General features: G+C 55.5%; 54 protein-coding genes (1 of these 54 cut by a window edge). 24 read left to right on the top strand and 30 right to left on the bottom strand.

The features are described from left to right. From lon to bolA, 5 genes are all read right to left on the bottom strand, one after another. On the bottom strand, nt 1-411 hold the 5' portion of the coding sequence (gene lon, locus KTJ90_RS14660; RefSeq protein ID WP_003850493.1) for an endopeptidase La. Its footprint begins 1,944 nt before the window's first position; the window shows 411 of its 2,355 coding nt (coding positions 1-411); it begins with the start codon at nt 409-411; its stop codon lies beyond the left edge, outside the window. Between the two features lie 186 nt (nt 412-597). Next, entirely contained in the window at nt 598-1,869 is a 1,272-nt protein-coding gene (gene clpX, locus KTJ90_RS14665; protein ID WP_003850494.1) for an ATP-dependent protease ATP-binding subunit ClpX, read from the bottom strand. A gap of 134 nt (nt 1,870-2,003) precedes the next feature. Next, nucleotides 2,004-2,627 (bottom strand): ATP-dependent Clp endopeptidase proteolytic subunit ClpP, encoded by a 624-nt coding sequence (gene clpP, locus KTJ90_RS14670; RefSeq protein WP_003850496.1) that lies wholly within the window; start codon nt 2,625-2,627, stop codon nt 2,004-2,006. A 335-nt stretch (nt 2,628-2,962) separates the two neighbouring features. Further along, nucleotides 2,963-4,267 carry a trigger factor gene (gene tig, locus KTJ90_RS14675; protein ID WP_039659077.1) on the bottom strand — a complete coding sequence of 435 codons (1,305 nt, stop codon included), beginning with the start codon at nt 4,265-4,267 and terminating at the stop codon, nt 2,963-2,965. A gap of 293 nt (nt 4,268-4,560) precedes the next feature. After that, nucleotides 4,561-4,875, bottom strand: a complete 315-nt coding sequence (bolA, locus tag KTJ90_RS14680; protein ID WP_008924895.1) for a transcriptional regulator BolA — start codon at nt 4,873-4,875, stop codon at nt 4,561-4,563. Between the two features lie 286 nt (nt 4,876-5,161). Here bolA and KTJ90_RS14685 point away from each other — a divergent pair, with 286 nt between their 5' ends. The 8 genes from KTJ90_RS14685 (at nt 5,162) to KTJ90_RS14720 (ending at nt 13,987) form a co-directional block, all read left to right on the top strand. Continuing rightward, on the top strand, nt 5,162-5,740 hold the full coding sequence (locus KTJ90_RS14685; protein ID WP_008924894.1) for a lipoprotein: 579 nt from the start codon (nt 5,162-5,164) through the stop codon (nt 5,738-5,740). Nucleotides 5,741-5,797: 57 nt separating this feature from the next. Then, nucleotides 5,798-7,288 carry an MFS transporter gene (ampG, locus tag KTJ90_RS14690; protein ID WP_499025169.1) on the top strand — a complete coding sequence of 497 codons (1,491 nt, stop codon included), beginning with the start codon at nt 5,798-5,800 and terminating at the stop codon, nt 7,286-7,288. A 444-nt stretch (nt 7,289-7,732) separates the two neighbouring features. Beyond that, on the top strand, nt 7,733-8,659 hold the full coding sequence (cyoA, locus tag KTJ90_RS14695; protein ID WP_008924892.1) for a cytochrome o ubiquinol oxidase subunit II: 927 nt from the start codon (nt 7,733-7,735) through the stop codon (nt 8,657-8,659). Nucleotides 8,660-8,663: 4 nt separating this feature from the next. After that, nucleotides 8,664-10,646 carry a cytochrome o ubiquinol oxidase subunit I gene (cyoB, locus tag KTJ90_RS14700; RefSeq protein WP_008924891.1) on the top strand — a complete coding sequence of 661 codons (1,983 nt, stop codon included), beginning with the start codon at nt 8,664-8,666 and terminating at the stop codon, nt 10,644-10,646. Continuing rightward, nucleotides 10,646-11,260 (top strand): cytochrome o ubiquinol oxidase subunit III, encoded by a 615-nt coding sequence (locus KTJ90_RS14705; protein ID WP_008924890.1) that lies wholly within the window; start codon nt 10,646-10,648, stop codon nt 11,258-11,260. The genes cyoB and KTJ90_RS14705 overlap by 1 nt, the downstream gene beginning before the upstream one ends. Further along, a complete protein-coding gene (locus tag KTJ90_RS14710; protein ID WP_136196568.1) occupies nt 11,260-11,589 on the top strand; it encodes a cytochrome o ubiquinol oxidase subunit IV in 330 nt (109 codons plus the stop codon). Before KTJ90_RS14705 ends, KTJ90_RS14710 begins: the two co-directional genes overlap by 1 nt. A gap of 13 nt (nt 11,590-11,602) precedes the next feature. Then, entirely contained in the window at nt 11,603-12,490 is an 888-nt protein-coding gene (cyoE, locus tag KTJ90_RS14715) for a heme o synthase (RefSeq protein ID WP_008924888.1), read from the top strand. A 132-nt stretch (nt 12,491-12,622) separates the two neighbouring features. Beyond that, on the top strand, nt 12,623-13,987 hold the full coding sequence (locus KTJ90_RS14720) for an MFS transporter (RefSeq protein WP_008924887.1): 1,365 nt from the start codon (nt 12,623-12,625) through the stop codon (nt 13,985-13,987). A gap of 565 nt (nt 13,988-14,552) precedes the next feature. Here KTJ90_RS14720 and KTJ90_RS14725 read toward each other — a convergent pair. Continuing rightward, complete coding sequence (locus KTJ90_RS14725; RefSeq protein WP_003852530.1) at nt 14,553-15,044, bottom strand: YajQ family cyclic di-GMP-binding protein; 492 nt, start codon at nt 15,042-15,044, stop codon at nt 14,553-14,555. Between the two features lie 135 nt (nt 15,045-15,179). Here KTJ90_RS14725 and panE point away from each other — a divergent pair, with 135 nt between their 5' ends. Together panE and yajL are read left to right on the top strand one after the other, a co-directional pair. Beyond that, nucleotides 15,180-16,100: a 2-dehydropantoate 2-reductase gene (gene panE / locus KTJ90_RS14730; RefSeq protein ID WP_039659075.1), complete on the top strand. Its 921-nt coding sequence runs from the start codon at nt 15,180-15,182 to the stop codon at nt 16,098-16,100. After that, a complete protein-coding gene (gene yajL / locus KTJ90_RS14735) occupies nt 16,054-16,650 on the top strand; it encodes a protein deglycase YajL (protein WP_003852527.1) in 597 nt (198 codons plus the stop codon). Before panE ends, yajL begins: the two co-directional genes overlap by 47 nt. A 66-nt stretch (nt 16,651-16,716) precedes the next feature. Here the strand turns inward: yajL and thiI are convergent, their stop codons facing one another. Beyond that, nucleotides 16,717-18,165 (bottom strand): tRNA uracil 4-sulfurtransferase ThiI, encoded by a 1,449-nt coding sequence (gene thiI, locus KTJ90_RS14740; protein ID WP_003852525.1) that lies wholly within the window; start codon nt 18,163-18,165, stop codon nt 16,717-16,719. A gap of 232 nt (nt 18,166-18,397) precedes the next feature. On the opposite strand from thiI, the gene xseB reads away from it, so the two are divergent. The 4 genes from xseB to KTJ90_RS14760 all read left to right on the top strand — a co-directional run bounded on the left by xseB (nt 18,398) and on the right by KTJ90_RS14760 (nt 22,480). Next, a complete protein-coding gene (xseB, locus tag KTJ90_RS14745; RefSeq protein WP_003852524.1) occupies nt 18,398-18,640 on the top strand; it encodes an exodeoxyribonuclease VII small subunit in 243 nt (80 codons plus the stop codon). Then, nucleotides 18,640-19,539, top strand: coding sequence for a (2E,6E)-farnesyl diphosphate synthase (ispA, locus tag KTJ90_RS14750; RefSeq protein WP_003852522.1), 900 nt, complete (start codon nt 18,640-18,642; stop codon nt 19,537-19,539). The genes xseB and ispA overlap by 1 nt, the downstream gene beginning before the upstream one ends. A gap of 19 nt (nt 19,540-19,558) precedes the next feature. After that, nucleotides 19,559-21,424 carry a 1-deoxy-D-xylulose-5-phosphate synthase gene (dxs, locus tag KTJ90_RS14755; RefSeq protein ID WP_499025181.1) on the top strand — a complete coding sequence of 622 codons (1,866 nt, stop codon included), beginning with the start codon at nt 19,559-19,561 and terminating at the stop codon, nt 21,422-21,424. 81 nt (nt 21,425-21,505) lie between these two features. After that, nucleotides 21,506-22,480: an aldo/keto reductase gene (locus tag KTJ90_RS14760; RefSeq protein WP_078804155.1), complete on the top strand. Its 975-nt coding sequence runs from the start codon at nt 21,506-21,508 to the stop codon at nt 22,478-22,480. 56 nt (nt 22,481-22,536) lie between these two features. On the opposite strand, the gene pgpA is transcribed toward KTJ90_RS14760, so the two are convergent. The 6 genes from pgpA to nrdR form a co-directional block, all read right to left on the bottom strand. Continuing rightward, nucleotides 22,537-23,031, bottom strand: a complete 495-nt coding sequence (gene pgpA / locus KTJ90_RS14765; RefSeq protein ID WP_003852520.1) for a phosphatidylglycerophosphatase A — start codon at nt 23,029-23,031, stop codon at nt 22,537-22,539. Next, complete coding sequence (gene thiL / locus KTJ90_RS14770; protein ID WP_140916014.1) at nt 23,021-23,998, bottom strand: thiamine-phosphate kinase; 978 nt, start codon at nt 23,996-23,998, stop codon at nt 23,021-23,023. The genes pgpA and thiL overlap by 11 nt, the downstream gene beginning before the upstream one ends. A 55-nt stretch (nt 23,999-24,053) precedes the next feature. Beyond that, complete coding sequence (nusB, locus tag KTJ90_RS14775; RefSeq protein WP_003852517.1) at nt 24,054-24,473, bottom strand: transcription antitermination factor NusB; 420 nt, start codon at nt 24,471-24,473, stop codon at nt 24,054-24,056. A gap of 19 nt (nt 24,474-24,492) precedes the next feature. Further along, the gene (ribH, locus tag KTJ90_RS14780; RefSeq protein WP_003852516.1) at nt 24,493-24,963 is read right to left on the bottom strand and encodes a 6,7-dimethyl-8-ribityllumazine synthase; all 471 of its coding nucleotides are present in this window, start codon (nt 24,961-24,963) and stop codon (nt 24,493-24,495) included. A gap of 90 nt (nt 24,964-25,053) precedes the next feature. Beyond that, entirely contained in the window at nt 25,054-26,154 is a 1,101-nt protein-coding gene (gene ribD, locus KTJ90_RS14785) for a bifunctional diaminohydroxyphosphoribosylaminopyrimidine deaminase/5-amino-6-(5-phosphoribosylamino)uracil reductase RibD (RefSeq protein ID WP_078804154.1), read from the bottom strand. A gap of 3 nt (nt 26,155-26,157) precedes the next feature. Then, on the bottom strand, nt 26,158-26,607 hold the full coding sequence (gene nrdR, locus KTJ90_RS14790; protein WP_003852514.1) for a transcriptional regulator NrdR: 450 nt from the start codon (nt 26,605-26,607) through the stop codon (nt 26,158-26,160). Between the two features lie 186 nt (nt 26,608-26,793). On the opposite strand from nrdR, the gene lysM reads away from it, so the two are divergent. Continuing rightward, nucleotides 26,794-27,231 (top strand): peptidoglycan-binding protein LysM, encoded by a 438-nt coding sequence (gene lysM / locus KTJ90_RS14795; RefSeq protein ID WP_003852513.1) that lies wholly within the window; start codon nt 26,794-26,796, stop codon nt 27,229-27,231. A 16-nt stretch (nt 27,232-27,247) separates the two neighbouring features. Then, complete coding sequence (locus KTJ90_RS14800; protein WP_140033646.1) at nt 27,248-27,826, top strand: SadB/YajI family lipoprotein; 579 nt, start codon at nt 27,248-27,250, stop codon at nt 27,824-27,826. A gap of 59 nt (nt 27,827-27,885) precedes the next feature. Here KTJ90_RS14800 and secF read toward each other — a convergent pair whose 3' ends face one another. The 5 genes from secF to queA form a co-directional block, all read right to left on the bottom strand. Continuing rightward, the gene (gene secF / locus KTJ90_RS14805; RefSeq protein WP_003852511.1) at nt 27,886-28,854 is read right to left on the bottom strand and encodes a protein translocase subunit SecF; all 969 of its coding nucleotides are present in this window, start codon (nt 28,852-28,854) and stop codon (nt 27,886-27,888) included. Nucleotides 28,855-28,864: 10 nt separating this feature from the next. Continuing rightward, a complete protein-coding gene (secD, locus tag KTJ90_RS14810; protein WP_499025193.1) occupies nt 28,865-30,712 on the bottom strand; it encodes a preprotein translocase subunit SecD in 1,848 nt (615 codons plus the stop codon). Nucleotides 30,713-30,737: 25 nt separating this feature from the next. Continuing rightward, nucleotides 30,738-31,070 carry a preprotein translocase subunit YajC gene (gene yajC / locus KTJ90_RS14815; RefSeq protein ID WP_003852509.1) on the bottom strand — a complete coding sequence of 111 codons (333 nt, stop codon included), beginning with the start codon at nt 31,068-31,070 and terminating at the stop codon, nt 30,738-30,740. Beyond that, nucleotides 31,070-32,218, bottom strand: coding sequence for a tRNA guanosine(34) transglycosylase Tgt (gene tgt, locus KTJ90_RS14820; RefSeq protein WP_003852508.1), 1,149 nt, complete (start codon nt 32,216-32,218; stop codon nt 31,070-31,072). The genes yajC and tgt overlap by 1 nt, the downstream gene beginning before the upstream one ends. 77 nt (nt 32,219-32,295) lie before the next feature. Continuing rightward, nucleotides 32,296-33,366 (bottom strand): tRNA preQ1(34) S-adenosylmethionine ribosyltransferase-isomerase QueA, encoded by a 1,071-nt coding sequence (queA, locus tag KTJ90_RS14825; RefSeq protein WP_003852507.1) that lies wholly within the window; start codon nt 33,364-33,366, stop codon nt 32,296-32,298. Between the two features lie 103 nt (nt 33,367-33,469). On the opposite strand from queA, the gene KTJ90_RS14830 reads away from it, so the two are divergent. The 3 genes from KTJ90_RS14830 (at nt 33,470) to KTJ90_RS14840 (ending at nt 36,328) form a co-directional block, all read left to right on the top strand. Continuing rightward, nucleotides 33,470-34,051, top strand: coding sequence for an ACP phosphodiesterase (locus KTJ90_RS14830; RefSeq protein WP_105099440.1), 582 nt, complete (start codon nt 33,470-33,472; stop codon nt 34,049-34,051). A gap of 207 nt (nt 34,052-34,258) precedes the next feature. Then, a complete protein-coding gene (locus KTJ90_RS14835) occupies nt 34,259-35,071 on the top strand; it encodes an inositol monophosphatase family protein (RefSeq protein ID WP_497816732.1) in 813 nt (270 codons plus the stop codon). Then, entirely contained in the window at nt 35,072-36,328 is a 1,257-nt protein-coding gene (locus KTJ90_RS14840; protein ID WP_110411615.1) for a histidine-type phosphatase, read from the top strand. 513 nt (nt 36,329-36,841) lie between these two features. Here KTJ90_RS14840 and proY read toward each other — a convergent pair. The 6 genes from proY to phoB form a co-directional block, all read right to left on the bottom strand. Then, nucleotides 36,842-38,194, bottom strand: coding sequence for a proline-specific permease ProY (gene proY / locus KTJ90_RS14845; RefSeq protein ID WP_003852502.1), 1,353 nt, complete (start codon nt 38,192-38,194; stop codon nt 36,842-36,844). Nucleotides 38,195-38,264: 70 nt separating this feature from the next. Beyond that, on the bottom strand, nt 38,265-39,584 hold the full coding sequence (brnQ, locus tag KTJ90_RS14850) for a branched-chain amino acid transporter carrier protein BrnQ (protein ID WP_003852500.1): 1,320 nt from the start codon (nt 39,582-39,584) through the stop codon (nt 38,265-38,267). A gap of 391 nt (nt 39,585-39,975) precedes the next feature. Continuing rightward, nucleotides 39,976-41,082 (bottom strand): cobalamin-independent methionine synthase II family protein, encoded by a 1,107-nt coding sequence (locus KTJ90_RS14855; RefSeq protein WP_078804150.1) that lies wholly within the window; start codon nt 41,080-41,082, stop codon nt 39,976-39,978. 161 nt (nt 41,083-41,243) lie between these two features. Next, complete coding sequence (locus tag KTJ90_RS14860; protein ID WP_078804314.1) at nt 41,244-42,164, bottom strand: PstS family phosphate ABC transporter substrate-binding protein; 921 nt, start codon at nt 42,162-42,164, stop codon at nt 41,244-41,246. A 19-nt stretch (nt 42,165-42,183) separates the two neighbouring features. Then, on the bottom strand, nt 42,184-43,497 hold the full coding sequence (gene phoR / locus KTJ90_RS14865; RefSeq protein WP_008924873.1) for a phosphate regulon sensor histidine kinase PhoR: 1,314 nt from the start codon (nt 43,495-43,497) through the stop codon (nt 42,184-42,186). A gap of 14 nt (nt 43,498-43,511) precedes the next feature. Further along, nucleotides 43,512-44,201, bottom strand: a complete 690-nt coding sequence (phoB, locus tag KTJ90_RS14870; RefSeq protein WP_003852491.1) for a phosphate response regulator transcription factor PhoB — start codon at nt 44,199-44,201, stop codon at nt 43,512-43,514. Nucleotides 44,202-44,398: 197 nt separating this feature from the next. On the opposite strand from phoB, the gene sbcD reads away from it, so the two are divergent. After that, the gene (gene sbcD / locus KTJ90_RS14875; RefSeq protein WP_003852485.1) at nt 44,399-45,598 is read left to right on the top strand and encodes an exonuclease subunit SbcD; all 1,200 of its coding nucleotides are present in this window, start codon (nt 44,399-44,401) and stop codon (nt 45,596-45,598) included. Then, nucleotides 45,595-49,269, top strand: a complete 3,675-nt coding sequence (locus KTJ90_RS14880) for an AAA family ATPase (RefSeq protein WP_485523198.1) — start codon at nt 45,595-45,597, stop codon at nt 49,267-49,269. The genes sbcD and KTJ90_RS14880 overlap by 4 nt, the downstream gene beginning before the upstream one ends. 29 nt (nt 49,270-49,298) lie before the next feature. Here the strand turns inward: KTJ90_RS14880 and KTJ90_RS14885 are convergent, their stop codons facing one another. From KTJ90_RS14885 to KTJ90_RS14895, 3 genes are read right to left on the bottom strand one after another with little or no spacing between them, the layout of a single operon-like run. Continuing rightward, nucleotides 49,299-49,955, bottom strand: coding sequence for a DUF799 domain-containing protein (locus KTJ90_RS14885; protein ID WP_003852482.1), 657 nt, complete (start codon nt 49,953-49,955; stop codon nt 49,299-49,301). Beyond that, nucleotides 49,952-50,311, bottom strand: a complete 360-nt coding sequence (locus KTJ90_RS14890; RefSeq protein ID WP_008924868.1) for a DUF4810 domain-containing protein — start codon at nt 50,309-50,311, stop codon at nt 49,952-49,954. Before KTJ90_RS14890 ends, KTJ90_RS14885 begins: the two co-directional genes overlap by 4 nt. Before the next feature lie 11 nt (nt 50,312-50,322). Next, nucleotides 50,323-51,000 carry a CsgG/HfaB family protein gene (locus tag KTJ90_RS14895; protein ID WP_008924867.1) on the bottom strand — a complete coding sequence of 226 codons (678 nt, stop codon included), beginning with the start codon at nt 50,998-51,000 and terminating at the stop codon, nt 50,323-50,325. Between the two features lie 168 nt (nt 51,001-51,168). Between KTJ90_RS14895 and KTJ90_RS14900 the strand changes: the two genes are divergently transcribed. Then, on the top strand, nt 51,169-51,546 hold the full coding sequence (locus tag KTJ90_RS14900; RefSeq protein WP_225613881.1) for a cell envelope integrity TolA C-terminal domain-containing protein: 378 nt from the start codon (nt 51,169-51,171) through the stop codon (nt 51,544-51,546). Here the strand turns inward: KTJ90_RS14900 and qhpR are convergent. Together qhpR and KTJ90_RS14910 are read right to left on the bottom strand one after the other, a co-directional pair. Beyond that, nucleotides 51,543-52,610 (bottom strand): AraC-like transcriptional regulator QhpR, encoded by a 1,068-nt coding sequence (gene qhpR / locus KTJ90_RS14905; protein ID WP_003852478.1) that lies wholly within the window; start codon nt 52,608-52,610, stop codon nt 51,543-51,545. The genes KTJ90_RS14900 and qhpR overlap by 4 nt on opposite strands. A gap of 161 nt (nt 52,611-52,771) precedes the next feature. After that, entirely contained in the window at nt 52,772-53,776 is a 1,005-nt protein-coding gene (locus tag KTJ90_RS14910) for a phosphotransferase enzyme family protein (RefSeq protein ID WP_499025220.1), read from the bottom strand. Nucleotides 53,777-54,026: 250 nt separating this feature from the next. On the opposite strand from KTJ90_RS14910, the gene eat reads away from it, so the two are divergent. Then, entirely contained in the window at nt 54,027-55,391 is a 1,365-nt protein-coding gene (eat, locus tag KTJ90_RS14915) for an ethanolamine permease (RefSeq protein ID WP_008924864.1), read from the top strand. A gap of 84 nt (nt 55,392-55,475) precedes the next feature. Here the strand turns inward: eat and mak are convergent, their stop codons facing one another. Beyond that, nucleotides 55,476-56,387, bottom strand: coding sequence for a fructokinase (mak, locus tag KTJ90_RS14920; RefSeq protein WP_275768349.1), 912 nt, complete (start codon nt 56,385-56,387; stop codon nt 55,476-55,478). A 146-nt stretch (nt 56,388-56,533) separates the two neighbouring features. On the opposite strand from mak, the gene rdgC reads away from it, so the two are divergent. Next, entirely contained in the window at nt 56,534-57,445 is a 912-nt protein-coding gene (rdgC, locus tag KTJ90_RS14925) for a recombination-associated protein RdgC (protein ID WP_003850053.1), read from the top strand. The last annotated feature ends 19 nt before the right edge of the window (nt 57,446-57,464 follow it).

Below are 57,464 nucleotides of genomic sequence, written 5' to 3' on the forward strand. Positions count from 1 at the left end.
CTGATTGATCGCCGTGCGCACCAGCACTTCCTGCTCGCGCTCTTCGATCTCTGGCGAAACCAGATATTCAGCTTGTGCCACAAAATGGTCACCGTTATCGGCCAGCGTGGTAATGTGGGCGCGCTGTAAACCTTCGACCAGAACTTTGACGGTGCCGTCCGGCAGTTTCAGCATTTGCAATACTGAGGCAACGGTCCCTACTGAAAAGAGATCGTTAATGCCAGGTTCATCCGTTGAAGCCTCTTTCTGTGCGACCAGCATGATTTTTTTATCATGATCCATTGCGGCTTCAAGGCACCGAATTGATTTTTCCCGGCCAACAAACAACGGAATTACCATGTGCGGATAAACCACCACGTCGCGCAGCGGCAACACGGGGATTTCAATGCGTTCAGAACGCTCAGGATTCATAGAGCTCTCTCTTTGTTTAATGTCCGCCAGGTGATGGGAACCGCATCAGGCAGGTATGCAGTTAAACCCACAGGTATCTGAGTATATGGGGATGCTTATCCGACATTCAACGTCACAGAGGCGAGAAAAGCAAAAGGGGAAACATTTTCCCCTTTTTTATTATGACAACATGGACGATCTGTTTAATTATTCGCCAGACGCCTGCGCTTCATGCTTACCATAGATCAACATGGGCTCAGACTGACCTTCAATAACTGATTCATCAATCACTACTTTTTCCACGTCGTCCATGGAAGGCAGATCATACATCGTTTCCAGCAATGCGCCTTCTACGATGGAACGCAGACCACGTGCACCGGTTTTACGTGACATCGCTTTCTTCGCAATGGCAGTTAACGCCTCGTCACGGAACTCCAGCTCAACGCCTTCCAGGTTAAACAGCGCCTGGTACTGTTTCGTCAGGGCGTTTTTAGGTTCACGCAGAATCTGAATCAGTGCTTCTTCGCTCAGTTCGCTCAGGGTGGCAACCACTGGCAGACGACCGATGAACTCAGGAATCAGACCAAATTTGATCAAATCCTCGGGTTCACACTGTGAAAGCAATTCGCCTTCGCTGGCTTTCTGCGACTTCCCTTTCACGGTGGCGCCGAAACCGATACCGGATCCGGTTTCAACACGCTGGGAAATCACTTTGTCCAGGCCGGCAAATGCGCCGCCGCAGATAAACAGAATTTTCGAGGTATCAACCTGCAAAAACTCCTGCTGCGGATGCTTACGTCCACCCTGCGGTGGAACGGCAGCGACGGTGCCTTCAATCAGCTTAAGCAGAGCCTGCTGTACGCCTTCACCTGACACGTCACGGGTAATCGACGGGTTATCTGATTTGCGTGAGATTTTGTCGATTTCATCGATATAAACGATGCCGCGCTGTGCTTTCTGAACGTCGTAATCACACTTCTGCAGCAGTTTCTGGATGATGTTTTCAACGTCTTCACCCACATAACCGGCTTCAGTCAGCGTAGTGGCGTCAGCCATGGTGAACGGCACATCCAGCAGGCGTGCAAGGGTTTCTGCCAGCAGCGTTTTACCACTACCGGTGGGACCAATCAGCAGAATGTTACTTTTGCCCAGTTCGATGCCATTGCTGGTATCGCCGTTGCGCAAACGCTTGTAGTGGTTGTAAACGGCAACCGCCAGCACTTTCTTCGCTCTTTCCTGGCCGATGACATAATCATCAAGGTGATGGCGAATTTCATGTGGGGTTGGCAACGCACTACGTTCACGATGCGGCGCAACTTCTTTAATCTCTTCGCGAATGATGTCGTTGCACAGGTCAACACATTCATCGCAGATATACACTGACGGCCCGGCAATCAGCTTTCGCACTTCATGCTGGCTTTTGCCGCAAAAAGAGCAGTACAGCAACTTTCCTGAACCGTCTTTGCGCTTATCTGTCATCAGTTAACCTCTTCTAGTTCTCAGGCCATACACGCGTACGGCTCAGGCCGTGCAGAGACGGCCGAAATTCATTCAACCCATAATAGTACCGTTACCCTGTTAACTATAGACCAGGGACAACGGTAAGTCGGGTCTTATTGGCGATGCGTCAGAATTGAATCGACTAATCCATACTCTACCGCTTCACTTGCAGAGAGGAAACGATCACGCTCGGTATCGCGCTCAATTTCTTCCAGCGTTTTACCGGTATGCTCAGCCATCAGCTCATTCATACGCTGCTTAACTTTCAGGATCTCGCGCGCATGGATCTCAATATCTGACGCCTGGCCCTGATAGCCGCCCAGCGGCTGGTGGATCATTACACGTGAGTTTGGCAGACAGAAACGTTTACCTTTGGTACCCGCCGTCAGCAGGAACGCACCCATTGAACAGGCCTGTCCCATACAGATGGTGCTGACATCCGGTTTAATAAATTTCATGGTGTCGTAGATCGACATACCGGCCGTGATCACACCGCCAGGTGAGTTGATGTACAGATAGATATCTTTTTCCGGATTTTCAGCTTCCAGAAACAGCATCTGCGCCACGATCAGATTTGCCATGTGGTCTTCAACCTGGCCGGTCAGAAAAATGACACGCTCTTTCAGCAGACGGGAGTAGATGTCGTATGAACGCTCACCACGCGAAGTTTGTTCAACCACCATTGGCACCAGCGCATTGTGCGGTGCAGTATATTCACGATCGCCACTGTATGACATTACCGTCTCCTGGATAAATTTCATTGGCAACATTCTGTACCGATTCTACGTAAGACGCGCGGGAAACTCCACGTCGCACCTTTTCCGACACCTTCAGGACGGTTAATCAGCCAGCCTCACTCTCATTTCTGCATACTCCCACTATCTTGGGATGCTGCACGCATGTTTCAAGCATAACAATCTTTTCCCTGTTCGCTAACCCGGAAAAAGCGATGCGTGAATAATTTGCCGATTAATTAAACAAATAGCAGCGAAGAGTGCCGTTCTGTACGCAAAACACAAAAAAGCCCGTGACTTTTCAGTCACGGGCTTAGCACAGACGGTTAAATGTGAGATCAGGCCTGAGCGGTCTGATTCATCAGATCCTGGAAGTTGGTCTCTTTCTCAGTCACTTTAGCTTTCGCCAGGACTGCTTCAACCGCTTGCTCTTCCAGCGCGACGTTGCGCATATTGTTCATCAGCTCGTTATTCTTGCTGTAGAACTCGATCACTTCCTGCGGATCTTCATACGCAGAAGCCATCTCTTCGATCATGGTGCTTACGCGTGCTTCGTCAGCTTTCAGCTCATGGGTACGAATCACTTCGCCCAGCAGCAGACCGACAACAACACGGCGTTTAGCCTGCTCTTCGAACAGTTCGCGTGGCAGTTCCAGCGCCTGCTGTTCGTTGCCACCGAAACGCTGTGCAGCCTGACGACGCAGAACGTCGATTTCGCTGTCAACCAGCGCAGCTGGCACGTCGATTTCGTTAGCTTCAACCAGGCCGTCGATCGCCTGCGTTTTGATGCGGTTACGGATAGCGCCTTTCAGCTCGCGATCCATGTTCTTACGCACTTCGGTACGCAGACCGGCAACTGAACCATCTTCAACGCCGAAACGTTTGATGAACTCTTCAGTCAGCTCTGGCAGTTCGCGCGTTTCAACTTTCTTCAGCACGATCTCGAACTTCGCATCTTTCCCTTTCAGGGTTTCTGCGTGGTAGTCGTCCGGGAATTTCACATCGATAGTGAAAGTCTCGCCCGCTTTGTGACCCACAACGCCTTCTTCAAAGCCTGGGATCATGCGGCCCTGGCCCATGGCCAGAACGAAATCAGTGGCTTTGCCGCCTTCGAACTCTTCACCGTCAACAGAACCGTTGAAATCGATAGTGGCACGATCTTCCGGGCCTGCAGCAGCGTCGCTTTCGATCCAGTTGGCCTGCTGCTTACGCAGCGTGTCCAGCATGGTATCAACGTCAGCGTCAGTGACTTCAACGACTGGTTTTTCGACTTCGATGTTTTCCAGGCCTTTCAGCTCAACTTCCGGATAAACTTCGAATTCAACCGCGTAAGTGAAATCCTGACCTTCTTTGTACTCACCTGGCACGTAGTTTGGTGCGCCAGCCGGGTTAATTTTTTCTTTGATGATGGCGTCAACGAAGTTGCGCGTCATTAGCTCGCCCAGCACGTCCTGACGGACAGAAGCGCCATAACGCTGCGCAACGATGTTCATCGGCACTTTGCCTTTACGGAAACCATCGATACGGACTTTCCTGGCAACGTCAACCAGTTCTTTTTTTACTGCACTTTCGATGCTGTCAGCTGCAACAGTAATCGTAATGCGACGGCCCAGGCCCTGAGTGGTTTCTACAGAAACTTGCATCTTGTTACCTCAAAAAATCACGTGCTCGGTCAACTTCAGACACCACACATAGTGAAATGCGCCGTATCCAACAACCGGGACGGCTTCCGTGAAGAGAACCTGATCCCTGTTACCAGAAGCGTCCCGAAGACATTCCGGAAAAATAGACGCAGCATTATAGCGGCATCGCTGGAATGAGTCGAGGACGCTAACTCACCACTTTTCAGCAGGTTTGCTGCTTTTTTGAGCCAGGGATCGCGTTTTTCACTAAATAAAAGAAAAAACGGCCCGCAGGCCGTTTTGGAGAAGGGAGGTCAGGCGAGTGTACCGGCACCGCGGCAGTTAGGCGAAGCCAGTACGGTATCCTGCAATCCTTCCCACTCTTTCAGTGTGTAAGTATGCAGGGCTAAGGCATGAACGCTGCCCGCTAATTCAGCCGCCAGCTCGCCATAAATTAAGCGATGACGCGCCAGAAAGCGCTGGCCTGCAAAACAGTCGCTGACAATGACCACTTTGAAGTGACTTTCTGAGCCGGCAGGAACGTTGTGCCGGTAGCTTTCGTCATGCACTTCCAGATGAGCTGGCTGAAATGCCACACGCAGCTTTTCTTCTATTTGTTCGCGGATCATGGCTATTACTCCTCAATGGCGAGCGCTGTGCCCCATCTCATTCAATCTTAGTCGCTTTTAGTGCGCTTACCCGTCAGCAGAGGCTAAATATTGCATTTTATGTCAGCCCGCCTCCGACGCGCATAATAACCTAGCTGAAACGAACAGCAAACTAACCTGTCAGAGAAGGGGCTTAAAACGGTTTCAGACACAATTTCACCGGCAACAGGGCTTTTTTCACTGCCGGGCAATGCTATGATGCCTCCAGTTTTTGCAAACCAACCCCCTGACACCAACGAGAAAAAGTATGTTGAAAAAACTGTTATTCCCACTGTTGGCTGCGTTCATTTTAGCCGGCTGTGCAACCAGCAATAATACCCTGACAATCCAGCCTAAAATTCAGTTGCCACAGCAGGACCCGGGCCTGATGGGCGTAACCGTCAGCATCAACGGTGCCGACCAGCGTAAAGATCAGGCGCTGGCAAAAGTAAACCGTGATGGTCAGCTAGTGACCTTAACACCTTCGCGCGATCTGCGTTTCCTGCTGCAGGAAGTGCTGGAGAAGCAGATGACCGCTCGCGGTTATATGGTTGGTCCTAATGGCGCGGTAGACCTTCAGATTGTGGTTAACAACCTCTATGCTGACGTGACGCAGGGCAATGTGCGCTATAGCATCACCACCAAAGCGGACATCTCGATCATTGCGACCGCAAAAAACGGCAACAAACAGGTTAAAAACTACCGCCAGACTTACAGCGTAGAAGGCGCGTTCAACGCCAGTAACCAGAAGATCACCAACGCGGTTAACTCCACCATGAGCGATGTGATCGCGGATATGGCGCAGGACACCAGCGTCAACGACTTCATCAAGCAAAACGCCCGTTAACACCCTCTCTCTTCTGCCCTGCCTTGAGCAGGGCATTTTGTTATCTGCAGGATCCGCATGAACCACTACCTTCGCCTCTTCAGCCAGAAAAACGCCGCCGTATTGTTGCTCCTTGGGTTCGCTTCGGGATTGCCGCTGGCACTGACATCGGGCACGTTGCAGGCGTGGATGACGGTGGAAAATGTCGATTTAAAAACCATTGGCTTCTTTTCGCTGGTCGGCCAGGCCTACGTCTTTAAATTTCTCTGGTCACCCATGATGGACCGCTATACGCCGCCGTTTCTGGGCCGCCGCCGCGGCTGGTTGCTGCTCAGTCAGCTGGCGCTGGTGGGGGGGGTTTTCGCGATGGGATTTCTGCAACCAGGACGCGATCTGACCCTGATGGCCGCGCTGGCGGTGCTGATCGCTTTCTGCTCCGCCTCTCAGGATATTGTCTTTGATGCCTGGAAAACGGATATCCTGCCACCTGAAGAACGTGGCAGCGGTGCCGCGATTACCGTGCTGGGTTATCGTCTGGCGATGCTGATTTCAGGCGGACTGGCGTTGTGGCTGGCTGACCGCTATCTGGGCTGGCAGGCAACCTACTGGCTGATGGCGCTGATGATGGTGCCGGGTATTATCGCGACGCTTGCGGCCAGCGAGCCCGACACACGCATCTCTACCCCACATTCGCTGCGTCAGGCGGTTGTTGATCCCCTTAAGGATTTTTTCCAGCGTAACAACGCCTGGTTGCTGATTACCCTGATTATTCTTTACAAGCTGGGCGATGCATTCGCCGCCTCGCTGACCACCACCTTTTTGATTCGTGGCGTCGGCTTCAACGCCGGTGACGTCGGCCTGGTCAACAAGACGCTGGGCCTGCTGGCGACGATTATCGGGGCGCTCTATGGCGGTGTTCTGATGCAGCGTCTGAGTCTGTTCCGGGCACTGATGATTTTCGGCGTGCTGCAGGCAGTCTCAAACTTTGGTTACTGGCTGCTGGCGGTGACCGACAAACAATTGTGGAGTATGGCCAGCGCGGTTTTTGTTGAAAACCTGTGCGGCGGCATGGGCACGGCGGCCTTCGTGGCCCTGTTAATGACCCTTTGCAACAAATCCTTCTCTGCAACACAGTTTGCCCTGCTGTCGGCGCTCTCAGCCGTTGGTCGGGTCTATGTTGGCCCGGCTGCGGGCTGGCTGGTTGAACTCTGGGGCTGGCCAACATTTTATGCTTTTACGGTATTTGCGGGACTGCCTGGGCTGCTACTGCTGACTTTTTGTCGACACACACTGAATCAGGTCGAGCAAAGTGGCAATTTCCTCACACGAAGCTACTATCCTCATGGTTATCGCTGGACTAATCGTCTGTTTGCAGCCGGATGCGGCGTACTGGCTCTCTGGCTGGTAGCGCTGGCACTGAATGCACTGGGACTGACTGCGCTGGCACCGCTGCTGACCCGCCTGTTCGAGCTGGGCATGACCCTCTCCTTACTGGCGGTGCTTGCCGGGGTGTTGCTGGACTACCGGGCGCTGAAGAAAACGCCGGTGTTACCTGCATCAGATGCTTAAGTAAAATCGATAGGTTAACGAGCGGCGACTTATTTTATGCCATGCCGATAAGTCGCCATCATTTATCATCGCGTGTTATTTTTAAAAAATAAGAATATGACCTGAGGAGGCGTAGCGGAAATACTAAAAACCGGTGAGCAATTACTTTAGTTAAATTTCATCGCGCAAATGATGCAGACTTGTTAAATATTTGGGAGTTAAAAGTAAGGGTTATTCCTTTCCCTGATTTTTTTACGGTTACTTCCATTGGTTTTTGTTATATTGATGCCAACTGCTTGTCTGCGTTAATTATTTGTCACCTGGCGCAACATCTGTGACACCCTTAGCAAAAGGTGTCAACACGTATCTGACACATCCTTAAGCTGGTTTACACTGCATAAACCTTCCCGTAAAATGCGCGCACACTTAAACGACAATAGAGCCCTTTGTCATTGAGGTCGTTAAATGAGACTCAGTAAATACAATAAAAGTTTGGGGATTTTGTCATTAATTGCAGGCACTTTATTAATGAGTGGCTGCGATAGTGCATTGTTAAATCCCAAAGGACAGATTGCACTGGAGCAACGTTCGCTGATACTGACTGCCTTTGGCCTGATGTTGATCGTCGTGATTCCCGCAGTCCTGATGGCCGTGGTGTTTGCCTGGAAATATCGGGCATCCAACACGAATGCGAAGTACAGCCCTAACTGGTCACACTCTAACAAAGTGGAAGCCGTGGTCTGGACCATTCCGATCCTGATCATTATCTTCCTCAGTGTGCTGACCTGGAAATCGACCCACGCACTGGAGCCCAGCAAACCGCTGCAATCTGATGTGAAACCGGTTGAGATCGATGTGGTTGCACTGGACTGGAAATGGTTGTTCATTTACCCGGAGCAGGGTATTGCGACCGTGAACCAGATTGCCTTCCCGGCAAACACTCCGGTGAACTTCAAAATTACGTCTAACTCCGTCATGAATTCTTTCTTCATCCCAACGCTCGGCAGCCAGATTTATGCGATGGCTGGTATGCAGACCAAACTGCATCTGATTGCGAATGAGCCGGGAATTTTCGACGGTATCTCTGCGAACTTCAGTGGTCGTGGTTTCTCTGGCATGAAGTTTAAAGCCATTGCAACCAAAGACGATGCGGAATTCCAGCAGTGGGTGGCTAAAGTTAAAGCAGCCCCTAACACGCTGACTACTATGGATGATTTCGAGAAAGTGGCTGTGCCAAGCGAAAATCACCCGGTGGAATATTTCTCTTCAGCTGATCCTAAATTGTTCATGCAAGTCATCGACAAGTTCAAGATGAGCCACGGGAAAATGGACATGCCACAGCATGAAGGTATGGACATGAGTCACGCCGCTTCCGCGGGAGCCGAGGAATAATACGATGTTCGGAAAATTAACACTTGATGCAGTGCCGTACCATGAGCCGATTATCATGGTTACGGTTGCCGCTATCCTGATAGGTGGTGCGGCGCTGGTCGCTGCGATTACCTATTTTGGTAAGTGGAAATATCTGTGGTCTGAATGGCTGACGTCAATCGACCACAAACGCCTGGGTATCATGTACATCATCATGGCATTCGTCATGCTGATTCGTGGTTTCGCTGATGCCATTATGATGCGTACCCAGCAGGTTATGGCTTCGGCCGGTGAAGCGGGCATTCTGCCACCGCACCACTACGACCAGATCTTTACCGCGCACGGCGTGATTATGATCTTCTTCGTGGCGATGCCTTTCGTGGTTGGCCTGATGAACATCGCCGTTCCGTTGCAGATTGGTGCACGTGACGTCGCGTTCCCGTTCCTGAACAACCTGAGCTTCTGGTTTACTGCGGTCGGTGTGATCCTGGTTAACCTGTCGCTGGGCGTGGGCGAGTTCGCACAGACCGGCTGGCTGGCTTATCCGCCGCTTTCCGGCGCGGAGTACAGTCCCGGCGTCGGGGTCGATTACTGGATCTGGAGCCTTCAGCTTTCAGGTATTGGTACGACCTTAACCGGTATTAACTTCTTCGTGACTATCCTGAAGATGCGCGCACCGGGCATGAGCCTGTTCAAAATGCCGGTCTTTACCTGGACCGCGCTGTGCACCAACGTCCTGATCATCGCTGCGTTCCCGGTTCTGACCGTGACCCTGGCGCTGTTGACCCTTGATCGTTATCTCGGCTTCCATTTCTTCACCAATGAAATGGGCGGGAACATGATGATGTACGTCAACCTGATCTGGGTATGGGGCCATCCGGAAGTGTATATCCTGGTACTGCCGGTGTTTGGTGTGTTCGCAGAGATTACCGCGACCTTCTCCAAAAAACGTCTGTTTGGTTATACCTCTCTGGTGTGGGCGACCATCGCCATTACCGTGCTGTCGTTTATCGTCTGGTTGCACCACTTCTTCACCATGGGTGCAGGTGCCAACGTTAACGCCTTCTTCGGTATCATGACGATGATCATCGCGATTCCGACCGGGGTTAAAATCTTTAACTGGCTGTTCACCATGTATCAGGGCCGCATTCAGATGCACTCTGCCATGTTGTGGACCGTTGGCTTCCTGGTAACCTTCTCTGTAGGGGGTATGACCGGCGTACTGCTGGCCGTTCCGGGCGCTGACTTTATTCTGCACAACAGCCTGTTCCTGATTGCTCACTTCCACAACGTTATCATCGGTGGTGTGGTCTTCGGTTGTATGGCAGGCGTGACCTACTGGTTCCCGAAAGCATTCGGCTTCACCCTGAACGAAACCTGGGGTAAGCGCGCATTCTGGTTCTGGATCATTGGCTTCTTCGTTGCCTTTATGCCGCTGTACGCACTGGGCTTCATGGGCATGACCCGTCGTCTGAGCCAGGATATCGATCCACAGTTCCACCCTCTTCTGGTGGTTGCGGCGGTCGGTGCTGGTCTGATTGCAATGGGTATCCTGTGTCAGCTGACCATGTTCTACGTTTCAGTACGTGACCGTGATCAGAACCGTGATGTGACAGGTGACCCGTGGGGCGGTCGTACGCTGGAGTGGGCAACCTCTTCACCACCACCGTTCTATAACTTTGCTGTCATCCCACATGTGCATGAGCGTGATGCTTTCTGGGAAATGAAAGAGAAAGGCGAAGCGTACAAACAGCCGGCATCTTATGAAGAGATTCATATGCCGAAAAACAGTGGTGCTGCAATCGTCATCTGCGCATTTGCTACTGTAATGGGCTTCGCGCTGATCTGGCATATCTGGTGGATGGCTGGTCTTTCCTTCCTCGGCATGATCGTTACCTGGATCGTGAAGAGCTTCGACGAAGACGTGGATTACTACGTTCCGGTTGCTGAAGTTCAGAAGATTGAAAACCAGCACTTTGACGAAATCAGCAAAGCAGGTCTGAAATAATGTCAACTGAAACTCTTAAACATCACCACGACGCCCATGCGGAGCATGGGCATCACGATGCAGGAGCCAATAAAGTCTTTGGCTTCTGGATCTACCTGATGAGTGACTGCATTATCTTCGCAACCCTGTTTGCGACCTATGCTGTCATGGTCAACAACACTGCCGGTGGCCCGGCAGGTAAAGATATCTTTGAGCTGCCGTTTGTTCTGGTAGAAACCGCCCTGCTGCTGTTGAGTTCGATCACTTACGGCATGGCTGTTATCTCCATGAACAAGGAGCAAAAAGGTGCCGTTATCGGCTGGCTGGCGCTGACCTTCCTGTTCGGTCTGGGCTTCATCGGGATGGAAATCTATGAATTCCATCACCTGATTGCTGAAGGCTTTGGTCCGGATCGCAGTGGCTTCCTGTCTGGCTTCTTTACGCTGGTCGGTACTCACGGTCTGCACGTGACCTCCGGTCTGATCTGGATGCTGGTTCTGATGTTCCAGGTTTCTAAACGTGGCCTGAACGCGACTAACCGCACCCGTATCATGTGTCTGAGCCTGTTCTGGCACTTCCTGGACGTGGTCTGGATTTGCGTCTTCACCGTTGTTTACCTGATGGGAGCCATGTAATGAGTCATTCTGTTAACGAACATGGCGCTTCACACGGTAGCGTGAAGTCCTACATGATCGGCTTCATCCTCTCTATCATCCTGACGGCCATCCCGTTCTGGATGGTAATGGATGGCAGTGCATCTCACGGTACTATCCTCGGTGTTGTTCTGGTTTGTGCGATAATCCAGGTGCTGGTTCACCTGGTCTACTTCCTGCACTTAGACAGCAAATCTGAGGGTGGCTGGAACATGGTAGCCATTGTTTTCTCGGCCATCATCATCCTGATTGTCGTAGTGGGCTCACTGTGGATCATGTGGAACCTCAACTACAACATGATGCCTCACTAAAGAGTCACGCGTAATGTTTAAGCAATACCTGCAAGTTACAAAACCAGGAATTATTTTCGGGAATTTAATTTCTGTGATCGGCGGATTTCTGTTGGCTTCCAAAGGCAACACAGATTACGCCCTGTTTCTCATCACCCTGGTGGGCGTGTCACTGGTGGTTGCATCGGGTTGTGTTTTCAACAACGTGATTGACCGCGACATTGACATCAAGATGGAGAGAACCAGGAATCGGGTGCTGGTAAAAGGCCTCATCTCCGCGAAAGTAAGCCTGGTTTATGCCACTGTGCTGGGTATTGCCGGCTTTGCGTTGCTCTACTTCGGTGCTAATCCGCTGGCCATGTGGCTGGCGGTGATGGGCTTCGTGGTGTACGTGGGTATCTACAGTCTCTACATGAAGCGTAATTCCGTTTACGGAACGCTGATTGGCAGTCTGTCAGGTGCTGCGCCGCCGGTTATCGGCTACTGTGCAGTCTCTAACCAGTTTGATGCTGGTGCGTTAATCCTGCTGGCGATCTTTAGCCTGTGGCAGATGCCGCATTCGTACGCGATTGCTATCTTCCGCTTTAAAGATTATCAGGCAGCGAACATCCCGGTTCTGCCGGTGGTGAAAGGCATTTCCGTGGCTAAGAATCATATTACGCTCTATATTCTGGCGTTTATGATTGCCACGCTGATGCTGACGCTGGGTGGCTACGCGGGTTACAAATATCTGGTTGTGGCTGCTGCGGTCAGCGTCTGGTGGCTGGGCATGGCGTTATCGGGTTACAAAACCGCAGATGACCGTGTCTGGGCACGCAAGCTGTTTGTCTTTTCTATCGTGACCATCACCGCGCTGAGCGTGATGATGTCGGTAGATTCGCTGGCTCCGGCTTCAAAGGACCTGCTGACTTACGTCTGGTAACTGGCACCGATACAGCATGAAAAGGGCGCGATTATCGCGCCCTTTCTTTTTGTTACCACTGCTTAAAAACTATTGTTTTACCCGCCCTGCCCCGCCACCTAGAATAAAAGCAGCACATTAACAGAGGTTGGAATGAACGATAATAAAATGACTCCGGTGGAGCTGCGCGCCACATGGGGCCTCGGTACGGTCTTTTCCCTGCGCATGCTGGGAATGTTTATGGTCCTGCCGGTACTGACCACTTATGGCATGGCATTACAGGGCGCAAGTGAAACCTTAATCGGTCTGGCAATTGGCATCTATGGCCTTGCCCAGGCAATCTTTCAGATTCCTTTTGGTCTGCTCTCCGACCGCATCGGCCGTAAGCCGTTAATTGTCGGCGGACTGTTGTTGTTTGTTCTGGGCAGCGTTATCGCCGCCTGCACCGACTCCATCTGGGGCATTATTCTGGGTCGTGCGCTGCAGGGTTCAGGCGCGATTGCGGCTGCCGTAATGGCCCTGTTATCCGATTTAACCCGTGAGCAGAACCGCACCAAAGCAATGGCGTTTATCGGCATCAGTTTTGGCGTGACCTTCGCGATTGCTATGGTCGTCGGCCCGATTGTTACGCACGCGCTGGGTCTGCATGCGCTGTTCTGGATGATTGCGATTCTGGCGTCGCTGGGTATCGTGATTACCCTGCTTGTGGTGCCGTCCGCTTCACATCATGTCCTGAACCGTGAATCGGGTATGGTGAAAGGCAGCTTCCGCAAAGTATTGGCTAACCCGCGTCTGGTAAAGCTCAATATCGGTATTTTCTGCCTGCATGTTCTGCTGATGTCGAGCTTTGTGGCGTTACCCGGACAGTTTGAGCAGGCTGGATTCCCGGCCCCCGAGCACTGGAAAGTTTATCTTTCCACTATGCTTATCGCCTTTGCCGGCGTGGTGCCGTTTATTATTTATGCCGAAGTGAAGCGTCGTATGAAGCGCGTGTTTGTCGGCTGCGTCGGGATGATTGTCATTGCTGAGATTGTACTGTGGGGCGCGGAAGGTCATTTCTGGACGCTGGTCGTGGGTGTTCAGCTCTTCTTCTTCGCCTTCAATCTGATGGAAGCCATCCTGCCTTCACTGATCAGTAAAGAGTCCCCTGCAGGTTATAAAGGTACGGCGATGGGGATCTACTCCACCAGCCAGTTCCTGGGTGTGGCCGTTGGTGGCAGTATGGGTGGCTGGGTATTTGGTCATTTCGATGCTCAGACCGTGTTCCTGGTTGGCGCGATGGTGGCTGCGGCCTGGCTGTTTGTCAGCATGACGATGCAGGAGCCGCCTTATGTCAGTAGCCTGCGCATCGTGCTGAGTGATGCGGCTCTGGCTGTGCCAAATCTGGAGCAGCGCCTGAAAGCGCAGCCTGGCGTTAACTCCGTGTTTATCGTGCCGGAAGAGAAAAGCGCGTATATCAAAATTGATAGTAAGGTCACCAGCCGCCCTGAACTGGAAGCGCTGCTGGGGAGTTGCTAGCTTAAAAAAGTTTGGTGATAACGTCAGCTCGTTTCGCTTCAGGATCGAGCTGGCGCAGGGGGCAAGGTCAGATCGGAAAGTCGCAAATGTCGCCATCCATGGCGCGGGACGCTTTCCTCCTCTGGCCGTATTCCCTTCGTCTCCTAAGCTTTTGAGTTGCTGAATGGTTCACCCGCATTTAAGTTTCTAAGCAACCTCCAACCCGCATAACCATTCTTACAGACAACTCAGAAATTCATAGCGATGGGAGCCTGTGCCTGTAGCAAAGCATCGCGGGCCATGGATGGCCCGCGATGAGCCGCCATGGATGGCGCTTTTGCGTCTTTGCGAAAGGCACAGGCTCCCTGAGTAAGTGCGTGATCGCACAGACGCCCTACAGCTCACACCCACTTCTTCAAAGAGATGCAAGCCAGCACACGATGCCACTGACGTCACAAACCACGCCTTTATTCAGACGGCTCAAAAATTTGGTTCGATGCAGCGCTGCTCCTGCCAGAAAACAAAAAACCCGGCATTAGCCGGGTTTATATCACTGCATTCATGCTGAAAACTCAGCCAATCCCGCTTAATCGCGGAAGTTTTTAAACTGGAACGGCTGGCCCAGATTACTGCCGCGCACGATCGCCATCGCGCCCTGCAAATCATCACGTGCTTTGCCGGTCACACGCAATGCTTCACCCTGAATCTGGGTCTGCACTTTCAGCTTGCTGTCTTTAATCAGCTTCACCAGCTTCTTCGCGACGTCGCTTTCAATGCCTTTCTTCAGTTTGGCATCGACCGCCCAGCTTTTGCCGCTATGCTCAATCTCTTCGGGCACCTCTAAGGCGCCGCCTTCAATCCCGCGCTTCAGTAACTTCTCACGCAAAATATCGACCAGCTGCTTAACCTGAAAATCAGACTCGCTGGTGATCTTGATGGTTTCATTCTTTTCGTTGAGCTCAAACTCGGCGCTCACGTTGCGGAAATCGAAGCGGGTAGACACTTCACGGTTGGCATTCTCCACCGCATTGCGAATTTCCTGCAGATCGACCTCTGAAACGATATCGAAAGATGGCATCTCTTCTTCTCCTGACGCTAAAGTGACATGCATAATACGCGTCTTAAGGTGCTAAATAAAATCAGGCTGCACACAACGCTATAATGAAAGTGTGACAATGAATAATAGATGGATAGCCCGCCAGCGGGAGGCAGCATGAAAATTACCGTGTTAGGTTGCGGTGCGCTGGGACAGGTCTGGCTGACAGCACTGGCCCGCCAGGGACATGAGGTACAGGGATGGTTGCGGGTGCCACAGCCCTACTGTTCAGCCAATGTGGTTGACCCACAAGGCAACATATCGAACCGCACGTTTATTGCCAATGATCCGCTCTTTCTGGCGGAAAGCCAGCTGCTGCTCGTCACGCTCAAAGCCCCGCAGGTCTCGCCTGCGGTGAAAAACCTGGAGAGCGTGCTGCAGAAGAACTGCCCGGTGCTGCTGCTGCACAACGGCATGGGGACGCTTGAAGAGCTGAAAGGGCTGACTCAGCCACTGCTGCGCGGCGTCACTACCCATGCGGCGATGCGCGATGGCACCGTCATCAAACACATTGCCAGTGGTATCACCCATATCGGCCCCGGCAACCGTAAAAGCGCCGCTTATAGCGATCTCGCCGATATCCTGCACCCTGCCCTGCCCGACGTTGCCTGGCATGACAATATCCGGGCCGCCTGCTGGCGCAAACTGGCCGTCAATTGCGTCATCAACCCGCTCAGCGTGGAATATGCGTGTCAGAACGGTGCACTGCGTGCTTATCCGGAACAGATCGCGCAACTGTGTGAAGAGATCAGTTGGGTCATGGAGCGCGAAGGCCAGAGCATAGCAAGTGAAAGCCTTCAGGACATCATCTTCGACGTGATTGAAAGCACTGCGGCCAACACCTCTTCAATGCTGCAGGATGTTCGCGCGCAACGGCTCACCGAAATCGACTATATCAGCGGCTTTCTGCTGCGCCGCGCCCGGACGCACGGCCTGGTGCTGACGGAGAACACCCGTCTGTATGACATTGTAAAACGCAAGGAGTCCCATTATGACCGCGAACGCATCGGTGCTGGTTTGCCTGGCACATGGCAGTGAAGAAACCGAAGCTGTCACCACTATCGACCTGCTGGTTCGGGCCGGGCTAAACGTTGTTACCGCCAGCGTCGAAAGCGATGGCAGCCGGGAGATCGTCTGCTCTCGCGGTGTGCGTCTGCTGGCTGACGTCACACTGGTTGAAGTCGCCGACAATGACTTCGCCGCCATCGTCCTGCCTGGTGGCCTTAAAGGGGCTGAGACTTTCCGTGACAGTCCGCTGTTAGTCGAAACGGTGCGTCAGTTTCATCTCAATGAGAAAATTGTCGCCGCGATATGCGCAGCGGCAGGCACCGTATTGATCCCCCACGATCTCTTCCCGGTCGGTAACATGACCGGATTCCCCGGCTTAAAAGAGACCATTCCGGCAGATAAGTGGATGGAGCGCCGTGTCGTCTGGGATCCGCGCGTTAATCTGCTGACCAGCCAGGGACCCGGCACGGCAATGGATTTTGCGCTGAAGCTGATTGATCTGCTGGTGGGAAAAGAGATGGCGCGCGAGGTTGCCGCACAACTGGTGCTGGCTCCCGGCATTTATGACTATCAGGCTTAAATACTAAGGCTTAAAACGAGAAAGCCAGTCAGTCCTGAACAGGTACTGACTGGCTCTGAAACGTGACTACGGGCGGTAAACTTTAACGTTCTTAAAGCCCTGCTCATGCAGATAGAGCGCCTGAAGACGGCTCATCACACCGCGATCGCAATAGAGTAGCCAGGTGCGATTCTGATCGAGATCGCCAAACTGCGTACTGAGTTTATAGAACGGCAGCGATTTCACTTCCGTCGCGTTTAGCGTCAGAGGCTTCTCTTCCTGCTCATCGATAGATCGGATATCCAGCACCACATCGTTCTCACTCAGCAAGGCGACGGTCTCAACTTCCACCACCTCCTCTTCTGTCTGCTCAGCGATGGTGCGGATATCGACGTTGGTCGCTTCTTCGATAACCCGATCGAGAATCGTGAAGTCGAAATTCTGCTCTTCCGCCTCAATCTTCGCTTTCACCGCCTTCACGGTCGGGCTTTTTGAGATCACGCCGCAATATTCCGGCATGGTGCTGGCGAAATCTTCGGTGCCGATTTCACGGGCAATTCGGATAATGTGCTCTTTGTCATGAGAGATCAGCGGACGCAGAATCAGCGTATCCGACGCGTTATCGATCAGACGCAGGTTGGTCAGCGTCTGGCTCGACACCTGGCCTACCGCTTCACCGGTGACCAGTGCCTGTACGCCGTAGCGCTCAGCAATCGTCGAGGCAGCCCGCACCATCATGCGTTTCAGCACTACGCCCATCTGGCCGTCATCCACTTTCTCGAGGATCTCACCGACGACCGGCTCAAAATTGATCGCTACAAAGCGTACGCGGTGTGAGCGACCAAAACGATTCCACAGATAGTGCGCAACCTGACGGACGCCAATCTCATGGGCGGCTCCACCAAGGTTAAAGAAGCAGTAATGCACACGGCTGCCGCGACGCAGCAGCATATAGCTGGAGACGCCGGAGTCGAAACCGCCGGAAATCAGCGACAGCACATCTTCCTGCGTGCCAATCGGGAAGCCACCCAGGCCTTCGTAGCGCGCAGTCACCAGCGTCAGACGATTCTCTTCAACTTCCAGATTCACCGTCACGTCCGGATTTTTAAGCTGCACGCGGGCGCTTTCGATATGCTGGTTCAGACCGCCGCCTACATAGCGCTCCACATCCTGCGAACTGAAGCTATGCTTGCCACGACGCTTAACACGCACGCAGAAACTCTTTCCTTCCAGACTGTCGCGATACTGCGCTAACGTCTGTTCAAAGATGTGATGAATATCCGTGTACTCGCGATCTTCGACCGCTAAAACGTGATGAATACCGGGAATGCGGGCGAGCTCATCGGGAATAATATCCGCCAGCGCTGCATTTTTTGACCGCACTTCAATGTGATCCCAGTAGCGCACAACGGCGATATCGTCGCTGACGGTTTTCAGGACGTTGCGAATATTGCTGGCAAGAATCTTGATAAAACGCAAACGCACCGACGGACTCTTGATGGTGATTTCAGGAAATAACTTGATGATAAACTTCATGGCGACACAGCTTCGTTGGGCAAATAAGTGCTAAAACAGGCGGCACTTAGCTGGTAAAATCACAAAATTGCGGGCTGCAAGGCGCAACCGCATCCGAGGCGCGGGAGTATATCACCTTTGTCAGGTGACTGCTTCTTCATCAGCCGCCGCATTGATTATTTTGCTAATCATTGGGTCTCAGCTACCATGACCGATTGCGAGATAATGTCCCAACCGTGAGTCGACACGAAATATGCCGAAAAAAGCCGAACAGCCAGCCAGCTTTGAAACGTCATTGCAGCAGCTGGAGCAGATTGTCAGCCGTCTGGAAAGTGGTGAACTGCCGCTTGAAGAAGCCCTGAACGAATTTGAGCGCGGCGTGCAGCTGGCGCGAAATGGCCAGCAGACGCTGCAGCAGGCTGAACAGCGGGTTCGTATTCTGCTGAACGATGATAAAGAGGCCGACCTCACCGCTTTCACGCCGGAAAACGACTAATGGATTTCGCCCGATTACTCGACGTTTATCAGCAGCAGGTGAACGCTGCCCTGACGCGTTTTATAGAGCCACTTCCTTTTCAGAGTTCTCCTCTGGTGAATGCCATGCATTATGGGGCATTATTAGGCGGTAAACGCCTGCGTCCTTTTCTGGTCTACGCTACCGGTGAAATGCTCCACGCCGACCCGGCGAGTCTGGATGCGCCCGCCGCCGCGGTTGAATGCATCCATGCGTACTCTCTGATACATGACGATCTCCCTGCGATGGACGATGACGCACTGCGTCGCGGGCAGCCAACCTGTCACATTAAATATGGCGAAGATACGGCGATTCTGGCGGGCGACGCCCTGCAGACGCTGGCCTTCTCTATCCTGGCAGATGAAGCGATGCCGGGTGTCAGTGCCGAATACCGTCTGATGATGCTCTCCGAACTGGCTAAGGCCAGCGGCGTAGCCGGGATGTGTGGCGGACAGGCGCTGGATTTAGCGGCGGAAGGCAAATCTGTCGATCTGGACCAGCTTGAACAGATCCACCGCCACAAAACCGGCGCGCTGATCCGCTCAGCAGTCCGTTTAGGTGCCTTAACGGCAGGCGATGCGGGCCGTGAAGCGCTGCCGCTGCTTGACCGCTATGCTGAGGCTATTGGTCTCGCGTTTCAGGTGCAGGACGACATTCTCGATGTGGTCGGTGATACGGCCGTGATCGGAAAACGCCAGGGTGCCGATCAGGATCTGGGAAAAAGCACCTATCCTTCATTGTTAGGCCTTGAAAATGCCCGTGCAAAAGCGCGGGATTTGTATCAGGAAGCTCTTGATGCTTTAGAATTGCTCGCTGCGCACTCTTATAACACTACAGCACTGCAGGCGCTGGCGAGCTTCATAATTGAACGCGACAAATAACTTCCATAATGAGTCTCTGATGAGTTTTGATATTGCTAAATACCCGACACTGGCGCTGGCAAACACGGTTCAGGAGCTGCGCGCCCTGCCCAAAGAGAAGTTGCCTGCGCTGTGTGATGAACTGCGTCAGTATCTGTTAGACAGCGTAAGCCGCTCCAGCGGCCATTTTGCGTCGGGTCTGGGCGTAGTCGAACTGACGGTCGCGCTGCATTATGTCTATAACACCCCCTTTGACCATCTGGTGTGGGACGTGGGTCATCAGGCTTATCCGCATAAAATTCTGACCGGTCGCCGCGATCGCATCGGCACCATTCGTCAGAAAAATGGCGTGCACCCGTTTCCGTGGCGCGGTGAAAGTGAATATGACGTCTTAAGCGTCGGACACTCATCGACCTCGATCAGTGCCGGTCTCGGCATGGCCGCGGCGGCTGAACGTGAAGGCCAGGGCCGTCGCACCGCCTGTATTATCGGCGATGGCGCCATCACGGCGGGCATGGCGTTTGAAGCGATGAATCATGCCGGTGATATCAAGCCGGATATGCTGGTCATCCTCAACGACAATGAGATGTCGATCTCTGAAAACGTCGGTGCGCTGAATAACCGCCTGGCGCAAATCCTGTCAGGTAAAACCTACGCACGACTACGCGAAGGCAGCAAGCGTGTGCTGACCAGCCTGCCGCCGATTAAAGAGCTGGTAAGACGCACTGAAGAACACCTCAAAGGCATGGTCGTGCCGGGTACGCTGTTTGAAGAGCTGGGCTTTAACTACATCGGCCCGGTTGACGGCCATGATGTGCTGACGCTGGTCAATACGCTGAGCAACATGCGCAGCCTGAAAGGGCCGCAGTTCCTGCATATCATGACGAAGAAAGGCAAAGGCTACGCGCCGGCAGAGGAAGATCCGATTGCCTGGCACGCCGTGCCTAAATTTGACCCGGCGATTGGCGAACTGCCAAAAAGTGCGGAAGGTCTGCCGAGCTACTCCAAAATCTTTGGTAACTGGCTGTGCGAAATGGCTGCCGACGATCCGAAGCTGATGGCGATTACCCCGGCGATGCGTGAAGGCTCCGGCATGGTGGCCTTCTCCCGTGAGTTCCCGGAACAGTATTTTGATGTGGCAATCGCCGAGCAGCATGCGGTGACCTTTGCAGCGGGTATGGCGATTGGCGGCTATAAACCGATTGTTGCCATCTACTCGACGTTCCTGCAGCGTGCCTATGATCAGCTGATTCATGACGTCGCCATCCAGAAACTGCCGGTCCTGTTTGCCATTGATCGCGGTGGTATTGTGGGTGCGGACGGTCAGACTCACCAGGGCGCGTTTGATCTCGCCTATCTGCGCTGTGTGCCGGATATGGTGATCATGACCCCAAGCGATGAGAATGAGTGTCGGCAGATGCTCTACACCGGCTATCACTATCAGGCTGGCCCAAGTGCAGTGCGTTATCCGCGCGGCACCGGTGTCGGTACGCCGCTGGCACCCCTGCAGAGCCTGCCGCTGGGTAAAGCGGTCGTGAAACGCCAGGGTGAAAAGCTGGCAATTCTGAACTTCGGCACTCTGTTGCCAGAAGCTGCCGCCACAGCGGAAGCATTGAATGCGACCCTGGTCGATATGCGCTTTGTAAAGCCGCTGGATGAAGCGCTGATTGCTGAGCTCGCTGCCACGCACGACTCACTGATTACGCTGGAAGAAGGCGCAATCAAAGGCGGTGCAGGCAGTGGCGTGAATGAATTTATCATGGCGAAACGTCTGGCTGTTCCGGTGCTGAACATCGGTCTGCCGGATGAATTTATCCCGCAGGGTACGCAGGATGAAGTGCGTCATGACTATCTGCTTGACGCGGAAGGCATTCAGCAACAGATCGCCCGCTGGCTGGCGCAGTAACCTCCCTTCGCTGCGCTCCCCCTCAGGGAGCGCAACATCCTGCTATGCTGTAACCTTTGCACTTTCGCAGGAGCCTTCACCATGAATACGATTCAACTCGGTAGCACCGATCTGCAGGTGTCTCGTCTCTGTCTCGGTTGTATGACCTATGGCGAGCCAACGCGCGGCAACCACGCCTGGACGCTGCCAGAAGCGAGCAGCCGTCCACTGATTCAGCAGGCACTGGATGCAGGTATCAACTTCTTCGATACGGCTAACAGCTACTCTGATGGCAGCAGCGAAGAGATTCTGGGCCGGGCACTAAAAGATTTTGCCCGCCGTGAAGAGGTTGTTGTCGCCACCAAAGTCTATTTCCCCCTGACTAATCTTTCACAGGGCCTGTCGCGCAAGAATATCCTGCAATCCATTGATGACAGCCTGCAGCGCCTCGGCATGGAGTATGTCGATCTGCTGCAGATTCACCGCTGGGACTACAACACCCCGCTGGAGGAGACGCTGGAAGCGCTACATGACGTCGTGCAGTCTGGCAAAGCCCGCTACATCGGTGCCTCGTCAATGCACGCCAGCCAGTTTGCTCAGGCGTTGCAGATGCAGTCTGAACAGGGCTGGCACCGCTTTGTCAGCATGCAGGATCAGTACAACCTGATTCAGCGCGAAGAGGAACGGGAAATGCATCCTCTCTGTCTGAAGGAGCAGATCGCCGTGCTGCCCTGGAGTCCGCTGGCGCGCGGCAAGCTGACCCGCCCGTGGGGTGAAAACACCGCGCGCTCTGCCTCTGACCAGGTAATGGCAAAGCTTTATGACAACACCGAAGAGAACGATGCCGCGATTGCAGAACGACTGGCGCTGGTGGCGGAAGGTAAAGGCGTAACGCGGGCGCAGGTGGCCCTGGCCTGGCTGCTGAGCAAACCTGCCGTCACGGCACCGATTATTGGCGCGTCGCGTGCTGAGCAGTTTGACGATCTGGTGAAGGCGGTGGATGTCACGCTGAGTGACGAGGAAATTACCCTGCTGGAAGAGGTCTATCAGCCACATCAGGCGGTAGGATTCGAGTAAACCTGACGTGACGCCCTTCCCGGGCGTCACCTCTTATCAGGCGTTTAGCATGGCGGTTAAGCCGCCAGCCAGACCCCGATTCCATAGAGCATGGCAGCGGAAATCACGCCAGCAATAATGTCATCAACCATAATGCCCATGCCGCCATGCACATTGCGGTCAAACCAGCGAATCGGCCATGGCTTCCACATATCAAGAATACGGAACAGCACAAAGCCCCCCAGCACCCATTGCCAGCTGTTGACCGGAATCGCCATCAGCGTAATCCACATGCCGATAAACTCATCCCAGACAATACTGCCGTGATCGTGTACGCCCATATCTTTGGCGGTGCGATGGCAGAGATAAACGCCGACGCAGATACCCACCAGCACCACCAGCGAATAGAGATCCTGCGGCAGGAAAGTCATCAGCCACCAGAATGGGATGGCCGCCAGCGATCCCATGGTGCCCGGCACAACCGGGCTTAATCCGCTGCCGAAACCGGTCGCCAGCAAATGCCAGGGATTGCTCATCCGCAGGCGACGTTTGGCCACGTCGTTATTTAGCATCAAAGTGATCAAACCCTTTGTGACGGAAGGTGGCGGGCTTGCCATTATCCAGCAGCGTCAAGCCTTCCGACTCCGGTGCTATTTGTCCGATGCAGGTATAAGGCACGCCCAGATGCCCCAGCGCCACATCCAGCGCGCCGCGATTAACCTCTGGCACAGTGAAGCAGAGTTCATAGTCTTCGCCGCCACTCAGCGCCCAGCGCAGTACCTGCTCAGGCTCGAAGTGGTCGCGCAGGGCCGCCGACAGCGGCAACGCATCTAGGTTAAGCCGCGCGCCGCAGCCGCTGGCTTTCAGCACATGGCCGAGATCGGAAATCAGACCGTCGGAAATATCCACCGCAGAGGAAGCCAGCGAACGCAGTGCCTGACCCTGCAGAATGCGCGGCATCGGACGCAGATGACGTTTAATCAGCGCTTCATGCACTGCCGGATCGCTGATGCGACAGTGATGCTGCAGCAACGCCAGACCCGCCGCGCTGTCACCCAGCGTACCGGTCACGAAGATCCAGTCGCCCGGCTTCGCGCCGGATCGTTTCAGGGCGCGGCCCTGCGGCAACAGACCGTGAATCGCCAGCGTCAGACTCAGCGGGCCACGTGTAGTGTCGCCACCCACCAGCTGCATATCGTAATATTCCAGCAGTTCAAACAGGCTTTCACTAAAGGCCGAGAGCCAGCTTTCATCGACCTGCGGCAACGTTAAGGCCAGCGTCAGCCAGGCGGGATCGGCGCCCATAGCAGCAAGGTCGCTGAGATTCACAGCCAGGGCTTTGTAACCCAGATCGGCAGGATGAATATCCCGTAAGAAGTGCACACCCGCGACCAGGGTATCGGTGCTGATCGCCAGCGTCTGTTTTTCCGGCACGCTAAGTAACGCACAATCGTCACCGATGCCGAGTTCGACATCACGGCGGCTGCGTGTTCTGCGGTTGAAGTAGCGTGCGATGAGTTCAAATTCACCACAAGACATAATTGCGTTCCGCTTAACCCTTAATGAAAAAAGGCCGGCAAGCCGGCCTTTTTGTTTATTTGCGAGTGGGTCGAATTTGTGGACCGGCTTTATCCAGCACGCCGTTAACAAATTTATGACTGTCTTCGGCACCGAAGACTTTCGCCAGCTCAATCCCTTCGTTGATGGCCACTTTATAAGGCACATCGTTACGTTTGCTCAGCTCATACAGCGAGATGCGCAGGATAGCTTTTTCTACCTGGCCCAGCTCTTCGAGCTGACGCGACAGATAGGGCTTCATCAGTCCATCCAGATACGCACTGTTGGTCGCCACACCGGACAGCAGTTCGCGGAAGTAGGTAATGTCGACGTCTTTGACGTCCTGTTCCGCCAGAAACTGGTATTCCACATCGGCAATGTCGTTATTCGACAACTGCCAGGAGTAAAGCGCCTGAACAGCGCACTCACGGGCGCGACGACGAGCAGCAGGTTTCACAAAATTCCCCTTACAAAAATCAGGCTTTAATGGCTTTCAATACGTTGATCATTTCGAGCGCAGTCAGAGCCGCTTCAGCACCTTTGTTACCCGCTTTGGTGCCGGCACGCTCAATGGCCTGCTCGATGCTTTCCGTGGTCAGCACGCCAAACGCGACAGGAATCTCGCTGTTCATGGCAACGCTGGCGATACCGGAGCTGGCTTCACCCGCCACATATTCGAAGTGGGCAGTGCCTCCACGAATGACGGTGCCGAGTGCGATAATCGCATCATATTTGCCGGAGTTAGCCAGCGCACGGGCTGCCAGAGGCAGTTCGTAGGCACCTGGCACCCAGACTACGGTGATATTGTCATCTTTGACCTGGCCGATACGTTTCAGGGCATCAACTGCGCCATCCAGCAGGCTGTCATTAATGAAGTTGTTAAAACGCGCAATAACGATGGCAACATTGGCCTCAGGCGTTGCAACAGCAGCTTCGATAACTTTCATACTTATCCTTTCAGGGGTTTGGTTAGCCCCGCGCAGGGGGGCGGATTCTATCATACTCTTGGGCGGCGTGCTCTCGCTTTTCCGACCGTGTTATTGGGGTGTCAGGGTCAGGCGTAAATCGTCACCGACCTGCCGGACGTCGCTGAAACGGAAGGCAGGCGCGTCAGCGAGCGAGCTGAGCCCCGGCAGCTGACACAGGCCACGTCCTTCATGACCCAACAGCTTAGGTGCCAGATAAACAATCAGTTCATCGACCAGCCCGGCCTGCAACAGCGCCCCGGCCAGTGAGGCACCCGCTTCAACCCAGACGCTGTTAATCTGTTTCTGTCCCAGCAGCATCATCATCGCCACCAGATCCAGCTGCTGTTCGCGCAGCGGTACGGCAATCTGCGTCACCTCAGCGGGCCAGTGCTGTTGATCCGGCTGATGACGCATCAGCCAGGTTTCGCCCGGCTGAGAAATGAGCCGATGTTGCGGCGTGACGCGATTCTGACTGTCAACAATCACCCGCACCGGCTGACGCAGTTGCTGTTCATCAAGCAGTGACTGGCTCTCCGGATCAAGTTCAGACCAGCGCACCGTCAGCGAGGGATCGTCCGCCAGCACCGTAGCGCTGCTGCTGAGGATGGCGGCGCTTTGCGCACGCAGACGCTGGACATCCCGGCGGGCCGCAGCCGACGTTATCCACTGGCTTTCACCGCTGGCCATTGCCGTGCGGCCATCCAGTGACGCGCCCAGCTTGAGCTGAATCCAGGGAAAGCCGGTGCGCATCCGCTTGAGGAAGCCGCGATTCAGCGCTTCCGCTTCCGGCATCATCAGGCCGTGGCTGACCGCAATGCCTGACTGATGCAGACGGTGCAGCCCGCGTCCTGCGACCTGCGGATTGGGGTCCTGCATCGCAGCCACAACACGGCTAATGCCAGCAGCAATCAGCGCATCACAACAGGGCGGTGTGCGACCATGATGGCTGCAGGGCTCCAGCGTGACATAGGCGGTTGCACCACGGGCTTTTTCGCCCGCCATGCGCAGGGCGTGAACTTCGGCATGCGGTTCACCGGCACGCTGATGCCAGCCCTCGCCTGCTACTTCGCCATCGCGCACAATCACGCAGCCGACATTGGGGTTCGGCATGGTCGTAAAACGACCGCGTCGCGCCAGTTCCAGCGCGCGCGCCATGTAAAGTTCATCCATGGTTTAATCCTGTAACCGGGCGATCTCTTCGCCAAAATCACGAATATCTTCAAAGCTGCGGTAAACTGAGGCGAAGCGAATATAGGCCACTTTATCGAGCTTCTTCAGCTCATCCATCACCAGATTGCCAATCAGTTTACTGGGGATCTCACGTTCGCCAGTCGCACGCAACTGCGTTTTAATATGGTTCACAGCGCTTTCAACCGCATCGGCACTCACCGGACGTTTCTCAAGCGCTTTCATCATCCCGCTGGCCATTTTGTCTTCATTAAAAGGCTCGCGCACATCATTGCTCTTCACCACGCGTGGCATCACCAGTTCCGCCACCTCAAAGGTGGTGAAGCGTTCATGACACACCAGGCACTGGCGGCGGCGACGCACCGAAGAGCCTTCACTAACCAGACGAGAATCAATCACTTTGGTGTCCACAGCGGAGCAGAATGGGCAATGCATGACGTTTCCTGACGCGAGAGTGATGGGTCTGACAGTGTAGCGCGAACTGCGAATCAACAAAATCTCTTCCGTGCCTTTACCGGGCTTCTCATCGCAGGATAAACGCGGCTAAATTTCGTCTGCGGCAAAAGGGACTACGCTTTAAGAGCTGCAAGTAAAATTTTCCACTAACACTCTGGAGGTTGTATGGGTCTGTTTAACTTTGTGAAAGAAGCCGGAGAAAAACTCTGGGACGCGGTAAACGGCGGAGATGACCAGAATAAAAAGCTGCAGGATCACATTAACAAGCTCGGCTTGCCTGACAGCGACAAGGTCGACGTCAAGGTCAATGGCGACACCGTGACCGTGACCGGTGATGGCCTGTCCCAGGAGCTGAAAGAAAAGATTCTGATTGCTGCAGGTAACGTTGCAGGCATTACGAAAGTTGAAGACAAGGTGACCGTGACAGATACCGCAGTCGAGTCAGAGCTGTACACCGTGAAAAAAGGCGATACGCTGAGCGCGATTTCCAAACAGGTTTACGGCAACGCTAACGAATATAACAAGATTTTCGAAGCGAATAAGCCAATGCTCTCGCATCCTGATAAGATCTATCCTGGCCAGGTTTTACGTATTCCAAAATAACGGACAAGGATAACTTATGAGCAGGATGGTTTGGATTCCGGTGGCGCTCTCTCTGGTAACGCTGAGCGGCTGCAGCACCACGGCAGGCAATCCGCAGGTCAGAGAGCTGCATCAGGAAGTGAGTCAGCTAAATCAGCAGATGCAGCACCTGACCACGCAGGCCAGTGCACTGGAAATCCAGGGACAGCTTAACAGTCAGTTGCAACAAGGCGCATGGCTGGTGCCGCAGGCGAAAACGCCAGTGGCTCTGCAAACCCAGCTCGGCACACTGCGACTGACGCTGTCGCCTGTGACCGCTGAAGCCAGCGGCTCGCGGGCAACCCTGACTGTGCGTTCAATGGACGACCGCCCTCTGCCCGCCCTGCATGCGACGGTGATCTGGGGTGAGCTCGACCCGGCGACCGGTAAACCTCTGAACAGCGACAGTCTGAGCCAGACCGTCACGGTGCCGGCCTCGTTGCTGCCCCAGCATTCGACCAGCATCCCGCTGCGGCTCAGTGGCCTGACACCGGAGCAATTGGGTTATGTCCGCGTGCACAACGTAACCGGGGATGCGCCGACTCAGACTTCCCCTGCCGCACCCGCTAACCCATAGCCGCGGTGCAAAAAAAACGGGCAGCCTGTTGGCTGCCCGTTTTTATTTCTGACGCGTGATTAAGGCAGGATAGAAGGCTGATCGGCGCCCTCTTTCTCGACTTTCTGCACCATCATATGTTCACGCTTCATGCCCAGCTTCAGCGCCAGCGCCGAAGAGACATAAATGGATGAAATCGTACCAATCGTCACACCAATCAGCATGGTCAGTGAGAAGCCTTTCAGCAACGCACCACCAAACACGAACAGGATGAGGATCATCGCCAGCGTCGTCAGCGAGGTAATCAGGGTACGGCTTAACGTCTGTGTCAGTGACACGTTCGTAATATCGTAAGAGCTGCCGCGACGGATCTTACGGAAGTTTTCACGAATACGGTCAGAGACCACAATTTTATCGTTAAGCGAGTAGCCAATCACCGACATCAGCGAGGCAACAATTGTCAGGTCGATTTCAATGCGGAACAGCGCCAGCAGGCCGCAGGTGATGATCACGTCATGCGCCAGCGCCAGCACGGTACCCAGCGCCAGACGCCACTCAAAGCGGAAACCGATATAGATCAGAATCGCAATCAGTGCAGACAGCAGCGCCATCGCACCCGCCTGCGCCAGGTCGCTACCCACACTCGGGCCAACGAACTCAATGCGCTTAACGGTCGCGTTTTGCTGGGTAGTCTGGTTAATCACCGACACCACTTTATTGCCTAACTCAGTACCCGCCGGGCCGGTCACCGGTGCCATACGCACCATGACGTCACGGCTGCTGCCAAAGTTCTGCACCAGCGGCTCGTCAAAGCCCGCTTTCACCAGATCACCACGCAGGACTTCAAGGTCGGCCGGTTTTTCCAGCGCGATCTCAATCACCGTACCACCGGTGAAATCGAGGCCCCAGTTAAAACCACGCACACCCACGATCGCAATCGCGGCAAGAATCAGCAGTCCTGAAATGATGAAGGCCAGCTTATCCCAGCGCATAAAGTCGACGACTTTACGCCCGTGGTTTAACTGCTCAATGTTATATTCCTGTGCCACAACGCACTCCTCAGATAGACAGCTTGTTGATGCGTTTGCCACCGTAAACCAGGTTAACAATGGCACGGGTACCGATAATCGCGGTGAACATTGAGGTCGCGATACCAATTGCGGTGGTAATAGCAAAGCCTTTGATCGAACCGGTGCCGACCGCGTAAAGAATGATAACTTTGATCAGGGTGGTCACGTTCGCATCGACAATACTGGAGAAGGCGCCTTTGTAGCCCTCATGAATTGCCTGCTGAACCGAGCGCCCGTTACGCAGCTCTTCTTTAATACGTTCGTTAATCAGTACGTTAGCATCGACTGCTACCGCCAGTGTTAACACGATACCGGCAATACCCGGCATGGTCAGGGTCGCACCAGGCAGCAGGGACATGACGCCGACAATCAGCACCAGGTTAACCAGCAGCGCACTCGTCGCAATCAGACCAAACTTCTTGTAGAACACCACCATAAAGAGGATCGAGGCGAGCAGACCCCACAGGCAGGCTTCCAGACCCTGAGTAATGTTTTGCTGACCCATGGTCGGCCCGATCGTACGCTCTTCCACAATCTGGATGGGCGCAATCAACGCACCGGCACGCAGCAGCAGCGACAGCTGACGCGCTTCGTTCGGGTTGTTGATACCGGTGATGCGGAAGCTGTTCCCCAGGCGAGACTGGATATTAGCGACGTTAATCACCTCTTCCTGTTTCACCAGAATTGAACGGCCGTTAGCATCTTTTTTACCGCTGTCCTTATACTCCACAAACAGGGTCGCCATCGGCTTGCCGATGTTGTCCTTGGTGAAGTTGGACATGATGTTACCGCCTGCGCTATCAAGTGAAATGTTCACCTGTGGCTGGTTGTACTCATCCATGCTGGACGTCGAGTCGGTGATGTGGTCACCGGTCAGGATCACCCGCTTGTAGAGCACGACCGGCTGGCCATCACGCATGTCTTTAACTTCTGAGTCACCCGGAACACGGCCACTGGCCGCCGCAGTAGGATCTACGCTGGTGTTCACCAGACGGAATTCCAGCGTCGCGGTTGCGCCCAGAATCTCTTTGGCACGCGCCGTATCCTGAATACCCGGCAGCTCAACCACGATGCGATCGGAGCCCTGACGCTGAACCAGTGGTTCCGCCACGCCAAGCTGGTTTACACGGTTACGCAGAATCGTAATGTTCTGCTGAACCGCATATTCACGCGCTTCGCTGAGACGGGCATCGCTCATGGTGGCACGCAGCGCATCGCTGCCGCTGCTGTTGATCACCAGATCCTGATGACGCGAGGAGAGCCAGGAGATCGCCGCATCACGACTGGCAGCGTCACGGAAACGAATTTCCACGCCGTAGTTCGCGATTTTGTTGACGGTGGTATAAGGGATATTTTTGGTGCGCAGATCGTTACGCAGCGTGTCAGCATTCTGCTCCTGCAGCTTGCTGAGCGCGGTGTCCATGTCCACTTCCATCAGGAAGTGCACACCACCACGCAGGTCGAGACCGAGTTTCATCGGCTCTGCTGACAGCATGCTCAGCCAGCGCGGCGTGGCTGGCGCAAGGTTCAGCGCGACAACGTAGTTCTCACCCAGCGCTTTCATGATGGCTTCACGGGCGCGTAACTGCACATCCGTATTGTTGAAGCGCGCGGTAATCGCACCATTTTCCAGCGCAACAGATTTGCTCTGGATATTGTCTTGTTTTAATGCGGACTGAATTTGATCCAACGTCTGCTCACTGGCGGCGCTTCCGCGCGCACCAGTGATTTGAACGGCCGGATCCTCACCATACAGGTTGGGAAGCGCATAGAGCAGGCCGACGAGAATCACGACGACCAGCATCACATACTTCCACAAAGGATAACGATTTAACACGGCAGTTCCCTTAGGGAAGAAAGAATTACAGCGCCTTGATAGTGCCTTTAGGCAGCACGGCAGCGACGAAATCACGTTTAACGACGACTTCATTGGTGTCATTCAGCGCGATAGCGACGTATCCCGTGTCAGAGACTTTCGTTACGCGGCCTACCAGGCCACCGCTGGTCAGCACTTCATCACCCTTAGAGATGGAATCCATCAGCTTCTTGTGCTCTTTCGCACGTTTCTGCTGCGGACGCAGGATCATGAAGTAGAAAATCAGACCAAACACCACCAGCATGATCACCAGAGAATACGGACTTCCCTGAGACGGTGCGCCAGCTGCAGCCACGGCGTCAGAAATGAATAAGCTCATTAAATTTCCCTCATTGATGAATTATCAGACGTTAATGGCGGAACTTCTTTGCCCGTCCGTTGGTAAAACTCAGTTACAAAGTGTTCTAATTTACCCTCTTCAATGGCCTGGCGTAAACCTGCCATCAGACGCTGGTAATAGCGCAAATTGTGGATAGTGTTCAGACGCGCGCCCAGTATTTCGTTACAACGGTCGAGATGATACAAGTAGGCGCGGCTATAATTGCGACAGGTGTAACAATCACACTCCGCATCTAGCGGCGCAGTGTCATCTTTGTATCGGGCGTTGCGGATTTTCACCACACCCTCAGTCACAAACAGGTGACCATTTCGGGCATTACGGGTAGGCATCACGCAGTCAAACATATCGACACCGCGACGGACGCCTTCAACCAGATCTTCTGGCTTGCCGACACCCATCAGATAACGTGGTTTATCCTGCGGAAGCTGCGGACAGACGTGCTCAAGAATACGGTGCATGTCCTGCTTGGGCTCACCCACCGCCAGGCCGCCCACAGCGTACCCATCAAAGCCAATCTCTACCAGACCTTTCACCGAGACATCTCGTAAATCTTCGTAAACCGAGCCCTGGATAATGCCAAACAACGCATTTTTATTCCCCAGGCTGTCGAAACGATCACGGCTGCGTCGCGCCCAGCGCAGCGACATCTCCATGGAGCGTTTGGCATAGTCCCAGTCCGCCGGATAGGGCGTACATTCATCGAAGATCATGACGATGTCGGAACCGAGATCATACTGAATCTCCATCGATTTTTCCGGATCGAGGAAGATCGGGTCGCCATTGATCGGGTTACGGAAGTGAACGCCCGCTTCGGTGATTTTGCGGATGTCACCCAGGCTGAAGACCTGGAAGCCGCCGGAGTCGGTCAGAATCGGCCCTTTCCACTGCATAAAATCATGCAGATCGCCATGCAGTTTCATGATCTCCTGGCCCGGACGCAGCCAGAGGTGGAAGGTATTGCCCAGAATGATCTGTGCGCCAGTCTCCTGCACTTCTTCCGGCGTCATGCCTTTCACGGTGCCATAGGTGCCGACAGGCATAAACGCAGGGGTTTCCACCACACCGCGATCAAAAATCAGACGGCCACGGCGTGCGCGCCCGTCTGTAGTATCAAGTTCAAATTTCACAAAGCCCCCATTGGAGAAACAGTCCAATGTATACAACCTTCACGCTATTAAGGCGGTTCCGGCTATCGGTTAATAAATCAGTCGCCCACTTTTTCCAGCGGCGCCTGCGGATTTTTGCTGATAAACATCGCGTCACCATAACTGAAGAAACGATATTGCTCAGCCACGGCTGCGTGATACGCCGCCATGGTGTGCTGATAACCGGCAAACGCCGAGACCAGCATAATCAGCGTCGATTCGGGCAAATGGAAGTTGGTGATCAGCGCATCAATCACCTGATACTCATAGCCCGGATAGATGAAAATCTGGGTATCATCGAAGAACGGCGCAATCAGAGCATCCTGACTCGCTTTGGCGGCGCTCTCCAGCGAACGGACGGAGGTGGTGCCGACGGCGACCACCTTATTGCCGCGCGCTTTACAGGCCAGCACCGCGTCAACAACCTCCTGCGGCACTTCGGCATATTCTGCGTGCATGTGATGCTCTTCGATGGTCTCGACACGCACCGGCTGGAAAGTCCCCGCCCCAACATGCAGCGTCACAAACGCCATTTCAACGCCCTTCTCTTTCAGCGCCTGCAGCAGCGGTTCATCGAAATGCAGACCGGCGGTCGGGGCCGCGACAGCACCCGGACGGGCGCTGTAAACCGTCTGATAAAGCTCGCGATCCGCCTCTTCATCCGGACGGTCAATATAGGGCGGCAGCGGCATATGGCCGACGCTGTTGAGAATATCGAGCACCGCGCGCTCATCATCAAAGACAATCTCAAATAGCGCATCGTGGCGTGCCACCATCGTCGCTTTCACGCTCTCATCTTCACCCAGAAGCAGTTCTGCGCCCGGCTTTGGTGCTTTCGAGGCGCGCACATGTGCCAGTACGCGCTTATCGTCGAGCATCCGCTCTACCAGCATTTCGATTTTGCCACCGCTGGCTTTACGGCCAAAGACGCGCGCCGGAATCACGCGGGTGTTGTTGAACACCAGCAGATCGCCTGGATTCAGCTTATCCAGCACGTCGGTGAAAACACCGTGCGACAAGGCCCCGCTGGGGCCATCGAGCGACAGCAGGCGACAGCCACTGCGCTGCGCCTGGGGATAGTGAGCAATCAGGGATTCGGGCAGTTCAAAAGCAAAATCAGCGACACGCATTGAAATGTTCTTTCTCAGGCAAAAACAGGCGGCACAGTTTAGCGGAAAAACGACCAATTCTGAACAACTGGCTGCGCTAAGGCAGTTCAGCCTATAATGCGGCATGAACTTTCTTGCGCATCTCCATCTGGCTAAGCTGGCCAACAGCTCCTTACTCGGCAATTTAATGGCCGACTTTGTGCGTGGCAACCCGCACCAGCACTGGTCTGCACCTGTTGCAGACGGCATTCTGATGCATCGTCGTCTGGATGTGATGACCGATGGGCTGCCGGAAGTGCGCAGCGCCCGTCAGCTGTTCCGTGCGGAAACGTATCGCGTGGCACCCATCACACTGGATGTCATCTGGGACCATTTTTTGGCGCGTCACTGGCAGCGTTTCACACCCGAGCAGACGCTGGTGCAGTTTTCTGCCGCCGCCGAGCGCGAAATCCTGCCGCAACTGCCAGATACCCCCACTGAATTTCAGGAACTCAATGCTGTGATGTGGCGTGAGCGCTGGTTTGAGCATTATGCCCAGCCTGCACGGCTTGAGCGGGTGCTGCACGGCATGGCCAGCCGCCGTCCACGCCTGGCGGCACTGCGCGACTCCTACCATGATTTCACCGAACATTATGATCAGCTGGAAGCGCTGTTTTTTATTTTTTATCCGCGTTTAATGGCGCTGGCGACCAGCAGAACCCTGTAAAACCCGATCCTCTGCTGCCGGGCTGGCGGATGCCAGCTTTCGTCTGAATAAAAAGCCGCTTTCCTGACTTCCCGCCATCTTGCCATTGCTGCTTATCTGCGGCTTAATGAAGCCTTTCTTAACAATAGCTAAGAAAACATTACAGCCAGACCGCCTGCTCAGGCGCACCTTCCGTTCGTTATGGCAAAAAAATCATAAGAGGAAAAGATGTCATCCGCTTCGCATTCTGAAATAGACGCGCGTTATCGTTACGCCTGCGACATTGCCCGTGCTGCGGGCAGCCGGGCTTTGTCATGGTATCAACAGCGTCAGACATTGGTAGTGGAACACAAAAGGGATTTGCAGGATGTGGTCAGCGAGGCTGATCGTAACGTTGAGGCATTAATTAAGTCGTTAATTGCCGAGCGTTTTCCTGAGGATGCCGTCTATGGCGAAGAGAGCGGTGGCGAGGTCCAGGGCGCGCCTTTTATCTGGGTCGTTGATCCGATCGATGGCACCGCCTGCTTCGTCAATGGCCTGCCTAACTGGTGCGTCTCGCTGGCAGTCGTCTGTGAGGGCGAACCGGTGATCGGCGTGGTCTGCGATCCTAACCATCAGGAGCTGTTTCATGCACGAGCGGGCCAGGGCGCGTGGGTTAATGAGAGCCGTCTGCAGGCCCATGACGCGCAGCATCTCAACGAGGGGTTACTCGGCATCAGCAACTCCAGCCGCACACCGGGTGAAAATACCTCGCGGTTGATTCGCGGCTTAACAGAACAGGGTGGCATGTTTATTCGTATCGGTTCTGGTGCGCTTACCAGCGCCTGGGCCGCCGCCGGGCGGCTGATTGGCTACTATGAAGCGCATATGCATCCCTGGGACAGTCTGCCGGGCATCGTCCTGATGCGTGAAGCAGGCGGTGTCACCAATGATTACCTGCGTAATGACGGAATGAAAAACGGCAACCCGGTGTTGCTGTCCAATGCAGCCCTTTACCCGAAAATAAAAGCGCTGACCGGCAATCTGGCGCTGGAGGAATAAATGACGATGCCTGCCCTGTACCGCTGCGCGCTGATCCTCAGTTCTCTCTGGCTGCTAAGCCCGGCGTCACAGGCGGCGGATTACCAGCTGGAGAAAGTAGTCGAACTGAGCCGTCACGGTGTTCGTCCGCCCACGCCCGGCAATCGCAAAGAGATCGAAGCCGCCAGCCAGCAAACCTGGACGCAGTGGACCACTGCCGATGGTGAGCTGACCGGCCATGGCTACAGCGCTGTGGTGAATAAAGGACGCTGGGAAGGCGATCGCTATCGTCAGCTCGGGCTGCTGAGCACGGGCTGTCCTGACGCGGCTGAGGTCTACGTTCGCGCCAGTCCGCTTCAGCGCACCCGCGCCACCGCCGCGGCGCTGACGGACGGCGCATTTCCCGGCTGCGGCGTGCCCGTGCATCACGTAGCAGGCGATGCCGATCCCCTGTTTCAGAGCGAAAAGCTGACCATCACCCGGACCGATCCCGCTCAGGAGCTCGCCGCGAAACAGCAGAAAGCAGGCGATCTGGCCCGGCTACAACAGCAGCTGCAGCCGGCGATTCAGCAACTGAAAGCCGCCGTCTGCCCGCCCGCAACAGATTGCCCGTTGTTTGATGCGCCCTGGGCGTTTCGGCAGACGCGCAACGGCAATACTTACGTTTACGGGCTGAGTGTGATGGCGAGCATGGTGGAGACGCTGCGACTGGGTTACAGCGAAAACCTGCCGTTTGATCAGCTCGCCTGGGGACACATCACCTCGGCCGCGCAGATCACCTCGCTGCTTCCATTGCTGACGGCAAACTACGATCTGAGCAACGATATCCTTTATCTGGCTCAGCACCGTGGCTCAATACTGCTTAACGCCCTGCTGTCAGAAATTGCGTCTGACAGCTCGCCAACCCGCTGGCTGATTCTGGTGGCGCATGACACCAACATCGCAATGGTGCGCACTCTGATGGACTTTAGCTGGCAGTTACCCGGCTATTCACGCGGCAACATTCCGCCGGGCAGCAGTCTGGTGCTGGAGCGCTGGCGCGACACTCACAGTGGCAAACGTTTTTTGCGACTCTATTTTCAGGCGCAGAGTCTGGATGGTATCCGACAGCTGCAACCAATTGATGATAAACATCCGTTATTACATCAGGAATGGCATCAGTCAGACTGCAGAGTTACCCATGTCGGCGTACTCTGCCCTTATCAATCCACGCTGACTCAGCTGCGGAAAAACCTGGATAACAGCGCTGTGTTGCCGGTTTCGGTTATATTGCCCTGAGTCTGTGGCTAATGAAATTAAGGCCGCAGTCTCAATGCGGCCTTATTAATGTTAACCACGGTTAATTAACGCCACTCCGACCTATTCTTATTTAAAACGACTGACTATCAGCGCTACCCGTTTTGTTTTACGATAGTTACGTCAATCATCCCTTTATTAACTATTTTCCTGTAATCCTTGAGTATTTCGGCGACTGGTTTCGCCGTTTTTTATTTCTGCCTTTATTACCCTTCGTGCCCGATTAGCTGCACCCTCTCCTGCTCAGGCTCTCTTGTGTCCCTGTCCCCGGTTTGCATCCTCCGTGATATTCACTGCTCTTTGAAATAATCATTCCCGGAACTATTTGCTGAAATAATGTGATGCATGACCTTATTTCGCTGATACACAATAAGTGCCGAATAAAAGGAGTTCGTGTTGTGGCGGGGATCACATAAATAATCAGATGCGGGGAAAATTTGAGAGGGGAAATAGCGTGTTCTGCTCCCCCATAAATCGGGAGAGCAGAACAGAGGATTAGCGGGTTTTACGCACCAGCTTATAACCCAGCAGCAATACCACTATCCACACCATACCCACATAGAGTGAAATACGGGTATCGGGGAAATATCCAATCAGCCCGATGATAAAGCAGAGGAAGGCAACGCCGACACCCGCCGTCCAGCTGCCACCTGGCAGTGCAAACTTCAGCTTACTGGCCGCCTCTTTGCCAATTTTGCGACGGAACGCGATCTGCGACAGCAGAATCATGATCCAGACCCATACTGTTGCAAAGGTCGCCAGCGACGCGATCACCAGGAAGACTTTTTCGGGCATCAGGTAGTTGAGATAGACCGCAATCAGCATGGCAAACATCATCACGACAACCGTCACCCACGGAATTCCGCGTGAAGAGACCTTCATAAAGACTTTAGGCGCATGGCCTTGCTGCGCCATTCCGTGCAGCATGCGACCCACACCAAACACATCGCTGTTAATCGCCGAGAGTGACGCGGTCAGCACCACAAAATTGAGGATAGAGGCGGCGGCGGCGATGCCAAGATGCTGGAATGTCAGCACAAACGGGCTGCCCGACGTGCCTACCTGATTCCATGGGTAGATGGACATAATCACAAACAGCGTACCGACATAGAACACCAGAATGCGCCACGGCACTGAGTTAATCGCACGCGGAATCGACTTCTCCGGATCTTTCGCTTCACCCGCCGTAATCCCGATAATCTCAATGCCGCCGTAGGCGAACATCACCATCTGCAGCGACAGCAGCATGCCGACCACGCCGTGCGCGAAGAAGCCGCCATTGGTCCATAAATTATGGATGCCGGTCGGCTGGCCGCCGTTGCCAATCCCCCAGATGATCATGCCGAAACCGGCCAGAATCATCACAATGATGGTGGCGACTTTGAAGAAGGAGAACCAGAACTCCACTTCACCGAACACTTTCACGCTCATCAGATTGACGGCACCGATGATCAGCACCACGCTCAGCACCCAAATCCAGTGCGGCACCTCGGGGAACCAGACGCCCATATAGATGCCGAACGCGGTGACATCTGCAATCGCGACAATCAGGATCTCAAAACAGTAGGTCCAGCCGGTAATGTAACCCGCCATCGGCCCAAGATAGTCCTGCGCATAGCGTGAAAAGGAACTGGCCTGAGGATTATTAACGGACATCTCACCCAGCGCACGCATGATGATGTAAGCCACGGCCCCACCGATGATATAGGCGAGCAGCACGCTCGGGCCGGCCATTTTTATCGCGTCGGCGGAACCGTAAAACAGCCCGGTGCCAATCGCCGATCCCAGCGCCATAAAACGGATGTGGCGCGTGCTCAGTCCGCGTTTGAGCTTGTTGGTTTCTTGCATAACAACCTGTACCTGTGAAATGAAAAAACCACGGGCAGGCCCGTGGTTAAAGAAAAATCAGTGCGTTCTGTTACGAGTGAACGGCAACCTGTTCCGGCCCCTTCACCCGATCAACAACAGCGGCAATCAGCAGCATCACCAGCGACGGCGGCAACCAGGCGAGACCCTGATCGGCCAGCGGCAGATGCTGACTGAAAGCGGGCAGCAAATCTTTAAACCCGGTGGTTTTAATCGCATCAACAATGCCAAACAGCAGGCTTACCAGCATCGCTGGCGCGATAATCCGGCTGCTCTTGTTCCACCAGTTAAGGGTGAAACTCAGTACAACCAGCACGATACAAGGCGGGTAAATCGCCGTGAGTACCGGGATGGAGATCTGAATCAGGTGGCTCAGGCCGAGGTTCGACACCACCATCGAGAACAGACCCAGAATAAACACCAGCGTTTTATACGATAACGGCAGGTATTGCGCAAAAAATTCCGCACAGGCACAGGTCAGGCCAACGGCGGTCACCATGCAGGCAACAAAAATCAGTGCGGCCAGGAAGAGACTGCCCATATTGCCAAAGGTGTGCTGAACATACGCATGCAGAATCGCTGCGCCGTTGGCGTTTTGATCAACCAGCGCACCGCTGCCCGCGCCCAGCTTAAACAGGCAAAGGTAGACCAGCGTCAGGCCCAGACCCGCGATCAGGCCTGCCAGCACGGTATAGCGCGTCAGCAGCGCGGCATTGTCGATGCCACGCGAACGGGCGGCGTTGACAATCACGATGCCAAAAACCAGCGCGCCCAGCGTATCCATCGTCAGATAGCCGTTAACGAAACCGCTTGAGAACGCCGCATGCTGATAATCAACGGTCGCGGGAATGGTGCCACCCGCCGGCCACACCAGTGCAGCCACGCCCAGCACGGTCAGCGCGATAATTTTCAAGGGCGCAAGGAAGTGACCTACAGTGTCGAGCAGTTTGCCCGGATAAAGCGATACACCAATCACCAGCGCGAAGTAGATCAGGCTGTAGATAAACAGGGGCAGCGCACCATCGCCGGTCAGCGGCGCAATACCCATCTCAAATGAAACCGTTGCCGTACGCGGGGTGGCAAACAGCGGCCCAACAGCCAGATAGCACACGGTAGCCAGCACAATGCCCGCGACCTTGCCAATCGGAGTGCTGAGTGCATCCACGCCGCCGCCGACGCGAGCCAGCGCGATCACGGTCATCACCGGTAACCCGACTGCGGTAATCAGAAAACCAATTGCGGCGGTCCAGACGTGTTCACCAGACTGAATACCGACCATTGGCGGGAAAATGATGTTGCCCGCGCCAACAAACAGGGCGAATGTCATAAAGCCCAGCGCGAGAATGTCCTTCGAAGTTAAACGATGTGTCATACGGCCTGTCACTGATGTTGCGGTGGAAGTTGGGTTAGTGTTGTCCCCTCGCTGCGTGTAAACCGCGATCTGGCTGACAATGTCAGCGCATTATGCTCGTCGCAGGGTAAAGCGCAGGTGATTTAAGCTGCTTTTATTCTGTTCACAGAGGGATGGATCGACAACGGCGCTAAGTAAAACGTTTATAGCGGTGAAAGGCAATACGGGATCGGAAAACCAGAAGGTTATACCACCATTTTTCCCAAAGGCAGTGGATAGCGTTAATTTTTGCTGCAGGGACACAAGATGATGTGCCTAAATAATAGACAGAGCGTGAGAAATCCCCGCATGAACGGGGTTTCAGATACACAAAAGGCGCGTTTTACGCGCCTGTCTGCACAACGTTACAGCACTACCAGACCTGATTCGCGATATCCACCACCAAACGAATTTTCTGCCACTGCTGCGCTTCACTCAGGCTGTTGCCCTCTTCAGTTGAGGCGAAACCGCATTGCGGGCTGAGGCAAATCTGATCCAGGCTGACGTACTGCGCCGCCTCTTCCAGCCGGATTTTCACCTGCGCCGGATCTTCCAGTTCACCCACCTTAGTGGTGATTAAACCCAGCACCACCTGCTGATGACCCGGTTTAATGTAACGCAGTGGCTCAAAGCCGCCGGACCGGGCATTGTCATACTCCAGGAAGAACGCATCCACGTTGACGCTGCCGAACAGGATTTCTGCCACCGGCCCGTAGCCCCCCTCTGAGATCCAGGTGGAGCGGAAGTTCCCGCGACAGACATGCAGACCCACCGTCAGATCGGCAGGTTTATCCTCCAGCGCTTTATTCAGTACCTGAGCGTAAATCTGTGCCAGCTGATCCGGATCGTCGCCGCGTTCGCGGATATCGCGCTTCTGATCTTCAGAGCAGAGATAAGCCCAGACGGTGTCATCCAGCTGCAGATAGCGGCAGCCCGCATCATAAAAGGCCTGAATCGCCGCTTTGTAAGTCTGCGCCAGATCCTCGAAGTAGTCCGCCAGATCGGGATAGACCTCTGCATCAATCACTTTGCGGCCACCGCGGAAGTGTAAAACGCTGGGGCTGGGAATGGTCATTTTTGGCACCGCATCCCCGGCAATACTCTGCAGGAAACGGAAATGCGCCAGCATCGGATGATCCGCCGGGAAACCGAGTTTGCTCACCACTTTCACGCCATGCGCTTTGGTCTGTACGCCATTAAACTGGATGCCCTGTTCCGCTTCATAGCGCTCAACGCCATTCAGGCCATAGAAGAAGTCGAAGTGCCACCAGCCGCGACGAAACTCGCCATCGGTGACCACCTTCAGGCCATTTTCACGTTGCTTCGCTACCACATCGCGAATCGCCTCATCTTCTACCTGCTGCAGGGCCGCCGCATCAATCTCTCCGGCAGCAAACGCTTCGCGCGCCTGCTTAATCGCAGCGGGACGCAGAAAACTGCCAACGGTGTCGGCACGGAACGGGGCGGTTTCTCTTTGCATGATCACTCCTGTCTCTCCTGCCGGTAATAACGACAGGAAATCATTGCACTCCGAAATAAATAGCCATCTGGATGGCTACATGTCTGAAAACAGAGTGTCATGAGTGGCATGCATCTGCAACTGAAGAAAATTCAGGGATGATGAAAAAAATTCAACCGGGATTAACGCAGGGCGGCGCGCGCCTCTGCCATCTGGCTGTCTGAGAGCGGCAGATAGCCCGCTTCGCTGACCCGCCGCTGTCCTTGTGGTGAAAGAACCTGCTGCAGAAATGCCGCCACCAGCGGCGGCAGTGGTTTACCGGGTGCTTTATTAACATAGAGATAGAGTGGACGCGCCCAGGGATAACGGCCGCTACGAATAGCATCGGCATCCGGGGCAATCGCCTGGCCCTGATCATTCGTCACCGCCAGCATTTTTACGCCGCTGAGATGAAAGCCAAAACTGGCGTAGCCGATGCTGCGCGAATTACCGGCCACCGCCTGCACCACCGCGGCCGAGCCAGGAAACTCCGCTACGTCGCTGCGGAAATCGCCTTTGCATAGCACCTGCTGTTTGAAGAAACCCCAGGTGCCGGAGGCGGAATTACGTCCATAGCGCTGAATGGGGCGTTTGTTCCATTGCGCGCCGGTTAAACCGAGATCGCCCCAGCGCAGCGGCACACTGTGTGCGCCACACAGACGGGTAATGGAGAAGATGGCGTCGAGCTGACGCGGTTCAATCTGCTGCAGCGGGTTACGCTGATTCACTACCACCACCAGCGCATCCATCGCCACCGGCACCGCCAGCGGCGGATAACCGTAGCGCGCCTCAAAAGCCTGCCGCTCATCGGCCTGCATCGGGCGGCTCATCGGACCGAGCTGTGCGGCACCTGCTGCCAGCGCGGTCGGTGCGGTTGAGGAACCGGAGGCCTGAACCTGCACATTGACGCCCGGCGCCTGCCGACTAAAATCCTCGCCCCACAGGGTCATAAGATAGCCAAGCGTATCTGAGCCGACACTGCTGAGATTGCCGGAGAGCGTGCCGTGCTGGGCCAGCGCCAGGCCCGGCAGCAGCGTAACAATCAATACAAGAAGAATGCGCATCAGGAAGATCCGGCAGCCATTAATGAACGGCATTCTCCTGCATCACGCTGCTGACAATCAACCTCGCGGGCAGCGTAAACGTAAAACAGGTCTCTTTGTGCGGCACGCTGGTGATGTCGAGCCGCGCGTTGTGGTGACTCAGCGCATGTTTCACTATCGCCAGACCCAGCCCGCTGCCACCAGTGGCACGTGAACGCGCTTTATCGACGCGGTAGAAACGCTCGGTCAGACGGGGAATATGTTCTGAAGCAATACCCGGCCCGTTGTCGCAAACCCGGAAGGTGGCGCCCTGTTTGCCGCGCAGCCAGCTGATATCAATCCGCGTGCCATCCGGAGTGTGATTTACCGCGTTATAAACCAGATTGGAGATAGCACTGCGAAGCTGTTCATCGTTGCCGAACACTTTCAGATGGGGATCGGTATGGAAATGAATATCGTGACGACCGCCACTTAGCGTCGCCGCCTCATGCTGCAGCAGCTTCAGCATGACCGGCACATCCACCTTCTCTTTCAGATCGATGGCAGGCGCGGCTTCAATGCGCGACAGCGTCAGCAGCTGTTTGACCAGGCTGTCCATACGACGCGTCTGCTCCGACATCGTGTGCAGCGCTTTGCTGCGCGAAGGCTCGCTCATCACCGAGTCGTTCATCATCTCCAGATAGCCCTGCAGCACCGTGAGCGGCGTACGTAACTCATGGCTGACGTTGGCAAAAAAGTTGCGGCGCGCCCCTTCCAGCTGATGCATCTGCGTCACATCACGCGCCACCAGCAGCCACTGCCCCTCGCTGTAGGGCATGACGCGAAATTCCATGTGAAGTTTGTTGTTCAGCACCAACGTCAGGGGCTTGTCAAAATCGCGCTGGCGCAGATAGCGTGAGAACTCCGGATAACGCAGCAGATTGAGGATGTTCTGGCCATTATCTTCCGGCCAGCGCAGACCCAGGTGCTGTTGCGCCAGACCGTTACACCAGAAAATAGTGCCCTCTTCCGTGGTCAGGATCACCGCATCCGGCAGCGACTCGGCACCGCTGCGGAAACGTTTGATCAGATTACCGAGTTCACGTCGCCGCCGCCGGTTGCGCAGCTGCATCTGGTAAAGACCATAAAACAGCGGTTCCCAGCTGGCACGCCCGGCGGGTGGCGTCATGGTGCGGTCGAGCCACAGCCAGTGCGACAGCCGCATCAGATTGTGGAAATGCCATAACAGCACCATGACCACGCTCAGCAGCAACCACCAGGGCAAACCGCCAGACAGCAGGCCCAGCAGCACCGCAGGCAGACAGGCCAGCAGCAGTTCTGTCAGTAATCTCTTCCAGGAGAGGCGTTCCAGCACGGTAAAGGCTCCGTTTAGTAGCGGGCAGAGAAACGATACCCTGTTCCACGGACGGTTTGTACCATGCGATCGTGGCCGGAGACTTCCAGCGCTTTACGTAAACGGCGAATGTGAACATCAACAGTGCGATCTTCCACATACACATTGGTGCCCCAGACGTGGTTCAGCAGCTGTTCGCGGCTGTATACGCGTTCCGGGTGAGTCATAAAGAAGTGCAGCAGCTTATATTCGGTCGGGCCCATCTCCAGCGGCGTGGTTTCGGACATCACGCGATGTGAAGAAGGATCCAGACTCAGTCCCTGCATCTCAATCACCTCTTCCACCGCCATCGGTGAAATACGGCGCATCACCGCTTTAATTCGCGCCATCAGCTCTTTGGGTGAAAAGGGCTTGGTAATGTAATCATCGGCGCCCACTTCCAGGCCACGCACCCGATCTTCCTCTTCGCCACGCGCGGTGAGCATCATCACCGGGATATCCCGTGTCATCGCCTCGCGTTTCAGATGCTTGATAAACTGAATACCGCTGCCTCCAGGTAACATCCAGTCCAGTAAAATCAGATCGGGCCAGGGTTCAATCAGCTTGCCCACGGCACTGTCATAATCTTCCGCCTCAATTGGCTGATAGTCGTTCTGCTCCAGAACAAAACACAACATTTCACGGATGGGGGCTTCATCCTCCACAACCAAAATGCGCTTAGCCATTATTACTCCTGCTGATTATGACGGCTGTCACTGAGATTCGCGGCGCCATTATGCGTCAGATTTGTGACACTTTTATGAAAAACATAACCTGCCTGTAACGCCGTTGGTAATCATTTATGACAGCGCAGCGACAATTTTTCGCTTTGGCCGCAGAGCCAGTATAATCGCCGGGCGAATCACAACGGCAGGGACTCATCATGCGCATCATTCATACTGCGGACTGGCATCTGGGGCAGTTCTTTTACAACAAAAGTCGGGCAGCCGAACATCAGGCGTTTCTCGACTGGCTGTTGATCCAGATTGAACAGCATCAGGTGGATGCGTTGATTATTGCAGGCGATCTGTTTGATACCGGCACGCCGCCCAGCTACGCCCGCGAGATGTTTAACCGCTTTGTGGTGGCGCTGCAGCCCACCGGTTGTCAGCTGATTGTGCTGGCGGGCAACCACGATTCCGTGGCGACGCTGAATGAGTCGCGCGAACTGCTCGCCTGTCTCAACACCCGGGTAATCGCCACCCCCCAGGAGCAGGATGATGTGTTGCTGCTGAACACCCGCCAGGGCGAACCGGGCGCGCTGCTCTGTGCCATTCCTTATCTGCGACCGCGCGATATTCTGCGCAGCCGGGCGGGTCAGTCAGGGCGCGATAAACAGACCTCGCTGCTGGAGGCGATTGCCCATCACTATCAGCAACGCTTCGCCGCCGCCCAGGCGCTGGGTCATGCATTGCCGATTATCGCTACCGGACATCTCACCACCGTCGGGGTCAGCCAGAGCGATTCGGTGCGTGACATCTACATCGGTACGCTTGATGCCTTCCCCGCCAGTGCCTTTCCGGCCGCTGACTACATTGCACTGGGCCATATTCATCGCGCCCAGCGCGTGGCGGGCAGCGAGCATATCCGGTACAGCGGTTCGCCCATTCCGCTGAGTTTTGATGAGCTGGGCAGCGAAAAAAGCGTCTTTCTGCTGGAGCTTGCGGCAAGCGGCCTGCAATCCGTTACGCCGCTGGTGGTGCCGCAGGCGCAGCCGATGCAGGTGCTGAAAGGATCGCTGGCACAGATTGCGGAACAGTTACACGCCTTCAGCACGGCTGAGCAGGAGAAGCCAACCTGGCTCGACATCGAAGTCACCACGCAGGAGTACCTCAGCGATCTGCAGCATCAGGTCGAAACCCTGACCGCCACGCTGCCGGTTGAAGTCCTGCTGCTGCGCCGCAGCCGCGAGCAGCGGCAGCAGAGCCTGGCGCGGCTCGACAACGAAACCCTGAGTGAGCTGAAAGTGGAAGAGGTCTTTGCCCGCCGGCTCGCGCTGGATGAGGAGCTGCAGCCTGCGCAAATCGACGAGATGACCACCCTGTTCCGCCAGACGCTGGCCGCCATGGAAGAGACCCAATGAAGATCCTCACGCTACGGTTTAAAAACCTCAATGCTCTGCGCGGTGAATGGTTCATCGACTTCCGCGCCGAGCCTTTTGCCAGCAATGGCCTGTTCGCCATAACCGGCGCGACCGGCGCGGGTAAAACCACCCTGCTGGACGCCATTTGTCTGGCGCTCTATCACCAGACGCCGCGCCTGGGCGCGATTTCCCAGAGCCAGAATGCGCTGATGACGCGCGACTGTGCCGAATGTCTGGCTGAAGTAGAGTTTGAGATCAAAGGCGAAGCCTGGCGCGCCTTCTGGAGCCAGAACCGTGCGCGTGGCACCGCCGACGGTAAGCTGCAGGCCCCGCGCGTTGAGCTGGCGCGCTGCGCCGACAACACCATTGTTGCCGATAAAGTCGGTGACAAGCTGAAGATGATCGAAACCCTCTCCGGGCTTGATTTCGAACGTTTTACCCGCTCAATGATGCTGTCGCAGGGCCAGTTTGCCGCCTTCCTCAACGCTAAAGCCAGTGAGCGTGCCGAACTGCTGGAGGAGCTGACCGGCACCGAAATTTACGGCCTGATCTCCGCCGCTATCTACGAGCGTCACAAAGAGGCGAAAACGCAGCTGGATATGTTGCGCAGTCAGGCGGGTGCGATGGCACTGCTGGATAGTGACGCGCGTGACGCCCTGCAACAGCAGCTCACCGATCTGACCGACGCGGAACAGCGGCTCAGCGCGCACTATCAACAGGCGCAGCAGCAGCAGCAGTGGCAGCAGCAGGCGCAGCAGTTACAGCAGGAGAGTGAGCAGGCTGATGCCGCGTTGCAGCAGGCTCAGTCTGCATCCCAGGCGGCAGAGACGGACCGCCAGCGGCTGGCTCGCAGCGAACCGGCTGAAAAGCTGCGGATAAAACTGCAGCAGCGTGATGCATTACGCACCGAACAGCAGCAGATCGAGAGCCACTGCCAGCAACTGACCGCATCGGCGCAGCAGGCGCAGAACCAACAGCAGCAGCATCAGCAAAATTACGCTGCTGCTCAGACGGTCCGCCAGCAGGCGCTTCAGGAACAGCAGCAGCAGGAGAACCTGCTGACGGAACAGGTATTACCGCTGGATCAGCGAATCATGACGCTGCAGCAGCACTTTGCAGAGCAACAGCAGGAAAATGCCCGCCAGCAACAGCAGGCTGACCAGACGCAGACCAGACTGGCGGAGCAGAAGCGTCAGGTCACGTCAGTGCAGCAGGCGATGACTGAACAGCATCAGTTACGTGAGCAGCTTGCCGATCTGGCGCATTGGGGCGCTTCACTGCCGGTATGGCAGGAGAACTTTGCCCTGCTGGCACAGCGTGAGGCGACGCTGGCCGAACTGCAGCAGCAGTGCGAACAGCAACAAAAACAGATCGACGCGCAGCAGGCGAAACAGCAACAGCAGGCACAGCAGGCCCTGCCGCGCCAGCAGGCGGAGCAACAGGCGCACCAGGCGTTGTTGCAGGCGGAGCAGGCACTCACTTCGCTTCATGAACAGCATCCGCCCGCTGCACTGCGGCAGGCATTAAGCCAGTTGCAGACCAGCCGTCCGGCCCGTCAGCAACTGTTGCTGCTCTCCACGCAGTGGCAGCCACTGCATCAGCAGCTGAATCAGCGCCAGCAGCGGCTGACCGCGCTTGAAAAAGCGCAACAGCAGAGCGAAGCGGAACTTCAGACTCTGCGTGAAACGTGGAAACGCGAAAAACAGCAGCTGGATGACGTTGAAAAAATTTGTGCGCTGGAGCAGCAGATTATCGATCTCAGCGATTACCGCGCCCGGCTCCCCCCCGATCAGCCGTGCCCGCTGTGCGGCTCCTGCACCCATCCGGCCATTGAAACCTACAGCACGCTGGAAGTGAGTGCTAACCAGCAGCGCCGGGCTGCGCTGCTGCAGCAAACTGAGACATTGCGTGAAGCAGGAACGGCAAAAAGCGAACAGCTAAAGCAATCTGCCGTTCAGCAGCAGACCCTGCGTGACGAAATCGCGGAAATGCAGCGTCAGCTTGACCAGCTTGAGCAGCAATGGCAGGCACTAAGCGGTGAGCTGGCACTTACCTTCACCCTTGCCGACCGCGAAGCGTTAGCCGCGTGGCAGCAGCAGCAAAGCGAACACGAAAGCCAGCTTGAGCAACAGCGACAGACACAGGAAGCCGCCGAACAGGCACGTCAGGCCGCGAAAGATCACCATCTTCAGCAGTTGCAGGCCTGGCAGCAACATCTGCAGGCACAGCAACTGGCGCAGCAGTCGCTGATCAGCCTGCAGCAGGCGCTGGATGCGCTGCACCAGCGGAAGCAGCAGGAACAGCAGGCCATGGCGCAATTGCAATCCCGTTTAGCTCAACAGTTCAGTGACCACAACCTTGCCCTTCCGGATGCCGCGAATCGCGACACGTGGCTGGCGGAACAGCAGAGGCGCTGGCAGCGCTGGCAGGAGAGTGAGCAGTTGCTCGCTAACCTGCAGCCGCAACTGTTAAAAGGCGAAACCCAGCTCACCGCCCTGCAACAGCAGGCAGAGCAGGAACAGCAGCAACTGGCCATCCGTCAACAGCAACAACAGCAGAGCCAGACACAGTTAGGTGAAATGCGTCAGCAGCGTCAGGCGCTGTTTGGCGATCGCGAAGTCACCCTCGCCCGTCAGCAGATGCAGGCCCGCATTCAGCAGTCTGATGAACAGCTGGCGCAGCAGCTCGCTGCCCTGCAGCAGGCGCAGGCTGAAGTCAGTCGCCTGCAGGGTGAGCTGTCGGGACTGGAAAATCAGCGTCAGACGCTCAGCGGCAAACTGACAGAGGCGGAAAGTGCACTGCAGCAGTCACTGGAGAGCGCCGGATTCGCGGATGAAGCCAGCCTGCGCGCGGCGCTATTGGATGAGCAGACCGCGCTGCAACTGCGTCAGCAGCTGCAGCAGCTCGACCAGCAATGCCAGCAGCAGCAGGCGCGACGGGCAGATCTGCGTCAGCGGCTCAGTGTCCATCAGCAGGCGAAGCCTGACGCGATGCCGGAATCCGCCGAAGCGCTGGCACAGCAGCTCGAGCAGTTACGGCTGGCACTGCGCGACAACGCCAGCCTGCAGGGCCAGGTTCAGCAGCAGCTGCACAGCGATGCCAGCCTTCGCGCCCGTCAGCAGAGCCTGATGACGCAGATTGAACAGGATGGTGTGGTGCTGGCGCAGTGGAGCCGGCTAAACGATCTGATCGGTTCCGCGACCGGCGACAAGTTCCGGCGCTTCGCCCAGGGCTTAACGCTGGATCATCTGGTGTCGCTCGCTAACAGGCAGCTTGATCGGCTGCATGGCCGCTATCTGCTGCAACGCCGGGCGCAGGATTTGCTGGAGCTGGATGTGGTCGATACCTGGCAGGCTGATGCGGCACGCGACACCCGCACGCTGTCGGGTGGCGAGAGCTTCCTGGTGAGTCTGGCACTGGCGCTGGCGCTATCGGATCTGGTCAGTCATAAAACGCGTATCGAATCGCTGTTTCTGGATGAGGGATTCGGCACGCTGGATGCTCAGACGCTGGATACCGCGCTGGATGCGCTGGACGCGCTTAACGCCAGCGGTAAAACCATTGGGGTGATCAGCCACGTGGAAGCGATGAAAGAGCGTATTCCGGTGCAGATTAAAGTGCGTAAGATGAATGGGTTAGGCTACAGCCAGCTGGAACTTCCGCAGGGATAACGGGCGCCAGCGCGCCCGTCTGAGTCTGATCAGCGGGCGCTAACCAGCGTGTAGCGTGGGCCGGTAAGTAACCCGCCCTGCTCGTTCTGGGACAGCAGTCGATTGCTGGTCAGTCCGGCCACGGTGTGCGCTTTATCAGTGACGTTGCTGGCAATCTGTTTGATCGCCGCGTTCACCAGCATCCCCACCAGTCCGCCATTGTTATTGTTGTTATCTTCACTGTCGCTGGCAGTGGCCTTACCCTGCCAGATCTCTTTGCCGCTGCGCAGATCCACCAGCCGTGCCTGGGCCGTCACGGTCGTCACGCTGTCAATGACCCGATAGCTGCTGCCATATTCGCTGATCGAGACATAGAGCGCGCTGTCGGCATGGAAAATCTCATTCAGACGCTTCGCGCTGACCGCCTGGGCATCAGTGGCGCTGGTCACGCCATTCTGCTGAAAGGTCTCTTCAACAACCGCCACCGGGAAGACGTAGTAACCGGCTTCGGCCAGCGGACGCGTCACCAGCGAGTTCAGGCTGTGAGCAGCGTTGATATCCGGTGATTTATTATCCGCAGGCAACACCAGAATTGAGGCGGGCTTGCTGGCACGAAACGCGCTGTAATCATAAGGTTTTTTCGGGTGCGCACAGCCGGTCAGCAACAACACCATCAGCGCGCCGCTCAGGGCAATCAGTTTTTTCACTGAACCACTCCTTGTTTTTTACTCATCAGAAAATCCATGTAAGGTGCCGATTCGGGAAACAGCTGCTTCTCGATGGCAAACTGCTCAAAGGCTTTATTGGTGTCGCCGGTTTTGGCAAAGAGCAGACCCAGCTGGGCATGCAGGCCAGGCGCAACCGGCTGGTTAACAGCACGGGCTTTTTCGATATCCAGATTCAGCGCATCAATCTGCTTCAGCGGATCGCTGCCCGGCTGATAGTAGCTGTAGACCTGCTGCTGATAATCGCCCCAGTAGTAGATCGTCTTCGGCGCTTTTGGCGCACAGCCGGCCAGCAGCGCTGCGGCAATCAGCAGGCTGCTCAGTGTCATCATCTTCATTTACTGCTTCCTTATTTAGCCGGACGCCATGCGCCGTTGTTGATTCCATCCACTAAATGATCGACCGCTTCACGAATCGCCAGATCCATAACTTTGCCGTTCAGCGTTGAGTCATAGCTGCTGGTGCCGCCAAAGCCGATGACTTCACGCGCCGAAAGCTGGTACTCGCCTGCGCCCTGGGAGCTGTAGACCACTTCAGAAGTGGTGACATCCACCACGTTCAGATTCACTTTGGCATAGGCGACCTGCGTTTTGCCGCGGCCCAGAATGCCCCACAGCTGCTGATCGCCCACTTCTTTGCGGCCAAATTCGGTGATATCACCGGTGATGATGTAGTTCGCGCCTTTGATATTCTGCTGGCTGCGTTTGAAATCCGACTCCTGCTGCAGCTCTTTCAGGTTACTGCGATCCAGCACGCTGAAACGATTGGTCTGCTGCAGATGGGTAATCAGAATGGTTTTCGACTGATTGCCCAGCCTGTCGACGCCATCAGAGAAGATGCCGTTCATGTACGAGGAGCGATTATCAAACTGGCCTACCGCAATCGGGCTGCGCACGCCCTGGTAAACCGGCTGACTGGCTGCGCGAACCTGCGGGGCCTGAATAGCGCGGGAAGATTCGGTGGCACAGCCGCTGATCAGCGACGCCATTAACAGGGAGAGTGCCGCAAAGGCATAATTTTTCTGCATTTCTAATCCATGAAGTAAAAGAGACGTAATCCGCGCCAGGGCGGTAAATTCTGGTTCTGTCGACAGTCGGAGTAATGCCATAGCATTCATGATGCCGGTCTGTAGACTGTCGGCAGCAGACAGGAAGATCTTTAAGGAAAATTGGCCAGTTAAATGAATTTAATTAATATGAAGATGAGAATATTGCTGGGGATGATTATTGCAGTGTCGCTCAGCGCCTGTCAGCAACCTGTGACAAAGCAACAGGATAGTGTGGCAAATCTTTGTCAGCCTGCGAAAGATCCGGACAGCAAATCCTGTCACTGGACTAATCAAATGCAGCCGGTGCTCAACAGGCAGTTCACGGATGCGGCGCGTTATGCGGGCCAGCAATGTCTGGTACGGATGGAGTGGCAGGCGCACAGCAGACATTATGCGGTGACCCAGACTCAGGGTGATGAAGCGCTCTGCCTGCGTGCCTGGCAGCTGGTGGCGCAGACCCGCGATCTGCCGCCGCCACCGGAGCCCGGGCAACCGGCGTGGTTCGGCTTTGCGCCGCGCGGTTAGCTGGCCAGACCTTCCTGACGCCACTGGCGCGGACTGATGCCAAACCAGCGGCGAAACGCGCGTGAGAACGCACTGACTTCCGAATAGCCCAGCAGCAGCGCCATCTCTGAGATCGGCAGCTGCTTTTGCTGCAGATAATATGTCGCCATTTCGCAGCGCACCTGATCCACCAGCGCGGTAAAGCTACTGCCCTCTTCGCGCAGCCGCCGCTGCAGTGACCAGCTCGACAGCCCGAGTTTATCCGCCACCTCTTCCAGCACAGGCTCACCCTGCATCAGCGATAAATTAACCTGCGATCGCGCCTGTTCAATCATGCTTTGCTGTGACGTACCACGATTAAGCCGCCGGATCGCATCCTGCATCACCATTAACAGGATCGGATCGCTCTCTGGCATTGCGCGTAGCAGATCGCGCTTCGGGATCACCAGCGAATTAAACGGCTGATCGAACCAGACCGGCGCATCAAACACTTTACAGTGATCGTGCCACTGGCCGGGACGCGGATGTTCAAAGTGAACTTCACGAGGTGCCCAGTGCCTGCCTGCCACGTGACGGATCAGATTCATAAACATGCCAAGCGTCAGCTCGGCATCCTGACGGCGCGACAGGATTGCGCCGTGTCGCACCTGGTAGTCGAGCCGCCAGCACTCCCCCTTATCCACCAGCCGGGTTAAGGTGTCGTGCTGATGCCAGGGAAACGCATTGACCACATTGTGCAGCGCCTGCTCCAGCGTGTCGGAGCACAAGCCGATGTAGCCAATCAGGCCTAATGACTGCGGTTTAAACTGCCTGCCGTAGTGCAAACCGAAGTTATCAAAACCAGAGTGACGCGCCGCCTCTTCCAGTACCCGACAGTAATTAACCAGTCCCAGACTCAGCGTCGGGCTGGCCAGGCGCTCCGGATCAATGCCGCTGATGCCGAAGATGCGATCAACATCGCCGCCCTGGGTATGAATAAAGTCGCTTAAGCCGGTCGCCGCCGCTGCCAGCACGCCGTGATTGCCTGCGCCCGCCGCTGCAGAACAGGCCGCAAAGGCATCAGGCTTTATCAGTGTCGGATTCATGGTCGCCTCTGTCAGAATTCAGGTGGATCACCCGTCACATGATCAGAGCAAATTCCATACCAGGTCCCCGATGCCTGCCACGCCGCCTGTGGGGGCGTCAGGCTGCGCGCGGGCATGGCATCGGGCACTGCGGCGGCGCAGTCACGCCCGCCGCTGGTGCATTAGACGCCAACCGGCAGCTGCTGACCGTCCAGATAGCGGCGGCAAAGACGAATCGAATGGCTGGCCCACTCCGGACCCAGACTGTGCGCCATTTCAGTCTCGGCATGGGATCCCACCCATGCAGTGAGCTGGATGCGACGCTGGATCAGCAGCGCGGGTAACATGGCCATTTCCGCGTCGCTGATATGCGCCACCTGCTCGTAACCGCGAATCCAGTGATCGATCCACTCTTGCGCGCGCGGATGATGCTCAACAAAACTGATCGCCGCCGCCAGATCGTGCAGATACCAGCCAAGTCCGCAGTCATCGAAGTCGATCACCCGCGTTTCACCCTTGTGCAGCAGCAGATTGGTGAGTCGCAGATCGGCGTGGATCAGGCCATAACGATCAGGTCCTTTGCCAAACTGCGCCATCGACGCACCCACCTGACTTATCGCCTGCTCGACCACGCCGTGATCGGCGGGATTCAGATTAGGCGCATCCTGCCAGCGTCCCCAGTGACTCTCGCTACTCGTCATGGTGTGGTGATCCCAGATAATCCGCTGGAAACCCGCAGGCGGCTGCCACTGTTTACTGTGCTGATGCAGCCGCGCGGTAATCCTGCCCAGCTGCTGAAAAGCGCGGGGATCGACGTCGGTGGTTGGCATCTCGCCATCAATCCAGTGAAACAACACTACGTACCGCTCACCGCCATCCGGCAGTCGCAGCGTCAGTACGGTTTCACCCTCTTTGTCCGGCACCGCTTCCGGCACCATAATGCCGGTTTCACGCAGCGCATCGAGCCACAGCAGCTCACTGACAATGTCCGCTTTTTGATGGTAATCGCCGCGATGCAGCCGCAGTGCATAACGCCGGCCTGCTGCCTGCAAGAGGAATGTGGCATTCTCTGAGCGGCACAGCAGGCTGAGATCTCCCTGTAGCGCGGCGGGATAGCAGGCCAGCGCCTGCTGCGCCATCAGGGTGAGTTGGGAATCAGTCAGGTTGTCATATTGTTTAGCGCTCATCAGTCCGGCTCCTTTTCACTTGCGTTATCTCAGCATGCGTTGCCAGAAGGTGAGCTGCTTGACCTCAGAAGAGACAAAGTTGACCGCAGCGTGCATCCGGCCCGGTTGTTGCCTGTGAGTTGACCGTGGAGGACAGAAGTCACTGCGCCCGCGTCAAGTCGTGGTGAGTAATGCAACGGCATTATCACCTTACTTTAGTCGTAATGGCGGTGTAACGCCGCGTGCGACCAACAACGACGGGGATAACAGTATGACAAACAGACTCAAGCCCACGCTGGGCACCCTGCACCTGTGGGGGATTGCGGTTGGCCTGGTGATCTCAGGCGAATATTTCGGCTGGAGTTACGGCTGGGCTGTGGCAGGCACGCTGGGATTTCTGGTCACTACCGCGCTGATCGCCACACTCTATACCTGCTTTATCTTTAGCTTCACCGAACTGACCACTGCGATCCCTCATGCGGGCGGGCCGTTTGCCTACAGTCGTCGCGCCTTTGGCGAAACCGGCGGACTGATTGCCGGTCTGGCGACGCTGATTGAGTTTGTCTTTGCGCCACCGGCGATCGCCATGGCGATTGGGGCTTATCTCAATGTGCAGTATCCCCAGCTCAACCCAAAAACCGCAGCGGTCGGGGCTTACCTGGTGTTCATGACGCTGAATATTCTGGGTGTAAAACTGGCGGCGATGTTCGAACTGGTTGTCACCGTGCTGGCTGTCATTGAGCTGCTGGTGTTTATGGGCGTGGTCTCACCCGGCTTTAGCCTGGCGAATTTTGCTGCGCACGGCTGGGCAGGCAGCGACACCTTCGGCATGCCCGCCTTCTCCGGTATTTTCGCCGCCATTCCCTTCGCCATCTGGTTCTTCCTTGCCATTGAAGGTGCAGCGATGGCCGCCGAAGAGGCAAAAGATCCCACCCGAACCATTCCCCGCGCCTACATCAGCGGGATTCTGACGCTGGTGGTGCTGGCGATTGGCGTGATGCTGATGGCAGGCGGCGCGGGCGACTGGCGCAAACTCTCGGACATAAACGATCCGCTGCCGCAGGCGATGAAAATGATTGTCGGCGAACACTCTAACTGGATGCATATGCTGGTGTGGATTGGCCTGTTTGGTCTGATTGCCAGCTTCCACGGCATTATTCTCGGCTATTCACGGCAGTTTTTTGCTCTGGCACGCGCGGGCTATCTGCCGCCTTCTCTGGCAAAACTGTCACGTTTCCAGACCCCGCATCGGGCGATTATTCTCGGTGGCGTACTGGGCATCGCGGCGATTTACAGCGATGGCGTGATTAATCTGCAGGGAATGACGCTGACGGCGGCGATGATCACCATGGCGGTGTTTGGCGCGATTGTGATGTACATCATGAGCATGCTGAGCCTGTTTAAACTCCGCCGCAGCGCGCCGGAAATGCCCCGCAGTTTCCGCGCGCCGGGCTATCCGATTGTTCCGGGCATCGCCCTGCTGCTGTCGGTGGTCTGTCTGCTGGCGATGCTGTGGTTTAACCCGGTGATTGGCGCACTGTTCTTTGCCATCATGCTGGTCGGCTATATTTACTTCCTCGCCACCAAAGCGCAGCGCGACCGGGCGCCACAGGACACGATGCTGGTGGGCGAATAAACGCGGCGCGGCAAGGTGCCGCGCTGTGGGTTACGTTCAGCGCCTGAAATCCAGGCGCTGAACGTCAGCGGATGTGCGGGACACTCAGCCGTTAAGCGGCCAGAGCCACGCCGCACCGCGTACGCCGCTGGAGTCGCCATGCTGCGCCTTCAGCACCGGCGTTTCACACTCCCCGCCAAACACCCACTGCTTCATCAGCACCGGCACGGTCTGATAGAGCCGATCCACATTACTCATCCCGCCGCCCAGCACGATCACGTCAGGATCGATCAGGTTCACCACCTGCGCCAGCGATTTTGCCAGACGCAGTTCATAGCGGCTCATTGCCAGTTCGGCGATCGGATCCTGCTGTGCCAGCAGTGAGACGATCTCCGCGCCCTTGCGATGTACGCCGCTCAGCCGCTGATAGTCGATACCAAAACCGGTGCCTGAAACAAAGGTTTCGATACAGCCCTGCTGCCCGCAATAACAGGGCACTTCCTGACGATAACGCAGCTCATCCTCATCCATCCACGGCAGCGGATTGTGGCCCCACTCACCGGCATTACCGTTACCACCGATGCGCGATTCACCGTTAATCGCGACACCTGCACCCGATCCGGTACCGATAATCACGGCAAACACCAGCGACTGTCCGGCACCGGCACCGTCGACCGCTTCCGATACGGCCAGGCAATTCGCGTCGTTGGCGATGCGCACTTCCCGGTTCAGCGCCTGAGCCAGATCTTTATCCAGCGGCTGGCCGTTAAGCCAGGTGGAGTTCGCATTCTTCACCCGCTTACTGAAAGGCGAAAGCGAGCCGGGAATGCCCAGGCCGACCGTGCCGGTCTCGCCAGTTTTCTGCTCCGCCAGCGTGACCAGATCAACAATTGCCTGCACCGTTGCCTGATAGTCGTCACGCGGGGTATTCACGCGGTGACGGAACAGCTCCTGTCCCTTATCTGACAATGCAATCACTTCTGTCTTGGTGCCACCCAGATCTATGCCTATGCGCAAGGTTACTTCCTCGTTATTCGTTCAGGTGAGAGATACAGTAAAAGGCGGCTGCCTTAAAGGCAATGAAACCACTCCGATGTTTCGCTATCATGCGCGCTGACTCTCGCAGACTTGTGCGCCCGATCGCGCCACGGTAAGGAATCCCGATGTTGTGGTTTAAAAATATGATGGTTTATCGTCTGAATCGTGACATTCCGCTGTCCGCAGATGAGATGGAAAAACAGCTCGACGCCTTCACTTTTTCACCGTGTGGCAGTCAGGATATGAGCAAGACCGGCTGGGTCTCGCCGATGGGTAACCGCAGCGACGCGCTGACCCACGAGAATAAAGGCCAGATTGTGATTTGCGCCCGCAAAGAAGAGAAAATCCTGCCTTCGCCGGTCGTGAAACAGGCGCTGGAAGCAAAAATCGACAAGCTGGAATCTGAGCAGAGCCGCAAGCTCAAAAAGACCGAAAAAGATTCGCTGAAAGATGAAGTGCTGCATAGCCTGCTGCCGCGCGCCTTCAGCCGTTTCAGCCAGACCTATTTGTGGATCGACACGGTCAATAACCTGATTATGGTGGACTGTGCCAGCGCGAAAAAAGCGGAAGATACCCTGGCGCTGCTGCGCAAAAGCCTGGGTTCACTGCCGGTGGTGCCACTGACGCTGGAAAATCCGATTGAACTGACGCTGACCCAATGGGTGCGTTCAGGCGACCTGCCAGCCGGGTTTGCGCTGATGGATGAAGCGGAGCTGAAAGCCCTGCTGGAAGATGGCGGCGTCATCCGCTGCAAGAAGCAGGATCTGGTGTGCGATGAGATCGCCAACCATATCGAAGCCGGCAAGGTCGTGACCAAACTGGCACTCGACTGGCAGGAGCGTATTCAGTTCGTGCTGGCCGATGACGGTTCAGTGAAGCGTCTGAAGTTCAGCGACACGTTGCGCGACCAGAACGACGATATCGACCGTGAAGATTTCGCGCAGCGCTTTGATGCGGACTTTATTCTGATGACCAGCGAACTGGCAGCACTGACCAGTAATCTGGTGGAAGCGTTAGGCGGCGAAGCCCAGCGTTAAGCATTATCAGGGCGGCGCC

Source organism: Pantoea jilinensis, assembly GCF_019104105.1.
GTDB classification, from domain to species: domain Bacteria; phylum Pseudomonadota; class Gammaproteobacteria; order Enterobacterales; family Enterobacteriaceae; genus Pantoea; species Pantoea eucalypti.

Excerpts from the sequence above, each read along its gene's own strand:
- clpX (WP_003850494.1), bottom strand. The coding sequence starts at position 1,869 with ATGACAGATAAGCGCAAAGACGGTTCAGGAAAGTTGCTGTACTGCTCT.
- clpP (WP_003850496.1), bottom strand. The coding sequence starts at position 2,627 with ATGTCATACAGTGGCGATCGTGAATATACTGCACCGCACAATGCGCTG.
- tig (WP_039659077.1), bottom strand. The coding sequence starts at position 4,267 with ATGCAAGTTTCTGTAGAAACCACTCAGGGCCTGGGCCGTCGCATTACG.
- bolA (WP_008924895.1), bottom strand. The coding sequence starts at position 4,875 with ATGATCCGCGAACAAATAGAAGAAAAGCTGCGTGTGGCATTTCAGCCA.
- KTJ90_RS14685 (WP_008924894.1), top strand. The coding sequence starts at position 5,162 with ATGTTGAAAAAACTGTTATTCCCACTGTTGGCTGCGTTCATTTTAGCC.
- ampG (WP_499025169.1), top strand. The coding sequence starts at position 5,798 with ATGAACCACTACCTTCGCCTCTTCAGCCAGAAAAACGCCGCCGTATTG.
- cyoA (WP_008924892.1), top strand. The coding sequence starts at position 7,733 with ATGAGACTCAGTAAATACAATAAAAGTTTGGGGATTTTGTCATTAATT.
- cyoB (WP_008924891.1), top strand. The coding sequence starts at position 8,664 with ATGTTCGGAAAATTAACACTTGATGCAGTGCCGTACCATGAGCCGATT.
- KTJ90_RS14705 (WP_008924890.1), top strand. The coding sequence starts at position 10,646 with ATGTCAACTGAAACTCTTAAACATCACCACGACGCCCATGCGGAGCAT.
- KTJ90_RS14710 (WP_136196568.1), top strand. The coding sequence starts at position 11,260 with ATGAGTCATTCTGTTAACGAACATGGCGCTTCACACGGTAGCGTGAAG.
- cyoE (WP_008924888.1), top strand. The coding sequence starts at position 11,603 with ATGTTTAAGCAATACCTGCAAGTTACAAAACCAGGAATTATTTTCGGG.
- KTJ90_RS14720 (WP_008924887.1), top strand. The coding sequence starts at position 12,623 with ATGAACGATAATAAAATGACTCCGGTGGAGCTGCGCGCCACATGGGGC.
- KTJ90_RS14725 (WP_003852530.1), bottom strand. The coding sequence starts at position 15,044 with ATGCCATCTTTCGATATCGTTTCAGAGGTCGATCTGCAGGAAATTCGC.
- panE (WP_039659075.1), top strand. The coding sequence starts at position 15,180 with ATGAAAATTACCGTGTTAGGTTGCGGTGCGCTGGGACAGGTCTGGCTG.
- yajL (WP_003852527.1), top strand. The coding sequence starts at position 16,054 with ATGACCGCGAACGCATCGGTGCTGGTTTGCCTGGCACATGGCAGTGAA.
- thiI (WP_003852525.1), bottom strand. The coding sequence starts at position 18,165 with ATGAAGTTTATCATCAAGTTATTTCCTGAAATCACCATCAAGAGTCCG.
- xseB (WP_003852524.1), top strand. The coding sequence starts at position 18,398 with ATGCCGAAAAAAGCCGAACAGCCAGCCAGCTTTGAAACGTCATTGCAG.
- ispA (WP_003852522.1), top strand. The coding sequence starts at position 18,640 with ATGGATTTCGCCCGATTACTCGACGTTTATCAGCAGCAGGTGAACGCT.
- dxs (WP_499025181.1), top strand. The coding sequence starts at position 19,559 with ATGAGTTTTGATATTGCTAAATACCCGACACTGGCGCTGGCAAACACG.
- KTJ90_RS14760 (WP_078804155.1), top strand. The coding sequence starts at position 21,506 with ATGAATACGATTCAACTCGGTAGCACCGATCTGCAGGTGTCTCGTCTC.
- pgpA (WP_003852520.1), bottom strand. The coding sequence starts at position 23,031 with ATGCTAAATAACGACGTGGCCAAACGTCGCCTGCGGATGAGCAATCCC.
- thiL (WP_140916014.1), bottom strand. The coding sequence starts at position 23,998 with ATGTCTTGTGGTGAATTTGAACTCATCGCACGCTACTTCAACCGCAGA.
- ribH (WP_003852516.1), bottom strand. The coding sequence starts at position 24,963 with ATGAAAGTTATCGAAGCTGCTGTTGCAACGCCTGAGGCCAATGTTGCC.
- ribD (WP_078804154.1), bottom strand. The coding sequence starts at position 26,154 with ATGGATGAACTTTACATGGCGCGCGCGCTGGAACTGGCGCGACGCGGT.
- nrdR (WP_003852514.1), bottom strand. The coding sequence starts at position 26,607 with ATGCATTGCCCATTCTGCTCCGCTGTGGACACCAAAGTGATTGATTCT.
- lysM (WP_003852513.1), top strand. The coding sequence starts at position 26,794 with ATGGGTCTGTTTAACTTTGTGAAAGAAGCCGGAGAAAAACTCTGGGAC.
- KTJ90_RS14800 (WP_140033646.1), top strand. The coding sequence starts at position 27,248 with ATGAGCAGGATGGTTTGGATTCCGGTGGCGCTCTCTCTGGTAACGCTG.
- yajC (WP_003852509.1), bottom strand. The coding sequence starts at position 31,070 with ATGAGCTTATTCATTTCTGACGCCGTGGCTGCAGCTGGCGCACCGTCT.
- queA (WP_003852507.1), bottom strand. The coding sequence starts at position 33,366 with ATGCGTGTCGCTGATTTTGCTTTTGAACTGCCCGAATCCCTGATTGCT.
- KTJ90_RS14830 (WP_105099440.1), top strand. The coding sequence starts at position 33,470 with ATGAACTTTCTTGCGCATCTCCATCTGGCTAAGCTGGCCAACAGCTCC.
- KTJ90_RS14835 (WP_497816732.1), top strand. The coding sequence starts at position 34,259 with ATGTCATCCGCTTCGCATTCTGAAATAGACGCGCGTTATCGTTACGCC.
- KTJ90_RS14840 (WP_110411615.1), top strand. The coding sequence starts at position 35,072 with ATGACGATGCCTGCCCTGTACCGCTGCGCGCTGATCCTCAGTTCTCTC.
- proY (WP_003852502.1), bottom strand. The coding sequence starts at position 38,194 with ATGCAAGAAACCAACAAGCTCAAACGCGGACTGAGCACGCGCCACATC.
- brnQ (WP_003852500.1), bottom strand. The coding sequence starts at position 39,584 with ATGACACATCGTTTAACTTCGAAGGACATTCTCGCGCTGGGCTTTATG.
- KTJ90_RS14855 (WP_078804150.1), bottom strand. The coding sequence starts at position 41,082 with ATGCAAAGAGAAACCGCCCCGTTCCGTGCCGACACCGTTGGCAGTTTT.
- KTJ90_RS14860 (WP_078804314.1), bottom strand. The coding sequence starts at position 42,164 with ATGCGCATTCTTCTTGTATTGATTGTTACGCTGCTGCCGGGCCTGGCG.
- phoB (WP_003852491.1), bottom strand. The coding sequence starts at position 44,201 with ATGGCTAAGCGCATTTTGGTTGTGGAGGATGAAGCCCCCATCCGTGAA.
- sbcD (WP_003852485.1), top strand. The coding sequence starts at position 44,399 with ATGCGCATCATTCATACTGCGGACTGGCATCTGGGGCAGTTCTTTTAC.
- KTJ90_RS14880 (WP_485523198.1), top strand. The coding sequence starts at position 45,595 with ATGAAGATCCTCACGCTACGGTTTAAAAACCTCAATGCTCTGCGCGGT.
- KTJ90_RS14890 (WP_008924868.1), bottom strand. The coding sequence starts at position 50,311 with ATGAAGATGATGACACTGAGCAGCCTGCTGATTGCCGCAGCGCTGCTG.
- KTJ90_RS14895 (WP_008924867.1), bottom strand. The coding sequence starts at position 51,000 with ATGCAGAAAAATTATGCCTTTGCGGCACTCTCCCTGTTAATGGCGTCG.
- KTJ90_RS14900 (WP_225613881.1), top strand. The coding sequence starts at position 51,169 with ATGAAGATGAGAATATTGCTGGGGATGATTATTGCAGTGTCGCTCAGC.
- qhpR (WP_003852478.1), bottom strand. The coding sequence starts at position 52,610 with ATGAATCCGACACTGATAAAGCCTGATGCCTTTGCGGCCTGTTCTGCA.
- KTJ90_RS14910 (WP_499025220.1), bottom strand. The coding sequence starts at position 53,776 with ATGAGCGCTAAACAATATGACAACCTGACTGATTCCCAACTCACCCTG.
- eat (WP_008924864.1), top strand. The coding sequence starts at position 54,027 with ATGACAAACAGACTCAAGCCCACGCTGGGCACCCTGCACCTGTGGGGG.
- rdgC (WP_003850053.1), top strand. The coding sequence starts at position 56,534 with ATGTTGTGGTTTAAAAATATGATGGTTTATCGTCTGAATCGTGACATT.